The organism is Variovorax sp. GW821-FHT09D07 (assembly GCF_059416345.1).
This window is the reverse complement of record NZ_JBWKOY010000008.1, coordinates 1-53848: the sequence shown is the minus strand read 5'-3', so window position 1 is coordinate 53848 and position 53848 is coordinate 1. Positions and strand designations below refer to the sequence as shown.

Below are 53848 nucleotides of genomic sequence, written 5' to 3'. Positions count from 1 at the left end.
GCGCCGAGGTGGGCTCGTCGAACAGCATGATCTTGGGCGACATGCACAGCGCGCGCGCAATCGCCACGCGCTGCTGCTGGCCGCCCGAGAGCTGGCTCGGGTACTTCTTGGCCTGCTCGGGAATGCGCACGCGCGTGAGGTACTTCATGGCCACCTCTTCCGCCTGCGCCTTGGTCATGCCGCGCGAGCGCATCGGCGCCAGCGTGCAGTTCTCCAGGATGGTGAGGTGCGGGAACAGGTTGAACTGCTGGAACACCATGCCGACCTCGGCCCGCACCGCATCCACGTTCTTGCCGCCAGCCGTGAGGTCGATGCCGTCGACCACGATGCGGCCCTTTTGCACCGTCTCCAGCCGGTTGATGCAGCGGATGAGCGTCGACTTGCCCGAGCCCGAGGGCCCGCAGATCACGATGCGCTCGCCCTGGCGCACCGACAGGTCGATGCCGGTCAACACCTGGAATTCACCGTACCACTTGTTGACCGCTTCCATGCGGATGATCGATTCCGTCGTCATGCCAGGATTCCTTCTTCTTCAGCCGCGGGGGCTCACTGCATCTTGGGCAGGTCGGCCTGCAGCCACTTTTGATAGAGCTTGTTCAGCTCGCCGTTGGCGGTGTTCTTCTGCACGAATTCGTTCACGGCCTTGGTCAGCTCTTCCTGGCCCGGACGCATCGCGATGCCCATCGACTGCTGCACCAGCGTGAACTTGTTTTCGAAGGTGTTGGCCGGCACGCGCTTGGCGATCTGCGCCGCCACCGTGACCGAGCAGCCGATCGCATCGACCTGGCCCGAGATGAGGGCCTGCATGGCCGAGGCGTCGTCGTCGAAGCGGCGGATCTCGGTGCCTTCGGGCGCGGCCTTGGTCACGGCCACGTCTTGCGTCGAGGCGCGGGCCACGCCCACGCGCAGGCCCTTCAGGTCGCCTGCAGCCTTGATGGAGGTCTTGGTCGCGCCGTACAGCACGATGGTCGCGGCCGCGTAGGGCTGCGAGAACTGCACCTGCTTGGCACGCTCGGGCGTCACGGCCAGCGAAGCCACCAGCAGGTCGACCTTGTTGGTCAGCAGGAACGGAATGCGGTTCGGGCCGGTGACCGGCACGATGTTGGCCTTGACGCCCCAGTCTTTCGCCAGCAGCTTGGCCACGTCGGCGTCGTAGCCGTCGGGCTGGTTCTTGGCGTCGGTGGTGCCGTAGGGCGGAAAGTCGACCAGCATGCCGATGGTGATCTCGCCCTTCTTCTTGATGTCGGCCATGCTTTGCGCCGAAGCGAAGGGAGCGAACACGGTCAGCGCGGCGCCGAGGCCCAGGGCTGCGATGGCAGCGCGGCGGGTGGTGGTAACGGTCATTGGATGTGTCTCCTGAATAAAGAAAGGAAGCGACGAGAAAGGAAAAGCGAAAAGGGTCAACGTGCGAGCGCCTGGGCGCGCTTGCGCTCCATGCGCGCCGCCAGCAGCGACAGCGGCCAGCAGATCACGAAGTAGATGGCGGCCACCACCGAGAACACGATGAGCGGCTGGAAGGTGGCGTTGTTGACGATCTGTCCGGCGCGCGTGACCTCGACGAAGCCGATGATGGCCGCGAGCGACGTGCCCTTGATGATCTGCACCAGGTAGCCCACCGTGGGCGCCAGCGCGATCTTGAAGGCCTGCGGCAGCACCACGTCGCGCATGCGCGCCACGTAGTGCAGGTTCAGCGCCTGCGCCGCCTCCCACTGGCCGCGCGGAATGGCCTGGATGCAGCCGCGCCAGATTTCGCCCAGGAAGGCCGCGCTGTTCAGCACCAGCGCCACGCCCGCGGCGACCCACGGGTTGATGTCCAGCCCCAGCACCGGCGCGCCGAAGAACACCAGGAACAGCTGCAGCAGCAGCGGCGTGCCCTGGAAGATCTGGATGAAGGTGGTCGACACGGCGCGCGCCCACGTCGATTCCGACGTGCGCATGAGCGCGATGAGCAGCCCCAGGATGGCGCCGCCCACGAAGGCGATGGCCGACAGCGCCAGCGTCCACTGGGCGGCTTCGAGGATGAAAAGGAATTCGGGAAAACCGAAGGTGCGCATGGTGTGTGCTCCGTCCGTCGTGGTCAGTCAGTTACCGGCGGTCCGGGTAGTTGAGCGTGCGCTTGTAGATCAGCTTGAACATGGCCGAGAAAGCCAGTGCCAGCGCGAGGTAGATGGCCGCGACCACGATGTAGATCTCGAAGCTGCGGAAGGTCTGCGACTGCAGGTTGGCGGCCACCGAGGTCAGGTCGTCGGCCGAGATGACCGAGACCACGGCCGAGCTCAGCATCAGCAAAATGAACTGGCTCGTGAGCGCGGGGTAGATCGCCTTCAGCGCGGGCTTGATGATCACGAAGCGAAAGATCTCCCAGGGCTTGAGGTTGAGCGCGCGGCCCGCCTCGATCTGGCCCTTGGGAATCGACTCGATGCCCGCGCGGATGATCTCCGTGGCGTAGGCGCCCAGGTTCACCACCATCGCCACCAGCGCGGCCGTCTGCGGCGACCAGCGCAGGCCGATGGCCGGCAGTGCGAAGAAGAAGAAAAACAGCTGCACGAGGAACGGCGTGTTGCGGATCACCTCGATGTAGGCATTGACGATGAAGCGCAGCCAGCCCGGCCCCGAGGTCTTGCCCCAGGCACAGAAGATGGCCACCACCAGCCCCAGCAAGGTGGCGGTGAGCGAGAGCTGCACCGTGATCCACGTGCCCTTGAGCAACAGCGGCCAGGCGGCAAAGACGGCGTCGAATTGGAACTGGTAGTTCATGGCGGAGCGTGCACGGCCAGGCCGTGCACAGACCCTGAAAGGAATGCTTGCAGCTTAAATGAAACCGGTTTCAGGCCTAGCTAGGGATTCCCCTAGGTGGGCGTTTTGCCCTACCCGCCTGCCTACACTGGCGCGATGCCGAACCCCCACGCGGACCCCACTTCTTCCCCGGCAGGCACCCCGGCCACCGGCCCCGTCGTGCAGCATTTCCGGCAGGCGCTGCTCTGGCCCTTGCGCCTCGTACCGGCGCCCGGCGCGGCGCCCACGCACCACGGCCCCTGGCACGTGCTGCGCGATCTGGGCGAGGCCTCGCCCTGGCGCGAGGAGGTCGACGAATACACCGGCGACAGCGGCCGCTTCCACGAGCGCCACTACAACGAGTTCGTGAGCTTCCTGCCCTACGTGCAGCGCTTCCTGTACGGCGAAGGCCGATCGCGCGGCAGCACCGACGCCGCGGGCAGCGACGGCGACTCGCCGATGCGCGTGTTCCGCCGCCGCGACATCGCGGCCGTGCGGCTGGTGGCCCACCCCGGCGAGGCGCCCGTCACGCTCGACGTGATTCACTGCGACCTGTACTTCTTCTTCGACATCGACGTGGTGCTGCTCAACCTCGAGGTCGGCACCGACCACCTGAGCCTGGCGCAGGCGCAGGACATCCTCTACCGCTTCGGCCGCGCCTACCCTTCGGGCTGGGAGCCCGACGGCGCGGCCCTGCACTGCATGGCCAGCGTCGAGTGGCTGGACGCCGACGGCCGCGTGCTCGCCGCCTCCGACGCGCAGCAGCGCGACGCCTTCCTGTCGCACGTGGCCCAGCACCGCGCACCGCGCATCGCCGCGCACTGGGCCTACCTGATGCAGCCGCTGGTGAGCGACCATTCGGACGACCCCGGTGTGCTGCGTTACCGCCAGATCGAGTACTACCGCATGCCGGTGATGGCCTATCTGTCGCTGGACGATCCGCGCCGCCTCACGCGCGACGACTTCGTGCGGCTCGCGCTGGTCACCGGCGCGGGCGGCGCCGATGCCCACCTGCCCTATGCCGAGCACCACCTGGCCGACTTCGAGCACAAGTACTGCTATGACCGCTTCTGGGTGAACACGGGCGCGGCGCCCAACACGCGCTACCTGTGCAACGGCCACGCCCTCGTCGTGGTGGGCGACGCGCGCTCCGAGTTCTTCTGCTGCCGCGACCGCGGCGTGCTCGCGCAGTTCAGGCACCAGCACTTCCTGCTGTTCCTCATCGCGCATTTCCAGAAGGCCTCGCTGCTGATGTTCTCGGACCAGCTGGTCGAGGCGCTGAAGAAGCTCGACATCCGCAGCACGCCGAGCGTGAAGCAGTTCAAGCGCGCCATCCGCGCGAGCTTCGAGCGCTTTCTTCGCTTCACGCACCGCTATTGGTTCCACGAGATTTCGGAGCAGGCGCAGGTGCGCGCGCTCTCGCACATGTGCGCCGCGCACCTCGGGCTCGACCCGCTGTACGACGAGGTCAAGGCGCGCATCGCCGACATGAACACCTACCTCGATGCCGACAGCCTGCGCCGGCAGGCCAGCACCGTGGTGCGGCTCACGGTGGTCACGCTGTTCGGCCTCATCGGCACCGTCACCACCGGCTTCCTCGGGATGAACCTGCTGGCCGAAGCCGATGCGCCACTGTGGCGCAAGGCGATCTGGTTCGGCGTGGTGTTCGTGTTCACCACCTGGCTCACGATCTACACGATGGTGAAGTCGCAGCGGCTGTCGGACTTCATCGATGCGCTGTCGAACGACCGGCTGAGTCTTCGGGGCAAGCTGGCGGCGCTGGCGCGGGTGTGGCGGGCTGGGGCGGACTGAAGGTTTGGTTCAGGGCGACGCTCCCGCCGACGCGGTACCTTGCTCCGCGAATGTCCCCCGCCCTTCGGGCTCCTCCTTGATTTCGCTGCGCAAGGCACCGCATCGACGTGAGCGTTGGGCAGTGCAGTCGTTGATCGGCGAGCACCAGCAGCGTGTCCCGTGCGCAGGACACTGGGTGCTTCCCGCAGCGAAATCAAGGAGGAGGCCGCAGGCCGGGGGACATTCGCGGAGGGAAGTACCCGGTGGCCTGTGCACGCACCCCGAACTAAGATCACCGCCCTCACAAAGAAGCCACGCATGCGCATCGCCCTCGTCTCCGACATCCACGGAAACCTCCCCGCACTGAAAGCCGTCGTCGAAGACATCGAGCGCAGCCAGGTGGATGCCACCGTCAACCTCGGCGACAGCCTCTCAGGCCCGCTGATGCCGCTGGAGACTGCGCAGTTCCTGATGGCGCAGGACTGGGTCCAACTCGCCGGCAACCACGAACGGCAACTGCTCACGTTGCCGACCTCCGGCCAGCGCGGCGAGTCCGACGCCTTCGCACACGCTCGACTGGGCGAAGCGGAATTCGCATGGATCGCCTCGCTCACGCCGCGCCTGCGTTTCAGCGCCGAGGTGCTGCTGTGCCACGGCACGCCGGAGAGCGACCTCACCTACTTCCTAGAAACGGTCGAGCCCACGCAAATGCGCATGGCCACCTCGGCGGAGGTCGATGCGCGTCTCGGCCCAGTGGACGCCGGCACGGAACTGGTCGCCTGCGGCCACACGCACCTGCCGCGCGTGATGCACGCATCCAACGGCACCTTGATCGTCAACCCGGGCAGCGTCGGCCTGCAGGCCTATGGCGACGAGCATCCGTACCCGCACCACGTGGAGACCGGCTCACCCGATGCGCGCTACGCGCTGGTCGAACGGCACGACCACGGGCAGTGGACCTGCACGCTGGTCACCGTGCCCTACGACCACTCGGCCATGGCGGCACTGGCTGCTGCCAATGGGCGTGCGGACTGGGCCCACGCACTGGCCACCGGGCGCATGCCCTAGCGCCAGATCAATCGCCGAAAGCGATGTCCGCGCTGTCGATCGCGCGGATCGGCACGCCGAAGCTCGTGATGTCCGACAGCGTCGCGTTGTGGTGCGCGCGGATGAAGGCGCCCTTGGCGTGCGGCTTGTCGTGCGAGGTGTGGGCGTCGGCCGCCAGCACCACCTCGTAGCCCAGCGCGGCAGCGCGGCGCACGGTGGTGTCCACGCAGAACTCCGACGAATAGCCGCAGACCACCACGCGCCGAGCGCCCTGCCCCGACAGCCAGGCTTCGAGCGGCGTGCGCAGGAACGAGTCGGGCGTGGTCTTGCGCAGGCGCGCGTCCGCCGGCGTCACCTGCAAGGCATCGGCCAGCTGCCAGCGCTCGGAATCGAACTCCAGGTCGATGGCGTTCTCGTGCTGGACGAAAGCCACCGGCACGCCCGCCGCGCGGGCCCGCGCCGTGAGCGCGTTGATGCGCGCGATGACCGCTTCGGCCTCGTACGGCCGGGGCGGATCGTCGCAAAGGCCGCGCTGCATGTCGATGACGAGGATGGCAGTTTTCATGGCGATGAAGGGCTGTGGACGTGGATCGCCGCAGTATGCCGCCGGCCCGCGGATTGCCCCCGCCCGCCGAATGTTTCTGTCGCTGAAACCATTGAAAAGCCAACTCCCGCTAGTCTCGCGCCTCAAGACCAACACACACGCAGAGGGCTTTCCCATGGCTGACGAATCGGATTCGCAAGGCGCTTACTTACCCCGGCTGCTGCGCCGCAGCGCGGTGCTCGCCACGGCGGGCTGCGCGTTCGTGGCCGGCTGCAGCAGCGCCGGCGGCGGGGAAACGCGCTACGACAACTCGCCGCAGTTCAAGGGCGGCGTGTTCCAGAACATGCCCAACCCCGAGCTGCAGCCCGCCGCCAGCACCTGGCGCATCTGGTCGCGCTTCATCGTCGGCAGCAAGGTCGACACCGTGCCGGTCGACCCGATTCCGGTGCGCGCCCTGACGCCCCAGGCGCTCGACGCGCTCGCGGTCGACGCCAACCACGTGGTGCGCCTGGGCCACTCGTCGCACCTGCTGAAGCTCAAGGGCAAGTACTGGCTCATCGACCCCGTGTTCAGCGAACGCGTCTCGCCCTTCACCTGGGTCGGGCCGAAGCGCTTCCACAAGCCGCCGATCCAGCTGGAGCAGCTACCGCCGATCGAGGCCGTGATCCTCTCGCACGACCACTACGACCACTTGGACGTCGCCACCATCGAGTACCTCGCCACGCGCGTGCAGCGCTATTTCGTGCCGCTGGGCGTGCGCGCCCGGCTCGTCGAGATGGGCGTGCCCGCCGAGCGCGTCACCGAGCTCGACTGGTGGCAAGGCGGCGAGCATGCGGGCGTGAAGCTCACCGCCACGCCCGCGCAGCATTTCTCGGGCCGCGCGGTCACGCTGACCGACCGCGACCGCACGCTGTGGGCCTCGTGGGTGGTGCAAAGCGGCGACCAGCGCATCTTCTACAGCGGCGACTCGGGCTACTTCCCCGGCTTCAAGCAGATCGGCGAACGCTTCGGCGGCTTCGACCTGGCGTTGATGGAAAACGGCGCCTACGACGCCTACTGGCCCGGCGTGCACATGACGCCCGAGCAGAGCGTGCAGGCCTTCGAAGACCTGCGCGGCAAGGTGCTCTATTCGGTGCACAACAGCACCTTCGACCTGGCCTTCCACACTTGGCACGACCCGCTGGACCGCATCGCCGACCTGGCGCAGGCGAAGAAGATCGACCTGGCCACGCCGGTGATCGGCGAAGTGCTCACGGTGGGCCAGGCACGCACCAACGTGCGTTGGTGGGCCGGGCTGAAGTAAGGAGTGCACCGTCCGCGCGGCGGTGCGTATTTCAAATGTTGCTCGTCACTTTTGGAAGGTTTACAGACAGTTAACCAGCGGCCGGTTCAATCGCCGTGTCGCCGCGACGAATCCCTCACCGGACGCCGATCGCGGACGACACCGTCATCTGCAAGGCAGCAGCCACAGGGAGCAAGGTGATCACAAGAAGAACCGGCAAGAAAGGAGGCGGCATCCCCGCCATCTCGACGCGCGCCCCGAGGCGCCGCCTGGCGCGCATCGCCAGGGGTTTCGCCACGGGGCGCGTGCTGGCATCGATCGCAGGCGCACGGGCCGTCGCACCCCCGATGCGCCGCACATCGGCCTGATCGTCAGCGACCCGGGCAACCTCTTCTTCCTCCAGGTCTGACACTGCCGCCGCCCACGCTGCCGACCCGCGACAACATCGGCACCGACCGAGGTCAGCAGGTCCGTCCATTCCCTCACGCTTGCCCCGCAGATCGCGGATGCGAGGCGCTGCGGAACATGTCATCATCCCCACCCCTTCACCGGCCCCCTCTCGCAACGAGGCCCTCGCACCCATGCCCATGAAACGTCCCTGGCGCACCTGGCTGCTGGCCCTCCTCCTCGCCGTGGGCCCCGTGGGCAGCGCGCTCGCGACACATGCCAACCATGGCAAGGGCCCGCGCGTCGGCGTGCTCGTGAGCGACCTGCGCAACCCCTTCTTTGCCTACATCGCGCGCGCAGTGGAAAGCACGCTGGCCGCAGACAGTCGCAACGCGGCGCACATCACGGTCGTGTCGAGCGGGTTCGATCCGCAGCGGCAGGACGAGCAGCTCAAGGAGATGATCCGCCAGCGCGTGCAGCTGGTGATCGTGACGCCGGTCGATTCGACCAGCCTGCACGCCCGCGTCGCGGAGGCGCGCGCGGCCGGCATCAAGGTCGTGGCGGTCGATGCGCTCGTGCAAGGCGCGGACGCGGCCGTGGTGACCGACAGCCGCGCGGCCGGCAGGCTCTCTTGCGAACACCTGGTGCGCACGCTCGGCGGCAAAGGCGAAGTGGCGATCATCGACGGCCCGCCGAACACGGCCGCGGTGGGCCGCGTCAACGGCTGCCGCGAGGCGTTGAACGCCGCACCCGGCGTGCGCGTCGTGTCGATGGCGCTCAATGGCGGCGCCACCAAGGACGGCGGCGTCGAACAGATGACGCGGCTGCTCGCGCGCCATCCGAAGCTGTCGGGCGTGTTCGCGATCAACGACCTGTGCGGCATCGGCGCGGAACTGGCGGCCCAGGTCGCGGGCCGGCGCGACATCGTCATCACGGCGATGGACGGTTCGCCGGAGGTGGCGCAGCGGCTGCAAGACCCGGCCACCTTGATCGCAGGCAGCGCCACGCAGTCGCCCACGTTGATGGGCCAGCGGGCGGCCCAGATCGGGCTGAAGCTCCTGAAGGGCCAGCCCCCGGCGCAGCGCGTGCTGCTGTTGCCGTCGAAGCTCGTGACGCGCGAGAACGTCGACGGCTACGGGGGCTGGTGAGCCAGCCCCTCGGCCTGCCTGCCTACTTGCCTTCCTGCTCGCGCCGCTCGCGCGCGCGCCGCACCTGACGCGTCTCGTTGGCCTGCGCGATGGCGCGGTCTTTCGCGCGCCGCTTGCCCTGGCGCTTCTCGCGCATGCGGCGCCCCAGGATGTAGCTGCCGAAGCCCGTGACCACGGCGAGGACCACGCCGAGGATGCTGATGTCGATGCCGCCCAACATCAGAGCACCCGCACCACGCTCGCCGGCGTGAATCCGAGGTCTGCCACCTTGCCCTTGCGCGCACGGGCCCCCATCGCGTTGTTGAGCGAGCGGATCTCGAGCGTTTCTTCGCGCTCCTTGCCGCCGCGGGCGACGCCTTCGATCCGCACGCTGCGCGTGTAGGCCACCGCACCGGCCAGTGACTCCTTGGCCTCCAGGTCGATCAGCATCAGGCCGCGGCCGCCCTTGGGCAGGCTCTTGAGCTCGGTGATGTCGAACGTCAGGATGCGCTTGCCGCTCGAGGCGCAGGCCACGTGCGTGGCGGCCGGCATCGGCTCGGCACCGCTCGCGCCGCCCACCAGCGACGGCCGGCACAGCTGCTCGCCCTCGCCCACATCGATGAAGGCCTTGCCGCCGCGCTGGCGCGACATCATGTTCTCGATGGTGGCCATGAAACCGTAGCCGCCGGTGTTGGCCAGCAGCAGGCAGGCGCCCACCGGGCCCGCGAAGAAATGCGTGACGTGCGTGCCGGCATCGAGCTCGATGAGCGTGGTGACGGGCTGGCCGTCGCCGCGCGCACCGGGCAGCGAGGCCACGGGCACGGTGTAGACGCGCACGCTCTTGTCCTTGGCGCTGCCGAAGACCAGCAGCGTGTCGACGCTGCGGCACTCGAAGGCGCCGTAGAGCGTGTCGCCCGACTTGAAGCTGTACTCGGGCGCGGTGCCGCCGTTGCCGGCGGCCTTCTCGCTGGCCCACCCCTTCTGCGCGCGCACCCAGCCCTTCTGCGACACGATCACGGTGACGGGCTCGTCGACCACCTTCACCTCGGCCACGGCGCGCTTCTCGGCCTGGATGAGCGTGCGACGCGGGTCTTCGAAGGTCTTGGCGTCGGCTTCGATTTCCTTCACCAGCAGGCGGCGCAGCGTGGCCGGGCTGGAGAGGATGTCTTCGAGCTTCTTCTGCTCGTCGCGCAGGCCGGCCAGTTCCTGCTCGATCTTGATGGCCTCGAGCCGCGCGAGTTGGCGCAGCCGGATTTCAAGGATGTCCTCGGCCTGGCGTTCGCTGAGGTTGAAGCGCGCGATGAGCGCCGCCTTCGGGTCTTCCGCCGCGCGGATGATGGCGATCACCTCGTCGATGTTCAGCAGCACCAGCTGCCGGCCTTCGAGGATGTGGATGCGGTCCTGCACCTTGTCCAGGCGATGGCGCGAACGCCGCTCGACGGTGATCTCGCGGAACGCGATCCACTCGTTGAGCATCTGGCGCAGCGACTTCTGCGTGGGCTTGCCGTCAATGCCGACCATCGTGAGGTTGATCGACGACGAGGTCTCGAGCGAGGTCTGCGCCAGCAGCGTGGTCACGAACTCGTCCTGGCTGATGCGCGAGGTCTTGGGCTCGAACACCAGGCGCACGGCGGCGTCCTTGCTCGACTCGTCGCGCACCACGTCGAGCACCGACAGCATCGCGGCCTTCAGTTGCGTCTGATCGGCCGAGAGCGCCTTCTTGCCCGCCTTGACCTTCGGGTTGGTGATTTCCTCGATTTCTTCGAGCACCTTCTGCGTGCTCACGCCCGGCGGCAGTTCGTTGACCACGAGCTGCCACTGGCCGCGCGCGAGGTCTTCGATCTTCCAGCGCGCGCGCACCTTGAGCGAGCCGCGGCCGGTGCGGTAGGCGTCGGCGATGTCGCTGGCGCTGCTGATGATCTGCGCGCCGCCCGGGTAGTCGGGGCCGGGCACGAGGGCGAAGAGCTCTTCTTCGCTGAGCTTGCCGTTGGACTTGATCAGCGCCACGCAAGCGTCGGCGATCTCGCGCAGGTTGTGGCTCGGGATCTCGGTGGCCAGGCCCACGGCGATGCCGCTGGCGCCGTTGAGCAGCGTGAACGGCAGCCGCGCGGGCAGCAGGCGCGGCTCCTCGGTGCTGCCGTCGTAGTTGGGAATGAAGTCGACCGTGCCTTCGTCGATCTCGTCGAGCAAGAGGCTGGTGATGCGCGCCAGGCGCGCTTCGGTGTAGCGCATGGCCGCGGCGCCGTCGCCGTCGCGGCTGCCGAAGTTGCCCTGGCCGTCGACCAGCGGATAGCGCTGCGAGAAGTCTTGCGCCATGCGCACCAGCGCGTCGTACGCGGCCTGGTCGCTGTGCGGGTGGAAGCGGCCGAGCACGTCGCCGACCACGCGCGCACTCTTCACGGGCTTGGCGCCCACGGTGCCGTTGGTGCCGCCGAAGCCCAGGCCCATGCGCGACATCGAGTACAGGATGCGCCGCTGCACCGGCTTCTGGCCGTCGGACACATCGGGCAACGCGCGGCCCTTGACCACGCTCAGGGCGTATTCGAGGTAGGCGGTCTGCGCGTAGTCGGCCAGCGTGAGGGTGGTGTCGCCGTCGGTGGGGCCTGCAAGGTCGAGCGGAGGTTGAGAGTCGTCCATGAAGAAGAGAGAAAGAAAAACAGTGACGGGCGGCGTGCGTTCGCGCTCAGCCCAAAATGAAAGTGGGGTGCATGGCGGCCTGCGGGATCACGACAGCGGCGACGGCGGCGAAGCGTCGCCCGGCTCCACCGCGCTGGTCGGCACGTCGGACGGCTCGGGAATATCGGGCATGGTCGGCACATTGCGCGGCGACTCGGACGGCATGTTGCCGCGCCCGATCGCGCCGCCCTTGGGCACCGACATTTCCATGCGGATGCGCCCGGGCGTCCTGCCACCACTGCTGCCGCTTCCGCTGCGCAGGTTGCCGCCCACGGTCACGGCCGAGGGCTTGAGGTACGCATACAGCTGCAGCACGGTCTGCACGTAGTTCTGCGTTTCCTTGTAGTTCGGGATCTTGTTGCCCGCGCGCTGCACCGCGCCCTCGCCCGCGTTGTAGGCGGCCAGCGCGAGCTCGATCTGGCCCGGGAACATCGCGATCAGGTCGCGCAGGTAGCGCGAACCGGCGGCGATGTTGATGTGCGGGTCGAACAGCTTCTTCTCGATCGTGCCGCGCTTGTCCGTCGCCACGCCGTAGCGCTGCGCGGTGGCCGGCATGAGCTGCATGAGCCCCATCGCGCCCTTGGGCGAGACGGCCTTGGCATCGAAGCCCGACTCGGTGGCGACCAGCGCCTGCAGCAGCTCGTAGTCGATCGCGTGCTTGCTCGACGCATCGCGCAGCGCCGCCTTGGCGGTCTTGTAGCCGGGCGAGGCCTCGAACATGGCGAGCAGGTTCTGCGACGCCGGCGACACCCTGCCGTCGAGCCGGCGGTGGATGCTGCCGCGGCCCATCGGCGACAGGCCCTTGGCGGTGTCGAAGCTCTGGCCGCCCTGGAAGAAGAGCTTGTAGCGCTCGTCGACCTTCTCGGCCGCGAAATGCGCCACGCCGTTGCTGTCGATGTAGCCATAGATGTCGGTCGCGTGCGCGAGCCCCTGCTGCATGCACAGCAGAAGGGCCAACCACAGCGAACGCTTGAAAACCGACATGCGTGTGAGAAGAAGGAAAGAAAAAGGAAACTGTCAGACGTCGATGTCGACGTCGTCTGCGCGCAATTCCATGAGCTCGCGCCGCGCCGCCGCTTCGCCCTTGCCCATCAGCTTGGTGATCTCGCCCTGGGTGGACGAAAAATCGAACCTGCCCAATTGGACCTTCATCAGGCGACGGGTGTCCGGATTGAGCGTGGTTTCCCACAATTGTTCCGCGCTCATTTCACCCAGGCCCTTGAAGCGGCTGATGCTCCAGGCGCCTTCGCGCACGCCATCCTTGCGCAATTTGTCGAGCGTGGCGGTCAGTTCGCCCTCGTCCAGCGCATAAACCTTGGAGGCCGGCTTCTTGCCGCGCGCGGGCGCATCGACCCGGAACAATGGCGGCTTTGCGACATACACGTGGCCGGCTTCGATGAGCTTGGGAAAGTGCCGGAAGAACAGCGTGAGCAGCAGCACCTGGATGTGCGAGCCGTCCACGTCGGCATCGGACAGGATGCAGATCTTGCCGTAGCGCAGGCCGCTCATGTCGGGCGTGTCGGCGGGGCCGTGCGGATCGACGCCCACGGCCACCGAGATGTCGTGGATTTCGGTGTTGGCGAACAGGCGGTCGCGCTCCACTTCCCAGGTGTTGAGCACCTTGCCGCGCAGCGGCAGGATGGCCTGGCTTTCCTTGTCGCGGCCCATCTTGGCGCTGCCGCCGGCGGAGTCGCCCTCGACCAGGAAGACTTCGTTGTGGCTGATGTCCTTGCTCTCGCAGTCGGTCAGCTTGCCGGGCAGCACGGCCACGCCGGAGCCCTTGCGCTTCTCGACCTTCTGGCCAGCGCGCTGGCGGGTCTGGGCGGCCTTGATGGCCAGTTCGGCCAGCTTCTTGCCGTAGTCGACGTGCTGGTTGAGCCACAGCTCGAGCGTGGGACGCACGAAGCTGGACACCAGGCGCACCGCGTCGCGCGAGTTCAGGCGTTCCTTGATCTGGCCCTGGAACTGCGGGTCGAGCACCTTGGCGCTGAGCACGTACGAGGCGCGCGCGAACACGTCCTCGGGCAGGAGCTTCACGCCCTTGGGCAGCAGCGAGTGCAGCTCGATGAAGCTCTTCACCGCGTTGAACAGGCCGTCGCGCAGGCCGCTTTCGTGCGTGCCGCCGGCGCTGGTGGGAATCAGGTTGACGTAGCTCTCGCGCACCGGCTGGCCGTCTTCGGTGAAGGCCACGCACCAGTCGGCGCCCTCGCCTTCGGCGAAGTTGTCGGCGTTCTTGTCGGCATGGCCGCTGCCCTCGAACAGCGGAATGACCGGGTCGCCGTTGAGCGTCTGCATCAGGTAGTCGCTCAGGCCGCCCTTGTAGAGCCACTGCTGGCTTTCGCCGGTCTTCTCGACGGCCAGCGTGACGCTCACGCCGGGCATCAGCACGGCCTTGCTGCGCAGCAGGTGGGTGAGTTCGCCCATGGGCAGCGCGGCGGTCTCGAAGTACTTGGCGTCGGGCCAGGCGCGCACGGTGGTGCCCTGCTTGCGTTCGCCGGCTTCGAGCTTGCGGATTTCGAGCGCCTCGATCACGTCGCCGGCGCTGAAGGCCAGCTTGGCGACCGAGCCTTCACGGTGCGAGCTGACTTCGAGGCGCTTGGACAGCGCGTTGGTCACCGACACGCCCACGCCGTGCAGGCCGCCCGAGAAGCTGTAGGCGCCGCCCGAGCCCTTGTCGAACTTGCCGCCGGCGTGCAGCCGGGTGTAGACCAGCTCGATCACGGGGGCCTTCTCTTCGGGGTGCAGGCCGAAGGGAATGCCGCGGCCGTCGTCCTCGACGCTGACCGAGCCGTCGGTGTGCAGCGTGACCTTGATCTTCTTGCCGTAGCCCGCCAGCGCTTCGTCGGCGGCGTTGTCGAGCACTTCCTGGATGATGTGCAGGGGGTTGTCGGTCCGGGTGTACATGCCCGGGCGCTGCTTCACGGGCTCGAGGCCCTTGAGCACGCGGATGGAGCCTTCCGAATAGCCGGAAGCGGAGTCTGAAGATGTCTTGGGGGAAGTCGCCATGGGGGCGGATTGTAGTCAGTTGGGTTGAAATGACTGGATACCCATACAGGCACCGGCTTCGGTCTTTTCGCACATCAGGCGGGAGTTTCTGCGGGCGGACCGAACATCCGCGCGCCCAGGAAATCGATGAACGCCCGCAGCTTGGGCGACGGATGGCGCCCCGACGGCCACAGCACGCGGAACGCGATGGTACGGGGCCGGCGCAGGTGGTCGGCCAGCACGGGCTGCAGCGCGCCCTCGGCCAGCGCGGCGCGCACGCTGAAGTCGGGCAGGCAGGCGATGCCGCGCCCGCGCAGGGCGAAGCACAGCCGGGTCTCGATGTTGTTGCAGATCATCGAGACCGGCGGGCGCACCTCGCTGCCGTCGGGCCCGGGCGCGAGCGGCCAGACCTCGACCTTGCCGGTCGCCGGGTAGCGGTAGTGCAGGCAGGCGTGGCGGGCCAGGTCCTCCGGCGAGGCGGGCGTGCCGTGGCGCGCCAGGTACGCGGGCGAGGCCACGAGCAGCTGCGAGAACTCGCCGAGCTGGCGCGACGACAGCCGTGAATCCGCCGGCTCGCCGGTGCGCACCACGGCGTCGAAGCCTTCCTCGATGACGTCGACGAGCCGGTCGCTGAAATCGAGGTCGAGCTCGATCGCCGGGTAGGCGGCCATGAAGTCGGCCAGCACCGGCAGCACCAGCGAACTGACCAGCGGCAGGCTCACGCGCAGGCGCCCGCGCGGCGCCTCGGCGGCATGCGACAGCTCCTGCTCGGCGGCCTCGATCTCGGCCAGCACGCGGCGGCTGCGCGCCAGGAACAGCGCGCCCTCGGCGGTGAGCGTGATGCTGCGCGTGCTGCGGTGGAACAGGCGCACGCCCAGCCGCTCCTCGAGCCGCGCCACGCGCTTGCCCACGGCCGAGGCCGACACGCCGAGCGCGCGCCCGGCCGCCACGAAGCTGCGGGTTTCGGCGACCTGAACGAAGACGGCAAAGCCGCTGAGGCTGTCCATGGGGAATCTCCATTGCGGACTTCAACGTCCGCATTGAGCGGAACTGTAGCCGTCTTTATCCGAAGTCGGCTTCTTCCTATCGTTGGCCGCATGACCTTTCTCCCCGACATTTCTCCCACTTTCACCCCTGCGTGGCAGGGTCCGGACCCATCGCGCATTGACGCCGCCATCGACCGTGCGCTGGCCGAACAACGGCTGGTTGGCGCCGTGGTGCTGGTGAGCCACGGTGGCCGCCTCGTCCACCGGCGCGCCGCCGGCCTGGCCGACCGCGAGGCCGGCCGGCCGATGCGCGAGGACGCGCTGTTCCGACTGGCCTCGGTGTCCAAGCCCATCGTCTCGACCGCCGCGATGGTCCTCGTGGACCAGGGCCGGCTCGACCTGGACGCCCCTGTGACGCGCTGGCTGCCGGACTTCCGCCCGCGCCTTCCCGATGGCGGCGAAGCCGTCATCACGCTGCGGCAGCTGCTGACCCACACGGCCGGCCTGGGCTACCGCTTCCTCGAAAGCACGGACGACGGCCCGTACGCGCGCGCCGGCGTGTCGGACGGCATGGACCGCGACGACGGCCTCACGCTGGCCGCCAACCTGCAACGCCTGGCCGGCGTGCCGCTGCTGTACCCGCCGGGCACAGGTTGGCTCTATTCGCTGGCCATCGACGTGCTCGGCGCAGTGGTCGAGGCGGCCAGCGGCCTGCCGCTGCCCGAGGCGGTGCGCGCACTGGTGACCGGGCCGCTGCAGATGCACGACACGGGCTTCGCCGCCGTACCCGACGACCCGCGGCTGGCCACGCCCTACGTGAACGGCGCCGACGCGACGCCGCCGCAGCGCATGGACGGCCCGGTCGTCGCCACGCCGTTCGAAGGCGCCGTCGGCATCCGCTTCGACCCGGCGCGCGCCTTCGACGCCAACGCCTGGCCCTCGGCCGGCGCCGGCATGGTCGGCAGCGCGGGCGACTTCCTGCGCCTGCTCGAAACGCTGCGCACCGGCGGCGCCCCGCTGCTGGGCACCGCCACCGTCGACGCCATGGGCCGCAACCACACGGGCGCCTGGGGGCCGGCGGACGCGCCGGGCTGGGGCTTCGGCCTGGGTTTCTCGGTGCTGCACGACCCGCAGCCCACGCAGACGCCCGAATCGCCCGGCACCTGGCGCTGGGGCGGCGCCTACGGCCACGCCTGGTTCGTCGACCGGGCGCGCGGGCTCAGCGTGGTGGCCTTCACGAACACGCTCTATGAGGGCATGTCGGGCCGCTTCGTCACTGAACTGAGGGACGCCGTCTATGCGTGACACGACCTCTTCCTCACCGCTTCCCTTGTCGGGCCTGCTGGCGCTGGCGGCCGGCGGCTTCATCACCATCCTCACCGAGGCAATGCCGGCCGGCCTGCTGCCGCAGATCGGCGCCGACCTGGGCGTGGCGCCCGCGCTGGTCGGCCAGCTCGTCACGGTGTACGCGCTCGGTTCGCTGGTGGCGGCCATTCCGCTGGTGGCCTTCACGCGCGGCTGGCGGCGCCGGCCGCTGCTGATGGGCGCGATCGGCGGTTTCGCGGTGGTCAACACGGTGACGGCGCTGTCGCACGACTACACGCTGACGCTGGTCGCGCGCTTCTTCGCCGGCGTGTTCGCGGGCCTGCTGTGGGCGCTGCTGGCCGGGCACGCCGCGCGCATGGTGGCGCCGTCGCAGCAGGGCCGGGCCATCGCCGTGGCGATGCTGGGCGCGCCGCTGGCGCTGTCGCTGGGCATTCCGGCAGGCACGCTGCTGGGCGCGAGCGTCGGCTGGCGGCCGGCCTTTTTGATCATGTCGGCGCTGTCGGTGCTGCTGCTCGGCTGGGTGCGCTGGCAGGTGCCCGACTTCCCGGGCCAGGAGGCCGGGCGCCAGCAAAGCGTGCGCCGCGTGTTCCTGCTGCCGGGCGTGCGGCCGGTGCTGATGGTGATGTTCGCCTTCGTGCTCGCGCACAACATCCTCTACACCTACATCGCGCCCTTCCTGGCGCATGCCGGGCTCGGTGCCCAGGTCGGGCGGGTGCTGCTGGTGTTCGGCGCTGCGTCGCTGGGCGGCATCTGGCTCACGGGCGTGCTGATCGACCGCTGGCTGCGCACGCTGGTGCTGGCCGGCACGGCCGCCTTCGCGCTGGCGGCGCTGATGCTCGCCGCGGCGGGCGGATCGGCGGCGGGCGTGTACCTCGCGGTCGCGGTCTGGGGCCTGGCCTTCGGCGGCGCGGCGACGCTGTTCCAGACCGCCTCGGCCCAGGCGGCCGGCGATGCAGCGGACGTGGCGCAGTCGATGGTCGTGACGACCTGGAACCTCGCCATCGCAGGCGGCGGACTGGTGGGTGGCCTGCTGCTGCAGGGCGGCGGCGCGGGCAGCCTGCCCTGGTCGCTGCTGGCGTTGCTGGTGCCGGGGCTGATGCTGGCGTGGCGGGCCTGCGAGCACGGCTTTCCGGGCGCGCGCGGCGCGGCGGCGGCGCCGGCGCGCTGACCCCGAAGGCAGGCCGCGCGCCTGCCTTCTTTCTTTGATGCCGTGCGCGCATTGAAACCGCGCCCACAAATCATCAATGGCCATGGCCACCGCGCCACCTGCCGCAGCATCCATTTCGCTACATTCGAAGGATGCAAGCCTCCCCCGCTCCCACCCTTTCGATCAAGCAGGTGCTGTTCTGCGGCGCCATGATCGTCACGCTCTCGATGGGCATCCGCCACGGCTTCGGCCTCTGGTTGCAGCCCATCACGCAGGCGCAGGAGTGGAACCGACAGACCTTCTCGTTCGCGCTGGCGGTGCAGAACCTGTCGTGGGGCATCTTCGGCGTGTTCGCGGGCATGCTGGCCGACCGCTTCGGCGCGTTCCGCGTGCTGATCGGCGGCTCGCTGCTGTACGCGGCGGGCCTCTTCGGCATGGCGCATTCGCCGACGCCGCTGCTGTTCACCTTGAGCGCGGGCGTGCTGATCGGCGCGGCGCAGGCGGGCTCAACCTACGCCGTGATCTACGGCGTGATCGGCCGGCAGATCCCGGCCGAGCGCCGCTCCTGGGCGATGGGCGTGGCCGCGGCGGCCGGTTCGTTCGGCCAGTTCCTGATGGCGCCCATCGAAGGCCGCCTGATCGGCGCCTTCGGCTGGCAGACGGCGCTGGCCGTGGTGGCGGTGCTGGTGCTCGTGATCGTGCCGCTGGCCTTCGGCCTGCGCGAGCCCAAGACTGCGGCCCTGGCCGGCCACCGTGAGCAATCGGTGCTGCAGGCCGTGGGCGAGGCCTTCCGCTACCCGAGCTTCGGGCTGCTGATGGCGGGCTACTTCGTCTGCGGCTTCCAGCTGGCCTTCATCGGCATCCACATGCCGACCTACCTGCGCGACAAGAACCTGTCGCCTGAAGTGGCGGGCTACGCGCTGGCGCTGATCGGGCTGTTCAACGTGTTCGGCACCTACACGGTCGGCCTGCTGGGGCAGAAGCTGTCCAAGCCCAAGATCCTGGCGGCCATCTACTTTGCGCGGGCGGTGTCGATCGCGCTCTTCCTGCTGGCGCCGATCTCGCCGCTGAGCGTCTACGTCTTCTCGGCGGCCATGGGCTTCCTGTGGCTGTCGACCGTGCCGGCCACCAACGCCATCGTCGCGGGCATCTTCGGCGTGGCGCACCTGTCAATGCTCAGCGGCTTCGTGTTCCTGAGCCACCAGGTGGGGTCGTTCCTGGGCGTGTGGCTGGGCGGCTTCCTGTATGACACGACGGGCAGCTACAGCATCGTCTGGTACATCTCGATCGCGCTGGGCGTGTTCGCGGCGCTGATCAACCTGCCGGTCAAGGAAAGCGCCATCGCGCGCGCGGTCCGGCCGGTCGCCGTGGCGGGCTGACGGCCCGCGCTTTTCTGTCTTGTTTGCAAGGAGCCATCGCCATGACGCCCCGCACACGCAACCACTACCTGGCCCAGGCCGCCTGGCTCGCCGCCGTGCTGGCGGCGCTGGGCGGCGTGTTCGCGCTGTACGTGCATCCGACGTTCCTGGTCACGCTGGTCGACCAGGTGTGGTCCTGTTTCTGAACGACTTCGCCCCGAAATGCCCGCAAGCCGGGCCCAGGCCACTATGAAAGATGTAGCAATTCCCGTGCATGCGAGCACAGCGCCCTCCGAATGGGTCGTGCGCTGGTCGCACCTGCTTGCGCCGAACGCCACGGTGCTCGACGTGGCCTGCGGGTCCGGGCGGCACATGCAGTGGTTCACCGGGCGCGGGCATGCAACGACCGGCGTCGACCGGTCGCCCGAGGCCGTCGAGGCGGCCGGCGCCTTCGGGCGCGTGGTGGCGGCCGACATCGAGTCGGGCCCCTGGCCCTTCGCGGCCCAGCGCTTCGGCGCGGTGGTCGTCACGAACTACCTCTGGCGCCCGCGCATGGCCGACATCGTGGCCGCCGTGGCGCCGGGCGGCGTGCTGCTGTACGAGACCTTCGCGGCCGGCAACGAGACCGTCGGCAAGCCCTCGCGGCCCGACTTCCTGCTGCAGCCGGGCGAGCTGCTCGGGGCCTGCGCCAGCCTGCAGGTGATCGCCTATGAGGACGGCTTCCTGCCGGAGCCGGCGCGCTTCGTCCAGCGCATCGCCGCCGTGCGGCCCGGCGAAGCGGCCGCGGGCGCCCCGCAGCGCCACTTCCTGAAGGCCAGCTGAGCTGGCCGACACAACTGTCTCCGGCCCGGCCGGAGTCAGTAGAATGGCCGCTTTCGTCCACCGACAAAGAGATTCCCTTGGAGCAACTGACAGGCAGCATCGTCGCGCTCGTCACGCCGATGCACGACGACGGCAGTGTCGACTACCCCGCCCTGCGGCGGCTCATCGACTGGCACATTGACGAAGGCACCGACTGCCTTGGCGTGGTCGGCACCACCGGCGAATCGCCGACGGTCGATGTGGAAGAGCACTGCGAAATCATCCGCGTATCCGTCGAGCAGGCCCGGGGCCGCGTGCCCGTGATGGCCGGCTGCGGCGCGAACTCGACCAAGGAAGCCATCGAGCTCGCCAAGTTCGCCAAGGGCGTCGGCGCCGACTCGCAGCTGCAGGTCGTTCCCTACTACAACAAGCCCACGCAAGAGGGCCAGTACCAGCACTTCAAGGCCATCGCCGAAGCCGTCGGCGACCTGCCCGTCGTGCTGTACAACGTGCCCGGCCGCACCGTCGCCGATATGGCGCACGACACCGTGCTGCGCCTGGCCCAGGTGCCCGGCATCATCGGCATCAAGGAAGCCACCGGCAACATCGAGCGTGCCCAGTGGCTCATCCGCGACCTGCCGAAGCACTTTGCCGTCTACTCCGGCGACGACCCGACCGCGGTCGCGCTCATGCTGTGCGGCGGCCAGGGCAACATCAGCGTCACGGCCAACGTGGCGCCGCGCAAGATGCACGAGCTGTGCGTGGCCGCGCTGGCCGGCGACGTCAAGCGCGCCATGCAGCTGCAGTTCGAACTGATGCCGCTGCACCGCAACCTGTTCGTCGAACCCAACCCGATCCCGCTCAAGTGGGCCATGGCCCGCCTGGGTCTGTGCGGCGGCGCCCTGCGGCTGCCGCTCACGGAACTCGGCGAAGCGAGCCGCCCGGCGGTCGAGGGCGCCCTGCGCGCCACCGGCCTGCTCAAGGACTGACCGAGCCCGGGTTTCCCCCCGATCACACCGGTTCCCGTCCGCCCTTTCCCCTGTTCGCAGCAAGGTCAAGCAACCTTTTGCCGCAACAGTGCTCAGAGAGGGCGGGGCGCTGGGGCCCATCGATTGACCGAACCATTCCACCAAGGAAGACGACGTTGAAGAACATTTCGCGACTTGCACTGCTGGCCCTCGTTGCCAGCCTCGCCGCCTGCTCCGTCCTCGAGAGCGACAAGATCGACTACAAGAGCGCAGGCAAGGCCCCGACGCTCGAAGTCCCACCCGACCTGTCCCAGCTCTCGCGCGACAACCGCTACGCAGTGCCGGGCGGCGCCGTCACCGCCAACGCCTACCAGGCCGGCATCGCGAACGCACCGGGCATCCCCACCGCCGTGGCCAACATCGGCGACGTGCGCATGGAACGCTCGGGCACACAGCGCTGGATCGTCATCAACCGCACGCCCGACCAGCTCTGGGAGCCCGTCAAGGACTTCTGGCAGGAAAACGGCTTCCTGCTGACCACCGACCAGCGCAACCTGGGCATCATGGAAACCGACTGGGCCGAGAACCGCGCCAAGCTGCCGCAGGACATCATCCGCGGCACGCTGGGCAAGCTGGTCGACTCGGTCTACTCGACCGGCGAACTCGACCGCTTCCGCACCCGCCTGGAGCGCAGCACCAACGGCACCGAGATCTTCGTCAGCCACCGCGGCATGCAGGAGGTCTACAACAACTCCCGCCAGGACCAGACCGTGTGGCAGCCCCGCCCGAGCGATCCTGAGCTCGAGACCGAATTCCTGCGCCGCCTGATGGTCAAGCTCGGCGTCTCGCAAGAGCAGTCGAAGATCCTCGCCGCGACCACCGCAGCGCCCAAGACCGCCACCGTGGCCACCGTCGGCAACCAGCCGGTCGTGCAGATCAGCGAAGGCTTCGACCGCGCATGGCGCCGCGTCGGCCTGGCCCTGGACCGCACCGGCTTCACCGTCGAAGACCGCGATCGCAGCGCCGGCACCTACTACGTGCGCTACGTGACGCCGAACCCCGACAAGAAGGACGATGGCTTCTTCGGCAAGCTGTTCAGCTCCAAGAAGGACGAAGCGCCGATCAAGTTCCGCATCTCGGTCAAGAGCCAGGGCGAAGCCACCACGGTCTCGGTCCTGAACGACGCCGGCGCGCCCGAAACCTCGGCCAACGCGCAGCGCATCGTCAAGGTCATCGCCGACGACCTGAAGTAAGCCCCATGCTCCGCTTCCGAAGCCTCGGCAGCGGCAGCACGGGCAACGCCGCGCTGGTCGAAGCAACGACCAGCGCCGGCCGCACCACCCGCCTCCTCGTCGACTGCGGCTTCGGCATCCGCCAGCTCGACCGGCGCCTGGCCCAGGCGGGCCTGGCCGCAGCGGACCTCGACGCCGTCTTCATCACCCACGAGCATGGCGACCACATCGGTTGCGCCCATGCCCTGTCGCTGCGCGACCGCATCCCGGTCTGGATGAGCGAAGGCACCTGGCTCGCGACCGGCGGGCGCGACTACGAAGGCCGCCTGCACCTGGCGCGCGACGACGCCGAGTTCACGGTCGGCGACCTCTGCCTGCAGCCCTTCACCGTGCCCCATGACGCCCGCGAGCCGCTGCAGCTGCGCTGCACCGACGGCAACCGCACGCTGGGCGTGCTGACCGACCTGGGCCACGCCACCAGCCACGTGCTGGCCCGGCTGCGCGGCGCGCACGCGCTGCTGCTGGAGTTCAACCACGACAGCGACCTGCTCGCCGGCTCGGCTTACCCGTCGTTCCTGAAGCAGCGCGTGGGCGGCAACTACGGCCACCTGTCGAACACCGCGGCGGCGGAGATCGCACGTGCCGTGCTTCACGACGGGCTGCGCCACGTGGTCGCCGCGCACCTGAGCGAACAGAACAACCGGCCCGAGATCGTGCGACGCCTGATGGCCGAGGCGCTGGGCGGCGACGAGGCCGAGATGCTCACGGCCACCGCCGCCGAGGGCTCGCCCTGGCTCGACGTCTGAGCAGGCGGGGCATCGCCCTCCCCCAATGAAAAAGCCGCCCAAGGGCGGCTTTTTGCATGGTGCGGACCTGGCAGCGGAATTACTGCTTCGGTGCCTCGCCCTTCTTGGCGGCTTCGGTCGCGGCGTTGGCGGCGTCCAGGGCCGACGAAGCGGCAGCCGATGGTGCCGATGCAGGCGCGGCGGCCGGCGGTGCGGCGGGTGCGGGTTCGGTCACGGGAGCGGGCGGCGGGGTCACGACCGCGGGGGCGGCGTCCTCTTTCTTTCCGCAGGCCACCAGGGCGGCAGCGGCGATCAGCGAGGCAATCAGGACGGACGACGACTTCTTCATGAGGACTCCTTTGGCAATGAAGGTCTGGAACCAAAAAATTCTAGACCGCCAACCCCGCCCGGATATGTCGCGGGGGTGTATTTGCGGCATTGGCTTACAAGCCGAGCGTGGAGGCGGGAAAGGCCGGCCGGCCCTGGCGCCAGCGCTCGTCGAGGCCTTCGCGCAGGTCGCGCCGCGCACGCGGCTCGCTGCTGCAGACACCGCGGCTGCGTTCGGGGTCGATGCGGTGCAGGCACCAGGTGGGCGTCCAGAGGGCGCTGGACACCTCCTCGGCCGCGCCTGAACGGCCACCTGCCGCGCGGCATTCGACGATGTGGTCCCAGGTGCGGCGCCACGTCACGAAGCGCGCGTGACCGCGCTCGATCAGGTCGAAGCGCCCTGCCAGCAGCAACAGGCGGCGCCCGCTGGCCGACCAGGCCTGCAGCGCCTCGATGCTCGCGCGCTCGCCTAGGGGCCAGTCGGCGAAGTCGGGATCGCTGAAGACAATCTCGTTCCAGCCCTGGTGCGCAGCGGCGGACAAGGCCCCGCGGACGAGGTCAGCGAACGCCTCCCGGCCGTCGAAGCGGCCTTCGATCAGGACCGGGACGGCACCTTCACTCGGCATGCAGCCAGCCCGCCTCGCACCAATCGCCCAGCAGCGCCCGCGCGCCCTCGCTGGCACGGGCCAGGTCACGCGCACCGAGCGCACGCTGGTCCGCCAGCCGCCGCATCAGCGTGGCGTCGGCCCCGCCGGCGCGGAAGCTCTCGCCGTTGATGTAGACGTGCCGCGCGTCGTAGAGCATGCGCGTGCGGCGATCGAGCGCGACCTCGCGCAGCACCTCGGGCACTTCATTGCCTTCGCCGAACCAGACGTTGGCCTTCGGCTCGGTGAGCGATTCGCCCAGCGCACGGTCGATGGCGTCGGGGTCGCGCAGCGCGGCCTCGACCGCCTTGCGTGCGAAGTCCTGCAGCGCAGCCGGCATTGCAGCCGGGGCCTCGACCGCCGGTTGCGACGGATCGCGGTAGCGCGCCAGTTCGGCCGGGCCTGCGTCTTCCAGGTCTTCGGCATAGGCCTGCGCCACGCGCGCCAGCAGGTCGGCGCCCAGCTCGCCCACGGCGGACGAGCGCAGCCCGATCGAGTACGTCATGCAGTCGTCGCCCACCGCCACGCCGTCGTGGGCGTACTTGGGCGGCAGGTACAGCATGTCGCCGGGCTCGAGCACGAAGGTCTGCTCGGGCTCGAAGCGCTCGAGCACCTTGAGCGGCACGTCGGGCTGCAGCCGCAGGTCGGACTGCTTGCCGATGGACCAGCGGCGCCGGCCCTGCGCCTGCAGCAGGAACACGTCGTAGCTGTCGAAATGCGGGCCGACGCCGCCGGTGTCGCTCGCGTAGCTGATCATCAGGTCGTCCAGGCGCGCATCGGGCAGAAAACGGAACTGCCGCAGCAGCTCGTGCACGCCGTCGTGGTGCAGGTCGACGCCCTGCACCAGCATCGTCCAGCCCGGCTGCTTCAGCGGCGGCAGCGCGCGCCGGGGCAGCGGGCCGTGCTTGAGCGACCAGCCGGCCTTCCCATGCCGGATCAGGCGCGACTCGACCCCCTCGCGCTCCGCCAGCGCAAAGAGCGCGGGGCGGTCGATCGGTGGCACCATCGAGGGAACGGCCTGCCGGATCAGCAGGGGTTTCTTTTGCCAGTACCGGCGCATGAACTGCGCGGGACTCAGGCCGCCAAGCAAGGGCAGCGGTTGATTGATCTCCATGGGAGAATTCTGCAATGGAAATCTCTGAACAATGCGTGGTCGGCCTGACCTGGACCATGAAAGACACGCTCGGCGATGTGCTGGACGTGCTCGACGAGCCGGTGGAATTCATGGTGGGCGGCGACGACCTCTTCGACGTGATCGAGGCCGCCCTGCAGGGCCATGAGCCCGGCGCGCGCGTGCAACTGCAGATCGAGCCCGAGCAGGGCTTCGGCGACTTCAACGACCAGCTGCTCTTCCTGGAGCCGCGTTCGCTGTTCCCCGAAGGCACCGAAGAAGGCATGACCTTCGACGGCTCCGCCCTGCCCAAGGGCGTGAGCGAGGCCATGCCCAAGGACGCGATCTACACCGTGGCCGAGATCTATCCCGACCACCTCGTGCTCGACGGTAACCACCCGCTGGCGGGCATCGCGATCCGCCTGGACATCACGGTGCGTTCGGTGCGCGAAGCCACCGAAGAAGAAGTCGGCCGCGGCACGGCAGGCACCGCCTTCTTCAAGGTCCCGCCGATGGCGCCGGGCGGCCAGATGCTGCACTGAAACCACCCCACTCCACAAAGCAAAAGCCGGGCAGTGCCCGGCTTTTTTTGTGCGCGCGCGGCCGGAGGGCTACATGCGCGAGATGTGCCCGTTGTCGATGCGCACGCGGTCGCCGATGCGCAGGTCGCCCGGGTTCTGCACGTCGAAGGCACGGTAGCCGCCCCGGTCGGTCTGCACCGAGACACGGTAGCTCTCGTAGGCGCGCGGCCCGTTCTGCTGGGCCTCGATGGTGTTGCCCAGCAAGGCGCCGCCCACGAGGCCGAGCGCAGTGGCTGCGGCACGGCCGTTGCCGCGTCCGAACTGGTTGCCCACGACGCCGCCGATGAGACCACCCGCGATGGCACCGCCACCCGTGGTGCCCACGCCCGCGGTTTCGCTGCGCAGCACCTCGATGTTGGCGACGTGGCCGTACTCGACGTAGGCCGCTTCCTGGTACTGGATCGCCCGCGGCGGGGCCTGGTAGGGGTAGCGCGAGGTCTGGTAGACCGGGGCCGGCGCGACACAGGCCGTGAGCGTGGCCAGTGCGAGCACGGACGCCGTGACGGAAATGAAGCGCATTGAGATGTTCATGAAAGAGGCTCCTCGAAGAAAACAGCACGCGCCCGGACGGGCCGCATGCCGGCCTGTGTCTAACGTTTCAGCCGAAGCCGCGATGACGAAAGACAGACGCTGAAACCTTCGAGACGAACCACGCGCCGGCGGTTCCGTTCTTTACGCCTTGGATACTCAGGTGCCCTTCAGCTTTGCTGGGGCATCCCCACGAACTCAGTGCTTGCCGGTCGAGCCGTAGCCGCCCTCGCCGCGTTGCGAGGCCTCGAACTCGGCGACCACGCGGAACTGCGCCTGCACCACCGGCACGATCACCAGCTGCGCAAGCCGCTCCATCGGCTGCAGCACGAAGGGCGTGTTGCTGCGGTTCCAGGCGCTGACCTTCAACTCGCCCTGGTAGTCGCTGTCGATCAGGCCGACGAGGTTGCCCAGCACGATGCCGTGCTTGTGGCCCAGGCCCGAGCGCGGCAGGATCAACGCGGCATAGGCCGGATCGGCCAGGTGGATCGCGATGCCGGTGCCCACCAGTTGCCAGGCATTGGGCTCGAGCGTGACCGGGGCATCGAGGCAGGCCCGCAGGTCGAGGCCGGCGCTTCCGGGGGTGGCATACGCGGGCAATTGATCCACCATGCGCGGATCGAGGATTCGGACGTCTACGTTCACTGACTTGCTGCCTTGGTTACTTCTGTTGCTGTTCTTTTTGCTTGCGGGCGGCCTCTTCGAGCACCTGCTGCCATTTGGCGACCCCGGGCCTCAGATTGAGCCCCTTGAGAAAACGCTTGCCGAACCAGGCCGCCGCGGCGGCGCCCAGGACCAGCACGGAGAGCGGCACGCCGATGGCCCACAGCACCAGGAACACCATCGCCCCCATGCCGGCCAGCACCTTGAGCGTGCCCAGGGGGATGGCCTTGGTGCCGTCAGCCTTCGCGGCCTCGCCAGCCGGCGATTCACGACGTGCGACGGTGGTCCCCTGCGCACCGGGCGAAGGCGTCATGCCGACGTCCAGCCCGTGCTCGGATTCCTTGCCCGGGACGCGGGCAGACTGGCCGGCCCGTGCCGACAGCTGCTCCACGTAGCGGGCGAAGTCGCCGTTGGGTGGTGTGTTGGATTCGGTGTTCATCAGGCCCTCCAATCAGGAAGTCGCGCGGCAATTTCCGTCATCAGCTCACGCGCCAGCCGGAGCTTGGGCGCGCGGGGCAACTCGCGCACGCCCTTCGCGTCCACCAGCAGCAGCGCGTTGTCGTCCTGCCCGAAGGTCAGCGGGCCGATGTTGCCCACCAGCAGCGGAATGCCCTTGCGTTCGCGCTTGGCCTTGGCGTGCTCGGCGAGGTTCTCGCTCTCGGCGGCGAAGCCCACGCAGAACAGCTTCCTGGCTTGAGCGCGTTCGCTCTTGGCCACCGTAAGCAGGATGTCGGGGTTCTCGACGAAGTGCAGCACCGGCGTCTGGCCGCTGCCGTCCTTCTTGATCTTCTGGTCGCTGTGCGTCGCCGGGCGCCAGTCGGCCACGGCGGCCGTTGCTACAAAAATGCTAGCTGCCTGCGCAGCACGGGTGGTGGCTTCGAGCATCTCCTGTGCCGACAGCACGTCGATGCGGCTCACGCCGCGCGGCGTCGGCAGGTGCACCGGGCCGGCCACCAGCGTGACCTCGGCACCGGCCTCGCGCGCCGCGCGGGCGATGGCAAAGCCCATCTTGCCGGACGAATGGTTGGTGATGCCGCGGATCGGGTCCAGGGCCTCGAAGGTCGGGCCGGCCGTGACGAGCACCTTCTGCCCCGCCAGCAGCTTGGGCTGGAAGAAGGCCGTGATGTCTTCCAGCAGCTGTGCCGGTTCGAGCATGCGCCCGTCGCCGGTTTCGCCGCAGGCCTGCCAGCCGCTGCCCACGCCCAGCACGGTCGCGCCGTCGGCCGACACCTGCATCAGGTTGCGCTGGGTGGCCGGATGGGCCCACATCTCGCGGTTCATGGCCGGGGCGATCAAGAGCGGCACGCGGTCGGTCGGGCGTGCCAGGCACAGCAGGCTCAGCAGCTCGTCGGAACGCCCTTGCACCAGCCGCGCGATGAAATCGGCGCTGCAGGGCGCCAGCACGATCGCGTCGGCCTCGCGGCTCAGGTTGATGTGCGGCATGTTGTTGGGCTCGCGGGCGTCCCACTGCGAGGTGTAGACGGTGCGCCCCGAGAGCGCCTGCATGGTGACCGGCGTCATGAATTGCTCGGCCGCCTCGGTCATCACGACCTGGACGGTGGCGCCCGCCTTCACGAGCAGGCGGCACAGTTCGGCCGATTTGTAGCAGGCGATGCCCCCTGTGAGTCCGAGGACGATGTGTTTGCCGGCGAGATCTTGCATGGGACATATTGTTGCTCACATACCGACAAGATCAGGAACCGGATGGCCTTCGGCCGTGGAGGCACAAAGGGGACACCTATAATCGCAATTTCCCACTGCCCGGATTCACGCGTCCGGAACTGGCATGACCAAATTTGTCTTCGTCACCGGTGGTGTCGTATCTTCCCTTGGCAAGGGAATCGCCTCCGCCTCGCTCGCCGCGATCCTCGAATCGCGCGGCCTCCAAGTCACCCTCATCAAGCTCGATCCGTACATCAATGTCGACCCCGGCACGATGTCACCGTTCCAGCATGGCGAAGTGTTCGTCACCGATGACGGCGCCGAGACCGACCTCGACCTCGGCCACTACGAGCGCTTCATCAACACGCGGATGCGCAAGGCCAACAACTTCACGACCGGCCAGATCTACAAGACCGTGCTCGAGAAGGAACGCCGCGGCGACTACCTCGGCAAGACCGTCCAGGTCATTCCGCACATCACCAACGAGATCCAGGAATACATCAAGCGCGGCGCCGGCATCGGCACGGCGCATGAAGTGGACGTGGCCATCGTCGAAATCGGCGGCACCGTGGGCGACATCGAGTCGCTGCCCTTCCTGGAAGCCGTGCGCCAGATGAGCCTGCGCATGGGCCCGAACAATTCGGCCTTCGTGCACCTGAGTTACGTGCCCTGGATCGCCGCCGCCGGCGAGCTCAAGACCAAGCCCACGCAGCACACCGCCAAGGAACTGCGCGCCATCGGCATCCAGGCCGACGCCCTGCTGTGCCGCGCCGACCGCCCGATCCCCGACGACGAGCGCGCCAAGATCTCGCTGTTCTCGAACGTGCCCGAATGGGGCGTCATTTCGATGTGGGACGTGGACACCATCTACAAGGTGCCCCGCATGCTGCACGAACAGGGCCTGGACGGCCTGATCTGCGACAAGCTGCGCATCAACACCCCGCCCGCCAAGCTCACGCGCTGGGACGAGCTGGTGTACGAGGTCGAGCATCCGCAACAGGAAGTGTCGATCGCCATGGTCGGCAAGTACGTCGACCTGTCGGACAGCTACAAGTCGCTCAACGAGGCGCTGCGCCACGCCGGCATGAAGAACCATGCGCGCGTGAAGATCGACTACATCGACTCCGAGACCATCTCGGCGCAAGACGTGTCGCGCCTGGCCAAGTACGACGCCATCCTGGTGCCCGGCGGCTTCGGCCAGCGCGGCGTGGAAGGCAAGATCTCGGCCGCCCGCTTCGCCCGCGAATCGAAGGTGCCCTACCTGGGCATCTGCCTGGGCATGCAGGTCGCCACCATCGAGTACGCCCGCCACGTGGCCGGCCTGAAGAACGCCAACAGCACCGAGTTCGACCCGGAAACGCCCACCCCCGTGATCGCGCTGATCACCGAGTGGAAGGACCGCGACGGCACCGTGAAGACGCGCGACGAAAAATCCGACCTCGGCGGCACCATGCGCCTGGGCGCGCAAAGCTCCGACGTGACGCCCGGCACGCTGGCGCACAGCATCTACGGCGACGTGGTCACCGAGCGCCATCGCCACCGCTACGAAGCCAACGTCAACTACCTGGACGAGCTGCGCAACGCCGGCCTCGTGATCTCGGCGCTCACGCAGCGCGAGCACCTGACCGAAATCGTCGAGCTGCCGCAGAACGTGCACCCGTGGTTCATGGGCGTGCAGTTCCACCCCGAGTTCAAGTCAACGCCGTGGGGCGGCCATCCGTTGTTCAACGCCTTCATCAAGGCGGCGCTCGACCACAAGGACAAGGGCGCGGGCAGCACCAACAAGACGCTCAAGGCAGTGGCATGAAGCTTTGCGGATTCGACATCGGGCTGGACCAGCCTTTCTTCCTGATCGCCGGCCCGTGCGTGGTCGAATCCGAGCAGCTGCAGATGGACACGGCCGGCACGTTGAAGGAAATCACGGCGTCGCTGGGCATCCCGTTCATCTTCAAGAGCAGCTTCGACAAGGCCAACCGCTCCTCGGGCACGAGCTTTCGCGGCCCGGGGCGTGACAAGGGCCTCGAGATCCTGGCCAAGGTGAAGCGCGAACTCGGCCTGCCCGTGCTGACCGACGTGCACACCCACGAAGACATCACCGAGGCCGCCAAGGTGGTCGACGTGCTGCAGACGCCTGCCTTCCTGTGCCGCCAGACCGACTTCATCCACGCCGCTGCGCAGTCGGGCAAGCCGGTGAACATCAAGAAGGGCCAGTTCCTCGCGCCGCACGACATGAAGAACGTGATCGACAAGGCCCGCGCTGCCGCCAAGGAAGCCGGCCTGAACGAAGACAGCTTCATGGCCTGCGAGCGCGGCGCCAGCTTCGGCTACAACAACCTCGTCTCGGACATGCGCTCGCTCGCGATCATGCGCGAGACGAAAGCGCCCGTGGTGTTCGACGCCACCCACTCGGTGCAGCTGCCCGGCGGCCAGGGCACCAGCTCGGGCGGCCAGCGCGAGATGGTGCCGGTGCTCTCGCGCGCGGCCGTGGCCGTGGGCGTGGCCGGTCTCTTCATGGAGACGCACCCCGACCCGAACAAAGCCCTGAGCGACGGCCCCAACGCCGTTCCGCTCAAGCACATGAAGGCCCTGCTCGAAACGCTGCTGGCGCTCGACCGGGTCACCAAGAAGAACGCATTCCTCGAGGACAGTTTTCAAGCATGAGCAGCGGTTACGTCATTGCCCACGTCGAAGTCACCAACCCGACGCAGTACGAGGAATACAAGAAGTGGTCGAGCGTCGCGATGCAGGCGCACGGCGCCGAAGTCTGCGTGCGCGGCGGCCAGGTGCAGCCGCTCGAAGGCGACTGGAAGCCCACCCGCGTGGTCGTGCTCAAATTCCCCAGCTTCGAGAAGGCCAAGGCCTTCTACGAGACGCCCGAATACCTGAAGGCGCGTGAAGCGCGTGCCGGCGCCGCCATCATGAACATGATCGCGGTCGAAGGCCTTTGATTCCGTTTTTTGCCAGTCCACTCCACCAAGAGACCCAGAGAAAGAGATAGAGATGAGTGCAATCGTTGACATCGTCGGCCGCGAAATTCTCGACAGCCGAGGCAACCCCACCGTCGAGTGCGACGTGCTGCTCGAGTCGGGCACCATGGGCCGTGCGGCCGTGCCCTCGGGCGCTTCGACCGGTTCGCGCGAGGCCATCGAGCTGCGCGACGGCGACAAGAGCCGCTACCTCGGCAAGGGCGTGCTGAAGGCCGTCGAGAACATCAACACCGAGATCTCGGAAGCCGTGCTGGGCCTGGACGCCAGCGAACAGGCCTTCCTCGATCGCACGATGATCGACCTGGACGGCACCGACAACAAGGCCCGCCTGGGCGCCAACGCCACCCTCGCCGTCTCGATGGCCGTGGCCCGCGCCGCGGCCGAAGAGTCGGGCCTGCCGCTGTACCGCTACTTCGGCGGAATGGGCGGCATGCAGCTGCCGGTGCCGATGATGAACGTCATCAACGGCGGCGCGCACGCCAACAACAGCCTGGACCTGCAAGAGTTCATGATCATCCCCGTGGGCGCCAAGAGCTTCCGCGAGGCCGTGCGTTACGGCGCCGAAGTGTTCCACGCCCTGAAGAAAATCCTGGGCGACCGCGGCATCAGCACGGCCGTGGGCGACGAAGGCGGCTTCGCCCCCAGCGTCGAGAGCCACGAAGCGGCCATCCAGCTGATCCTGGAAGCCATCGACAAGGCCGGCTACACCGCCGGCGAACAGATCGCCCTGGGCCTGGACTGCGCGGCCAGCGAGTTCTACAAGGACGGCAAGTACGTGCTGTCGGGCGAGAACCTGTCGCTCACGGCCGAGAGCTGGACCGACATGCTCGCGACCTGGGTCGACAAGTACCCGATCATCAGCATCGAAGACGGCATGCACGAAGGCGACTGGGACGGCTGGAAGCACCTGACCGAACGCCTGGGCAAGCGCGTGCAGCTGGTGGGCGACGACCTGTTCGTCACCAACACCAAGATCCTGCAAGAAGGCATCGACAAGGGCATCGCCAATTCGATCCTGATCAAGATCAACCAGATCGGCACGCTGACCGAAACCTTCGCCGCCATCGAGATGGCCAAGCGCGCGGGCTACACGGCCGTCATCTCGCACCGTTCGGGCGAAACCGAAGACAGCACCATCGCCGACATCGCCGTGGGCACCAACGCCGGCCAGATCAAGACCGGCTCGCTGTCGCGTTCGGACCGCATCGCCAAGTACAACCAGCTGCTGCGCATCGAAGAAGACCTCGGCGACATCGCCGTCTACCCGGGCCGCGGCGCGTTCTACAACCTCAAGTAGCGCCTCGCAGCCTGCATGCGCGCGCGCTTCGTCCCTCCTCTCATCCTGGTGCTGCTGCTGGTCATCCTGCAGTGGCAGCTGTGGAACGGGCGCGGCAGCGTGCGCGAGGTCGCCCAGCTGAGGACCCAGCTGGCCGACCAGAAGGACGCCAACGCGAAGGCCGCCCTCAACAACGAGCGGCTCGCGTCCGAAGTCAATGACCTGAAAGACGGCCTCGAGATGGTCGAGGAACGCGCCCGCGCGGAACTCGGCATGGTCAAACCGAACGAAGTCTTCGTGCAGATCGCGCACTGATCCTTTCTTTCGCCGCTTCTCGATGCCAGAGCTTCTCTCGGCCTCCGCCTTTGCGCTGTGGGGTTCTCCCGTCACCTGGCTCGAGCTCGTCGCCGCCGTGCTCGCGCTCGCGATGGTCGGCTGCAACATGCGCGAGATCCACTGGGGCTGGCCGCTGGCGATCGTCAGCTCGCTGCTCTACGTGGTGGTGTTCGCCAACGCACGCATCTACGGCGACGCCTCCCTTCAAGTCTTCTTCGCTTTCGTCGCCCTCTGGGGCTGGGCGCAATGGCTGCGCGGCTTTCGCGCCGACGGCAGCGCCTTGCGGGTCAGCCGGCTGTCGCCGCGCGGGACCGCGTACGCCCTCGTGGCCTGCGCCATTGCGTGGCCCGTGGTCGCCCTCTTCCTGCGCCGCTTCACCAACACCGACGTGCCCTGGTGGGACGGCTTCGTCACCGGCCTGAGCCTGGTCGGGCAGTTCCTGCTCGGACGCAAATTCATCGAGAACTGGCTCATCTGGCTGGCCGTGAACGTGGTCAGCGTGGGCCTGTTCATCCACAAGGGCCTGTGGCTCACGACAGCGCTGTACGCGGTGTTCGCCGTGCTCAGCGTGGCCGGCTTCCTGGCATGGCAGCGACGCCTGCCGAAGGCCACGACGAAGGCGGTGCCGGCATGACGCCGAACCTGCCGACCGGCTGCGTCATCGCGCTCGTGGGCGCCGAGAGCACGGGCAAGACCGAGCTCTCGCGCGCCATCGCACAGCGCCTGCAGGACCGCGGCACGCCCGTCACGCTGGTGGGCGAGTACCTGCGCGAATGGTGCGAACGCGAAGGCCGCACACCGCGCCCCGACGAGCAACAGGCCATCGCCGACGAACAGAGGCGCCGCATCGACGCCGCTGCCGCCACTGGCGTGGTGGTGGCCGACACCACGGCGCTCATGACGGCGGTCTACAGCGAGCAGTTGTTCGCCGACACCTCGCTCTACGACAGCGCCCTCGCTGCGCAGCGGCGCTACGCCATCACGCTGCTCACCGCGCTCGACCTGCCCTGGGTGGCCGACGACATGCGCGACGGTCCCCATGCGCGCCAGCCGACCGACACGCTGGTGCGCGCCGCGCTCACGCGCGCCGGACTCTCGTACGCCGTGGTGCATGGCAGCGGCGGCGAACGGCTGGCGAACGCATGGAATGCGATCAACACCATCGCCGGCAACGAAGGCCGTGCCCGCACGCGCACCCGCCGCGACGCCAAGCCCGCCTCGTGGACATGGCCTTGCGAGAAGTGTTCCGACCCGGAATGCGAACATAAGCTCTTCAGCGACCTGATGGCGCGCCGCGATCCGCCCTGAGCCTTCCGGCTCCTGCGCGTTCGCGCGCCCTCTCCCCTTCACCGGAGACCCGATGCCCGTTTCGATTGCTGCGCGCCCTGCCTCGCGCGCTCCCGCCGCTTTCCTCGCCCTGCTGCTGGCCGCCGGTGCCGCTTCTGCAGCCCCTGTGGCCGCCACCGTCGAGAACGCCACCACCCCCACGGCCTGCGCCGAGGAAGACAACGTGTCGATGGTGCTGCGCGGCGACGGCATCCGCCGCCTGCGCATCGAAGCGCTGCAGCCCAGCTACCTCGGCAGCATCGGCAACGACGTCACCGCGCCCGATTTCTCGGGCTGCAATTTCGACGGCGGCGCCCACCCCACCGACCCGGCGCACCGCTTCAAGCAACGCACCGTCGTGCTGCTCGACAACGCGCAGTGGCGCATCGTCGGCATGACGCTGCCGACCTTCTGGCGGCCGGCGCGCGTGCCGGTGCAGGTCGGCATGCGCCACGACCGCGGCTTTCACCTGCTGCAGGTGTTCAAGAAGGAAAACGGCAAGGCGCTCGAGGCCATCGTGCTCTACCCCTCCGACGGCTACTGGCGCCTCAAGCCGCTGCCCGAGGCGCGCTTCGGCGACGGTGTGTACGGCTCGTCGTTCCTGCTCGGCCCGGTCGTTCAAGCCGGGCGGCCGGTGGTGAACATCGCGTCGATCCGCGTGGTGCCGAAGCCCCTCGCCATCCACCTGCGCTTCACCGACGGCGGCAAGGCGGTGGCGCGCGTGACCGAGATCAGCCGCACCCGCACCGCGCTCGACGTGACGCTCTCCCACCCCACAGCAAGCGCGAAGCAGCCCTTTGCCGTGCTGCGTTCGATGTACGTGACACCCGACAACGCCGACATGAGCGAGGTGCGCTGGCAGGCCTCGCCGCAAGCGGCCGAGCAGGTGTTGCCGCTGCCCGAGGTGAAGACGCTGAACGCCACGCAGGTGCGCTTCGGCCGCAGCCTGCCCTCGAAGCACAACACCAGCGCACCTGACATCGCATTCAGCGGCTTCGGCGACGAAGCGCGCTGAACCCTACGCCGCGCGCCGCACCTCGCCGGGCGTGAGGCCCAGCACGCGGCGCATGCAGCGCGCCATGTGGCTCTGGTGCGAGAAGCCGCTCTCGAGCGCCACGAGGCTCGCGGGCATCTCGCTGTTCAGCAGCAGGCTGCGCGCGCGGTCGACACGGCGGTGCACCACATACGCATGCACCGCCTGGCCGGTCGAGCGCTTGAACTGCGTCTTCAAATGCGAGGCGCTCAGGCCCGCGACCTCGGCCAATGCGGCCAGTGACAGGTCGCCATCCAGGTGCGCCTCGATGAACTCGGTGACACGCTTCAGCTGCAGCCGCGCCAGCCCCTGCGCGGGTGACGGCGCCACCTGCGGGCCGGCCGCGATCAGCTGCACCGCGAGTGCGGTGCCGAGGCTGTCGGTGTAGAGCCGGCCGTTGGGAAAGCCCGCGCGGCGCTCGGCGTCGAGCGCCCAGGCGATGTGCTCGATCTGCGGGTTGCGAAACTGGTGGCGCTCGCCGAGCACCGCGCGCTCGGCCGGCAGGCCCATCTCGTCGGCCGTGCGCACGAGCAGCGCGGGCGCCATGCGCACCACCACCGAGGTGCTCGGCGATTCCTCGTGCCAGATGTCGGTGCTGCCGGCCGGCAGGATGTCGAGGTCGCCGCGCGTGTAGAGAAAGCGATGGAACTGGCAGGCGCCCGCCACCGGCGCGCCCGCGTGCAGCTTGAGGCGGTGGTCGGGCAGCGCCTCGTACCCAACGACCCCGCCGGGGGTCTGGCGCACGTCGACGCGCAGGCTGTCGGTGGCGGGCGGCGCGACGAAGCTGTCGGCCGACAGCGCCACCTCGCACGCCACACCACCGTGCCCGTGCAAATCGGTGTCCAGATCGGTATCGCTCATCGAAACATTATGGGCCGCCGGCGCCGCGCATGCCGTCGACCGTTTGTGCTCCCCCACGGCCGAACGTGCGCGACCGCGAGCCGCGCGATCCGGATCATCGACGGCCATGAACACCACACCCCACACCCCCTACGCAGGCAAGAAAGCCGTCATCACCGGCGGCACCCTCGGCATGGGCCTGGCCACCGCGCAGGCGCTGCTCGACGGCGGCGCCGACGTGCTCGTGACCGGCCGCAATCCGCAGAACCTGGATGCCGCGCGCCGCGTGCTCGGCCCGCGCGCGCATGTGCTGGCGTCCGACACGGCCTCGCTGGCCGACATCGACGCCCTCGCCGCCACGGTGCGCGAGCGCTTCGGCCGCATCGACCTGCTGCACATCAACGCGGGCATCTCGTCGCTCGAACCCTTCGAGCAGGTGACCGAGGCCGGCTACGACCGTGCCTTTGCGGTCAACACCAAGGGCCCGTTCTTCACGGTTCAGCGCCTCGCACCGCTGATGCCTGCGGGCAGCGCCATCGTCTTCACCTCGTCCATTGCCGACGAAGGCGGCATGCACGGCATGAGCGTGTACAGCGCCACGAAGGCCGCATTGCGCTCGATGGCCTCGGGCTTCGCGGCCGAACTGGTGACGCGCGGCATCCGCGTGAACGTGGTGAGCCCCGGCTTCATCGACACGCCCACGCTCGGCGTGACCGACGCCACCGCCGAGGAGCGCGCCGAGTTCATGCGCCTGGGCGACCAGATCACGCCGATGCGGCGCCACGGCACCTCGGCCGAAGTCGCGCGCGCGGTGCTCTTCTTCGCCTTCGAGGCGACCTTCACGACGGGCGCGCGGCTCACCGTCGACGGCGGGCTGGGCCAGGGCCTGACGCCGGCTGCCGCTTGATCCGATCTCTCACCAAGGACTTCACATGACCGACGTTTCCCTCATCGGCCTCGGCCCGATGGGCCTGGCCCTCGCGCGCGCCCTTCAATCGAGATTCACGCTGACGGTGTGGAACCGCACCGCCGAGCGCGCCAAGCCTCTGCTCAACCAAGGCACGGTGCTCGCACCCACGGCCCTGGCCGCCGTGCAGGCGAGCCCCGTGGTGCTGGTCTGCGTGGCCGACTACCCGGCGTCGCGCGCCATCCTCGCCGCGCCCGGCGTTCACGACGCGCTGCGCGGCAAGGTGCTGGTGCAGCTGAGCACCGGCACGCCGCAGGACGCACGCGACGACTGGGCCGCGCTGAGCGGCGTGGCCTACCTCGACGGCGCCCTGCTCGCCACGCCCAGCCAGATCGGCCGGCCCGACACGCCGCTCTTCATCTCCGGCGAAGCACGTACCCTCGCCGCCTGCCGGCCGCTGCTCGAAGCCGTCGCCGGCAACATCCAGCACATGGGCGAGCCGATCGGCAACGCGGCGGCCTGGGACCTCGCCACGCTCTCGTGCATGTTCGGCGCGATGAGCGGGTTCTTCCACGGCGTGCGCATCTGCGAGGCCGAGGGGCTGCCGGTGGACGGGTTCGCGCAGATGATCGGCGCGATCTCGCCGGTGCTCGGCGAAATGATCCAGGCCGAGGGCGAGGCCATCCACGCCGGCCGGTACGGTGAGCCCGAGAGCTCGATGGCCACCTGCGCGGGCTCGGGTCGGCTCTTCGTGAAGCAGGCGCGCGAGGCGCAACTCGACGCGGGCTTTCCGGATTTCCTGATGGGGCAGTTCGAGCGCGCGCTGCGCGCGGGCCTGGGCAACGAGCGCCTGGCCGCGATGGTCAAGGTGCTGCGGCAACAGCCGCAGCCCGCTTGAACCGCGTCGCGCTTACTGGACGACCGGGCTGCCCGGCAGCTGGTCGCCCAGCGGCTTGAACAGCTGCGCGGTGTCGACCGCGTCGAAGCGGTACTGCTTGCCGCAGAAGTCGCAGCCGACCTCGATGTCGCCGCGCTCGGCGAGGATTTCCTCGGCCTCTTCCACGCCGAGCCCGCGGATCATCTGCGCCACGCGCTCGCGGCCGCAGGTGCAGGCGAAGTGCGGACCCAGCAGGCCCGCCTGGGGTTCGAAGCGCAGCAGCTTCTCTTCCCAGAACAGGCGGCGCAGGATGGTCTCGACGTCGAGCGTGAGCAGTTCGTCGCGCGTGAGGCTCGACGCCAGGATCGAGATGCGGTTGTATTCCTCGTTGCGGCCGATCTGGTCCTGGTGCGCCTCGTCGTGCGTCTGCTGCGAGGTGCCTTCGAGGTTGCCTTCGCCCTTGATGGGCAGGCGCTGGATCAGCAGGCCGGCCGCCACCTTGTCGTCGGCGGCGAGCACCAGCGTGGTGTCGAGCTGTTCGCTTTGCAGCATGTAGTGCTGCAGCACGTCGCTGAGCTTGCCCAGCTTCTGGCCGTCGTCGCCGAACAGCGGCACGACGCCCTGGTACGGCGTGGTGCCCGGGAGCTTGTCCTTCGGGTCGAGCGTGATGGCGCAGCGACCCTTGTTGTTCACGTTGACCATGTCGGGCAGGCGCGCGTCGGCCGGCAGGTCGCCGATGACCTTGGCGGTGGCGCGCAGGCTCAGGTCGGGCTTGGCCTCGGCCACGGCCACCTTCACGGGGCCGTCGCCGAAGATCTGCAGGATCAGCGCGCCGTTGAACTTGATGTTGGCCTGCATCAGCGTGGCCGCGGCCGTCATCTCGCCCAGCAGCTCGGCCACGGGCGGCGGGTAGGCGCCGGTGGCGGTGTTGGAGGCGCGCCGCGCAAGGATCTCCTGCCACGCATCCGTCAGGCGCACGATCATGCCGCGCACCGGCAGGCCATCGAACAGGAATTTGTGCAGCTCGCTCAAAACGGAATCTTTCTGTCTGTGCCTGCGCGGGTCAGGCGATTTTTTTCAAGCCCTTCGCAAAGCGATGGGCGTTTTCTACGTAATGCTCGGCGCTTTGCCGCAGCTTGGCGGCGGCGGCATCGTCGAGCGTGCGCACCACCTTGGCGGGCGAGCCGATGATGAGGGAGTTGTCGGGAAACTCCTTGCCCTCGGTCACGACGCTGCCGGCGCCAACGATCGAATTGCGGCCGATCTTCGCGTTATTCAAGACCACCGCCTGGATGCCGATCAGCGAGTTGTCGCCGATGGTGCAGCCGTGCAGCATCACCTGGTGCCCCACCGTCACGTTGTCGCCGATGGTCAGCGGGCAGCCGATGTCGGCGTGCAGCACCGACAGGTCCTGGATGTTGCTGTTGCGCCCGATGGTCAGCACCTCGGTGTCGCCGCGCAGCACGGCGCCGAACCAGACGCTCGCGTTCTCTGCCAGTTCGACATTGCCCATGACCTGGGCGCTGTCCGCGACCCATGCGCCTTCGCCAAGGCGCGGTGCAATGCCATCCAATTCGTAAATCGCCATCGTGGTTGTCTCCGGAGGGGCAAAACTAGAATTGTAGGGATGCACCCCCGATTGAGCGCGCTGGCCGCGCTGCGCCTGACAGACCCCGACGACAAGGTGGCCGCCACGCGCGCCACGGCTGCACAGGCAGCTACTGTTTCCATAGCAATCGAGCCCCTGCGCACGCCCGGCGACGACGACGGTGTGCCCGGCCGCCCCGAGCGCCCGCTGCGCGTGGCCGCCACCGCCGTGCAAAAGCGCTCGCCCTTCACGCCCGAAGGCCGCGCCGCGCTGATCCATTCGATCTGCCACATCGAGTTCAACGCCATCAACCTCGCGCTGGACGCCGTGTGGCGCTACGACGGCATGCCCGAGGCCTACTACCGCGACTGGCTGCGCGTGGCCGACGAAGAGGCGCAGCACTTCACGCTGCTGCACACGCACCTGCAGGCCATGGGCTGGCGCTACGGCGACTTTCCGGGCCATGACGGCCTGTGGAACATGTGCGAAAAGACGAAGGACGACGTGCTCGCGCGCATGGCGCTGGTGCCGCGCACGCTCGAAGCGCGCGGGCTCGACGCCACGCCGCTGATCCAGTCCAAGCTCAAGCGCGTGAACACGCCCGACGCGCTGCGTGCCGTGGAAATCCTCGACATCATCCTGCGCGACGAAGTGGGCCACGTGGCCATCGGCAACCACTGGTACCGCTGGCTGTGCGAGCGCGCCGGGCTCGACGCCGAAGCCAACTACCCGGCCCTGGTGGCGCGCTACGACGCACCGCGCCACAAGCCGCCTTTCAACCTCGAAGCACGCGGCCGGGCGGGCTTCAGCCCCGCAGAGCTGCGCGCGCTGACCGACTCCCGCCCCGAATAATTCTCGTGATGACCGATGTGATTTCCGACCAGACCTGGTCACGCGCCGAGCTGCAGGCCTGCCTGCAGGGCCGCGACACGCCACCGCATTTCGAACGCTGCCATTTCGACGAGGCCGACCTGTCGCGCCTCGATCTGCGCGGCGCACAGTTCACGCTGTGCAGCTTCGCCGAAACCTCGTTCGAGCGCGCGCAGCTGGCGGACACGCGATGGGTCGGCTGCCGCGCGCGCCAGGCCGACTTCGGCCTGGCCGACCTCACGAACGCGCGCTTCCAGGACTGCGACCTGAACAACACGCAATGGGCGCGCACCAAGCTGGCCTCGGCGCTCTTCACGGGCGTGAAGCTCACGGGCGCGCACTTCGGCGAGGTGTCGGCGCTGGGCGTCGTGTTCAAGGATTCGCTGCTGGTCGACGCGCACCTGCGCGGCCTGTCGTTCCGCAAGCAGACGCTCGCGCAACTCGACCTGTCGGAGGCCGACCTGTCGGGCTGCGATTTCCGCGAGACCATCTTCGAAGGCGGCAGCCTGCGCAACGCGCACCTGAAGCTCGCGCGCTTCGAAGGCGCCGACCTGCGCGACGTGGACCTGGGCGGCCTGCGGCTGGCCAACGCCGCGCCGTTCAAGGGCGCGACCATCTCCCACCGGCAGGCCGCCGCACTGGTCGAGGAGCTGGGCCTGCGCGTCGTCTGAGTTTGAGAGTCAGGACGTCGCGCTGCGGCTGTGCACCACCAGCTTCGGCGTGAAGTACTGAAGCACCTCGCCGCGCTGGTTGCGCGTCTGGCAGCGCATCGAGACCATCGCGCGGCCGGGCTTGGAGCGCGAGGGCGTGATGTCGACCACTTCGCTCACCACATGCAGCACGTCGCCGGGCCGCGTGGGCTTGGGCCACTGCAGCTCGCCGCCCGAGCCGATGATGCCGTCGGCCAGCGGGATGCCGCTGTCGACCAGCAGCTTCATGGTGAGCGCGGCCGTGTGCCAGCCGCTCGCGGCCAGCCCGCCGAAGAAGGTGTTCTTGGCGGCCTCTTCGTCGGTGTGGAAGGGCTGCGGGTCGAACTGCTGCGCGAAGGCCTTGATCTGCGCCGCGTCGAGCAGGTGTTCGCCGCTCTGGAAACGGTCGCCGACCTTCAGGTCTTCGAGATACAGCTTGTCCATGGGAGTCTCCTTGTTGCGTTGCCCGTCATTCTCGGGCGATCAGACGCGCTCGAGGATGGTGGCAATGCCCTGCCCGCCGCCGATGCATTGCGTGGCCAGCGCGTAGCGGCCGTTCTCGCGCGCCAGCAACGCCGCCGCCTTGCCCGTGATGCGCGCGCCGGTGGCGCCCAGCGGATGGCCGATGGCCAGGCCGCCGCCGTCGAGGTTCACCTTTGCCGGGTCGAGCCCGAGGTCGCGGATGCAGGCCAGCGCCTGCGACGAAAAAGCTTCGTTGATCTCGACCACGTCGAGGTCGGCCACGCTCAGGCCCGCGCGTGCGAGTGCCTTGCGCGTGGCGGGGATCGGGCCGATGCCCATGACGGCCGGGTCGACGCCCACGGTCGCGAACGAGCGGATGCGCGCCAGCGGCTTCAGGCCGTGCTTTGCGGCGAAGGCGTCGCTGGTGACCAGTACCACCGCCGCACCGTCGGTCAACGGCGACGAAGTGCCGGCCGTGACCACGCCGTCGGGACGGAACGCGGGCTTGAGGTTGGCCAGCGCCTCGGCCGAGGTCGAGGGGCGGATGCAGCCGTCGGCATCGACCACCTCGCCGGAGGCCAGGCGCACCGGCACGATCTCGCCGGCCAACCGGCCCTGCGCGCGCGCTTCGGTCGCCTTGCGGTGCGATTCGACGGCCAATGCTTCCTGGTCGGCGCGGCTCACGTTCCAGCGTTGCGCGACGTTCTCGGCGGTCTCGCCCATCGAGATGTAGGCGTCGGTGCTGGCCAGCAGTTCGGGGCTGGGCGAGAAGTTGAAGCCGCCCTGCGGCACCATCGTCATCGACTCCACGCCCACGCACAGGAAGGCGTCGCCCATGCCCGCCTCGATCTGCGCGGCGGCGATGTGCACGGCCTGCATCGACGAGCCGCAGAAGCGGTTCACCGTCATGCCACCCACCTCGTGCGGCAGCCCGGCCAGCAGGCCGACGATGCGCGCCAGGTTGTTGCCCTGCGACGCCTCGGGGTAGGCGCAGCCCAGGATGATGTCTTCGAGCAGCGCCGGGTCGAGGTCGGTGCGCTGCAGCAGGCCCTGCACCACGCCGGCGGCGAGCGTGTCGGGGCGCACCTCGGCCAGTGCGCCCTTCTTGGCGAAGTGGAACGGGGAACGGGCGTAGGCGGAAATCACGGCTTTCATGGGAACACTCCTTGGAGAAAAACTACCTTCCAATCGGTAGGCTTCGGGGTTCAAAAAAAGGCACGCCCGGCGTGCCCGTGGTGAAACGGATCGGTCAGTCCAGCGGCAATGCGCGCCGCAGTTGCGCGATGGCGTCGTCGAAGTCTTCGACGCGGCCCGTCATGCGCGACGCGAGCAGCGCGCCCTGGCACGACGAGAACACGAAGGCCGCGAGCGAGGCCACGGGGTTGTCTTTCTGCGCCTGCGCCGGCACCAGTGCGCCGAGCACGCCGGTGAGCCACATCACCTGCGTGTTGCGCAGGGCCTGCACGGCCTGGCGCAGGTCTTCGTTGATGCAGTCCCAGCCCGGCGCCAGCGCGCCCGCCGGGCACAGGCCCGCGCCGGCCTTCAGCGTGTTGCGGTACATGCGGAAATAGGATTCGAGCGCGTCCTTGGGCTCGCGCGCGCGCGCCGCCACCCAGTCCTTGAAGCCCTGCGTGGCGCCCTGGATCACCGCGATGCCCAGCGCTTCCTTGGTGGGAAAGTGGTGGTAGAGGCTCGCCTTGCGCACGCCCACCGCGTTGGCCACGTCCTGGAAGCTGAAGCCCAGGTACGAACGGGTTTCGATGAGCCCGCGCGCCACCGCGAGGATCTGCTCGCGGGTGCCGCCGGGGGCCAGGGTGGAAGCGTCGTTCATCTACCTACTATAAGGTAGGGAATCTCGCCCCTGCAAGCGCCGGGGTCAATCGGCCTTGATGCCCGCGGCCTTCACGATGCGGCCGTTGCTCTCGAACTCGCTGGCGATTTCCTTGGCGAAGGCGGCCGGCGTGCCCGGGGCGGGCACGTTGTCGGTGGCCGTGAGCTTGGCGCGCAGCTCGGGGCTGGCGAGCGCCTTGTTGATCTCGGCGTTGTACTTCGCGACCAGTGCCGCCGGCGTGCCCGCGGGCGCGAACACACCGAACAGCGAATGGATGTTGGCCGCGCTGTAGCCCAGCTCGGCCAGCGTGGGCACCTGCGGCAGACTCTCGAGCCGCGCGGGCGCGCCGGCCGCCAGCGGGCGCAGCTTGCCCGACTGGATGTGCGCCGACAGCGTCGGGCTGGCGTTGGTCGACAGGATTTCGAACTGCCCGCTCAGCGCATCGTTGAGCTGCTGGCCGCCGCCCTTGTACGGCACGTGCGTGATGTCCACGCCGGCCGCCGCGCGCACCTGCTCGAGCACGATGTGCCCGAGCGAGGCTGGCCCCGACGTGGCCCAGCGCACCGCGCCGGGCTGCGCCTTGGCCTCGGCGATCAGCGCGCGGAAATCTTTCGCCTTGCTGGCCGGCGTGGCCACCAGCAGCACGGGCGAATACATCACGCTGGCCACCGGCACGATGTCCTTCAGCGGGTCGAACGGCAACTTGCCCAGGTGCGGGCTCAGCACCAACGGGCTGATGGCCGAGAAGCCCAGCGTCGCGCCGTCGGGCGCGGCCTTGGCCACGGCGTCCATGCCGATGGCGCCGCTCGCGCCCGCGCGGTTGTCGACGATCACCGTGGTGCCCAGCTGCGCAGCGAGCCGGTCGCCGAGTGCGCGGGCGACCACGTCGCTCACGCCGCCCGCCGGGTAGGCCACGATGAGCCGCACCGTGCGCGGCACGGCCTGCGCATGCGCGCCGCTGGCCGCGCACAGCGCCGCGGCGGCGAGCAGCCGGGTCGTGGTGCGGCGCGAGTGCTTGGAGGCGGCGAGGAAGTTCATGGTGTCGATGAGAAACATGCGTCGAGGAGAAGAAGAAAGATCGGTCAGTCCAGCTGCAGCTTGCGCTCGCGGATCAGCCTGGACCACTTCTCATTGTCCGCCTTGACGAAAGCCGCAAAGGCCGCCGGGCCGAGCGGATGCACCTCGGCGCCGGCCGTCGCGAACTTGGCCTTGATCTCGGGCGTCGCCAGTGCCTTCGCGAGTTCACCCGACAGGCGATCGACCACCTCCTTGGGCATGTTGGCCGGACCGACCAGGCCCTGGAAGCCGACCGCCTCCATACCCGCGAAGCCCATCTCCTTCACGGTCGGCACGTCGGGCAGTTGCGGGTCGCGCACCGGGCCGGTCACGGCCAGTGCCTTGAGCTTGCCGCCCTTCACCTGCGGCAGCAGCACGCTGCCCGCGTCGATGAGGATCTGCGTCTGCCCGCCGAGCAGGTCCTGCACGGCCGGCGCGCTGCCCTTGTACGGCACGTGCGTCATGTCCAGGCCCGTGACCTGGTTCATGAGCTCGCCGTTCAGGTGCGTCGAGGTGCCGTTGCCGCCCGAGGCGAAGTTGACCTTGCCGGGCTGGCCCTTGGCCCACGCCACGAACTCCTTGAGGTTCTTCGCCGGATGGTCGGGCCGCGTCACCGCGATGTAGCTGCCCTGGCTGATCTGGCCGATGTAGGTGAACTGCTTGATGGGGTCGTACGGCGGCTTGCTCTGCAGGTACGGCGCGATGGCGAAGGGGCCGGTGTTGGCCAGCAGCAGCGTGTAGCCGTCGGCCGGCTGGCGCGTGAGCTCGGTCGCCGCGATCATGCCGCTCGCGCCCGGCTTGTAGTCGACCACCAGCTGCTGCTTGAGCGCCTCTTGCAGCGGCACCTGCACCGTGCGCGCTGCGAAGTCGATGCCGCCGCCGGGCGGGTAGCCGACGATCAGGCGGATCGGCTTGGCGGTGGGATAGCCCTGGGCGATGGCCAGGCCAGCGGTCGTGGCCAGTGCGAGGCCGGTGCAGAGTCTGCGAAGGTTCATGGATGTCTCTCGATGTCTCTTGAATAAGAGCATCCATTTTGAAACATCCTGGGCCCTCGCAGCCCCTGCGCAACTCAGGCTTCCTGCGCCTCCACGTCGTTGCCGATGAAGTTGCGCCCGCGCGCCCCGCCCTGCGCATGGCGCAGCATCTCGCGCGCCTCGTCCTCGCCCACGCCGTAGTCGGCGAAGCGCGTCTTCACGCCCAGCGATTCGATGAAGGCCGCGAGCTGCGCCGGCGCGTCGGCCAGCGGCATGCGCAGCGCCTGCGCCAGCACCGCGTCGCGGTCGGGCCGGCGGCCGATCGCGCGGGCCAGCACCATCGGCAGCGGGAACGAACAGGCGATGCCGTGCGGCAGGCCGTAGCGCAGCGTCATCTCGTAGGAGATGGAATGCGCGAGCGCGGTCTTGGTGTTGGAAAACGCCATGCCCGCCTTCAGTGCTGCGAGCGCCATGCGCCCGCGCAGGTCGACGTCGTCGAGCCGGGCCATGAGCTGCGGCAGCACCTCCAGCGTGTCCTGCACGGCCGCCACGGCGAAGGTGTCGGACAGCGGATTGGCGTTGACGTTCCAGATCGCTTCGAGCGCGTGCGACAGCGCATCGAGCCCGCTTTGCAGCGTGACCGCCGCGGGCAGCGACAGCATCAGCTCGGGGTCGATCACCGCATGGCTCGGCCAGGTCTGCGGCAAATGCAGCGAGTACTTCTTCTGACGCTCGCGGTCCCAGATGGTGGCCCACGGTGTGACCTCGCTGCCGGTGCCGGCCGTGGTGGGCACGGCGATGAGCGTCTTGTGGCGCGTGGCGACGAAGGGCCGCTCGCCCGCGAGCCCCGCCACCAGGTCCGCGAAGCGCCCGTGGTCGTCGGCCACCATCAGCGCCTTCGCCGTGTCGATGGCGCTGCCACCACCGACCGCGACGATCACCTCGACGTCGGCGTGCGTGCGCCAGAACCATTCGTAGGTCTCGGCCAGTTCCGCCACGTCGGGGTTGGGCCGCGTCTGGTCGAGGGTGCAGGCCAGCGCGTCGCCAAGCACTGCCTCCAGCCGGTCGAGCAGACCCAGCGCGCGCGCCTCGGGAAAGATCACCAGCGCGGCGCGCCGGCCTTCGAGCAGCTTCGGCAGGGACAGCAGGGCCCCTGCCCCGTACACGCTGTGCACGGGGTTGTGGTAGTTGGCGCTCATGGAGGGGTTTCTTCAGGAGGCGGCCAAAGCCGCGGGGACAGACGCGAGGAGCGATCGAGTCATCAGCGCGCGCCCTGCTGGATCCAGCCGCGCAGCCGGGTCGAGAGGTAGTCGGCCGTCATGACCATCACGACGATCACCAGGATGCAGGTCGCCGTGTCCTGGTACTGGAACAGCTTCATGCTGCCCACGAGCTCGAAGCCGATGCCGCCCGCGCCCACCATGCCCAGCACGGTGGCCTGGCGCAGGTTGGTCTCGAAGCGGTAGACGATCACGCCGATCCACGCGGTGACCACCTGCGGAATCACGCCGAAGATGATGGTCTGGATCGGCCCCGCGCCGGTGGCGCGCAGCGCCTCGATCGGGCCCTGGTCGATCTCCTCGATCGACTCGGCGAAGAACTTGCCGAGCATGCCCGCGCCATGCAGCGCCAGCGCCAGCACGCCGGGGAACGGACCGAGCCCCACGGCCGCCACGAAGATCAGCGCCAGGATGATCTCGTTGATGCCGCGCGTGATGTTCAGCACCTGCCGCATCGCGTGGAACACGGCGACGTTCGGCGAGATGTTGCGCGCCGCGAAGAAGCACAGCGGCACCGCGAGGATCACCGCCAGCAGCGTGCCCCACAGCGCGATCTGCACGGTCTCGATGGCCGGCTTCACGAGCTTGCCCATGAACTCCCAGTTGGGCGGCAGCATGCGCCCGAGGAAGTCGGCGATCCAGGGCATGCCCTTGCCGAGTTCGCTGAAGCTCACCTGGCTGCCGATGGCCGCCCACCAGAGCACGCCGATGCCGGCGAGCACGGCCACGGCGTATTTCCACCAGCCGGGGTTGCCGCCGCTCTTGGCGATCAGCAGGTTGTAGCGTCCGAGGGCGATCATGATTGCTCCATGGCGAGTTGCGGGGCGGTGCACACCGGCGCCGCATGAAGGGCCGCGGCGGGCACGCTCGGCGTTGCGGTGTCAGGCTCTGCGCCTGCAACGGCGGCCTCGGTGCCCTCTTCCACGCCGCCCGGATAGATGAGGTGCAGCACCTCGTCGGTCAGCTCGTCGGGCCGGCCTTCGAACACGATGCGCCCGGCCGCCACGCCGATCACGCGCTGCGCGAACTCGCGGGCGTAGTCGACCTGGTGCAGGTTGCAGATCACCGTGATGCCGTCCTGCCGGCTGGCCTGCTTCAGGTAGTTGAGCACCTTGCGCGAGGTCTTCGGGTCGAGGCTGGCCACGGGCTCGTCGGCCAGGATCACCTTGGGCTTCTGCGCCAGCGCGCGCGCAATGCCCACGCGCTGCTTCTGCCCGCCCGAGAGCGTGTCGGTGCGCAGGTCGGCCTTGGGGTCGAGCTCGACGCGGCGCAGGCATTCGCGGGCGATGGCGATGTCCTTCGCGGGGAACACCTGGAACCACGACAAGAGCGCGGGCATCGAACCCAGCCGCCCCGTCAGCACGTTCTTGAGCACCGACAGGCGCGGCACCACGTTGTAGTGCTGGAAGATCATCGCGACGTCACGGCGCACCTTGCGCAGGCCGGCGCGGTCGCCGCGCGAGCGCTCGCCGTCGACGTGGATCTCGCCTTCGCTCGGCTCGGCCAGGTGGTTGATGCAACGCAGCAGCGTCGACTTGCCCGCGCCCGACGCGCCGAGGATGACGACGAACTCGCCCTTGGCCACCGTGAGGTCCACACGGTGGAGCGCAGTGAAGTCGCCGTAGCGCTTGCACAGCCCGCGGATCTCGATCATTTCATCTTCCTCAGGTCGAGGTTCAGCACCTTGGCCGTGTCGCGGATGATGTTGTAGGCCGCGTCGTTGGTCGGATGGAAACCGTTGAGCAGGCCCTGGTCGGACCAGGGGATGTCCTTCACCTGCAGGAAGGCGGCCTGCACGCGCGTCTTCAGGTCGGCGGGCAGGTCCTTGCGCCACACGGTGGGCGACTCGGGAATCGGGTCCGACTTCCAGACCTCGACCAGGTCTTCGCGCTTGACCAGGCCCTTGGACACGGCAGCGTCGAGGATGCGGTCGGCGATGGCCGCGGCATCGACCTTCTTGTTCTGCACCGCGATCGCGCTCGAGTCGTGCGAGCCCGAGAAGATCACGCGGCCGAAATCCTTGTCGGGATTGAAGCCCGCCTTCAGCAGGCCGGCCTTGGGAAACAGATGGCCCGAGGTGGAGCTCGGATCGACGAAGGCGAAGGTCTTGCCCTTGAGGTCGGCCACCGTCTTGATGCCGGTGTCCTTGTGGGTCACGATCTGGCTGTGGTACGAGGTGCGCCCGGCCTTCTTGGTCTCGGCCACCGCGAAGGCCTCGATGTCGGCCACCGTGGTGCCCAGCACATACGAGAAGGGGCCGAGGTAGGCCACGTCGAGCCGCTTGGAACGCAGCGCTTCGATCACGCCGTTGTAGTCGGCCGCCACGAAGGGCTTGACCGCGAAACCGAGGGCCTTGGACAGCATGTCCATCATGGCCTGGCTGTTGGCAATCATGGCGCGCGAGTCCTCGGAAGGAATCAGCCCGACAGTGAGAACCTGCTGTGCCCGTGCCATCGGCACGAAGGCGGACGCTGTCACGGCGGCAGTGCCGAGCAGCAGCTTTCTACGCTTCATCATGGTTGTCTCCAGTGGTCTGCGTTGCATGGAATCCTCAGGTCGTTTCGAAGGGCAAAAGTACCCGTCTCGAGTCTTCCAGTCGTGCGTGTCATGGTCATGACAACGTGAGGATTCGGGACGTCCGGCGTGTTTCTGTCGAGGCCTGGTCCGTCTTGAGCGCGAGTACATCACTGGTACTCATATCGATCAAATTCAAATTTTTTCGATGATCTATATACTGAACCTATAGATCAGAAAGGCTCCCGCGATGCGCCTCACCCAGCTGCGTTCCTTCTATGCCGTGGCCCGCGAAGGCAGCTTCACGCGGGCCGCCGAGCACCTGCACGTGAGCCAGCCCACCATCACCACGCAGGTGCGCTTTCTCGAAGAGGCCTACCAGGTCGAGCTCTTTCACCGGCGCGGCCGGCGCGTGCAGCTCACCGAGATCGGCGAGCAGCTCATGCAGCTGGCGCAGCAGATCTTCAGCCTCGAAGGCGATGCGGTGGCGCTGCTCGGCGACGCCGGCAAGCTGCGCACCGGCCACCTGCGCGTGGCGGCCGTGGGCCCGTACCACGTGACCAAGATGCTGGTCGACTTCAGCCTGCGCTACCCCGACGTGAAGGTCACGGTGAGCACCGGCAATTCACAGGACGTGCTCGACCGCCTGCTCGACTACAGCGCCGACGTCGGCGTGCTCGCACAGCTGGTGCGCGACGATCGTTTTCTGTCGGTGCCCTTCAGCCAGCACCCGGTCGTGATGTTCGTGCCCTCCACGCACCGCTTCGCGAAGCGGCGCAACATCCGGCTCGCCGAGCTGCAGGGCGAACGGCTCATCCTGCGCGAACAAGGATCGACCACGCGCAAGGCGCTCGAACTGGCACTCGCGAAAGCCAAGGTCGAAGTCGACGTGGTGATGGAGATCAGCAGCCGCGAAGTGATCCGCGAAGCCGTGGCGCAAGGCCTGGGCATCGCGGCCGTGTCGGGCGTGGAGTTCGTGCCGGGGCCCAACCTGCACATGGTCGGCTTCAGCGATACCGAAATTTTTACCTACGCCCACGTGCTGTGCCTGGCCGAGCGGCGCGAGATGCGCATGGTGAGCGCCTTCTACGACACGCTGGTGCCCGCCATCGAAGCGCGCAAGCGCAAGGGCTGAGAACGAAGGCTGCGTCAGCCGCGCGGATGGTGCTGCGCGTGCAGCTGCTTCAGGCGCTCGCGCGCCACGTGCGTGTAGATGGTGGTGGTCGAGATATCGGCATGGCCCAGCAGCAGCTGCACCGCACGCAAGTCGACGCCGTGGTTCAACAGGTGCGTGGCAAACGCATGGCGCAGCGTGTGCGGCGACAGTGGCACGTGGATGCCCGCTGCAGCGGCCTGCTTCTTCACGATGACCCAGAACATCACGCGCGTCATGCCCGCGCCGCGCGCGGTCACGAACAGATCGGGCGTCTGCTGGCCGTCGAGAATCACGGGGCGCGACTCGTCGAGGTAGCGTTCGATCCAGCGCCGCGCCTCGCCGCCGAAGGGCACGAGGCGTTCCTTGTTGCCCTTGCCGAGCACGCGCAGAACGCCATCGTTCAGGCTCATGTCGATCGCCTTCAGCGCCACCAGCTCGCTCACGCGCAGGCCGCTCGCGTACATCAGCTCCAGCATCGCGCGGTCGCGCAGGCCGAGCGGGCTCTCGACATCGGGTGCGGCCAGCAGGTCGTCGACCTGCTTCTCGGACAGCGTCTTGATCGCGCGCGGCATCTGGCGCGCCGGCATGAGGCGGATGCTCGGGTCGGCCGTGATGCGGCGCTCGCGCAGCGCCCAACGGTAGTAGCGCTTGAACACCGTGAGCCGCCGGTTCGCCGAGGTCGCCTTGCCCTTGGTGGACAGGCGCACGCCCATGTAGGCCTGCAGGTCGGTCTCGCGCGCGGCGTCCAGGCCCATGCCGCCCCGCTGTTCGCGCAACCACTGCGCGAACAGCGCGAGGTCGCGGCGGTAGGCGGCCAACGTGTTCTTCGACAGCCCGTCCTCGAGCCAGAGGGCGTCGATGAAGGTGTCGATGTCGGCGGTGGGGGGAGCGGCGGCGGCCTCGGTCATGCGGTGCAAGATAACAAAAGAAAAAGCCGCCCGGAACGCGGGCGGCTTTTGTGGGAAGCGAAGCCGATCAGTCGAGCTTGAGGTTCTGCTTCTTCACGACCTGTTTGTACACGTCGAACTCGGCCTTGATCTGCGCGGCGAACTGGTCGGGCGTGTTGGCCACGATCAGCGAACCGGTGTCTTCGATGCGCTTCTTCACGGCCGGATCTTCCACCGCCTTCTTCACGCCGGCGTTGATCTTGTCGACCACTTCCTTCGGCAGGCCCTTCGGGCCGAGGATGCCGTAGTAGGCCATGCGGTTGACCGGCTCCAGGCCGACTTCCTTGAAGGTCGGCACGTTCGGCAGGCCGGCCACGCGTGTCGGCGCCGACACCACGATCGGCACCAGGCGGCCGCTCTGGATGAAGGGCATCGCCGAGGGCAGGTTGTCGAAGATGATCGGCACCTGGCCGGCCACCACGTCGTTCAGCGCCGGGCCCGCGCCGCGGTACGGGATGTGCGTGACGAAGGTGGTGGTCAGGCTCTTGTACAGCTCCATCAGCAGGTGGCCGATGCCGCCCGTGCCCGACGAGGCGTACGAATACTTGCCCGGGTTCTTCTTCAGCTCGGCCACGAATTCGGCGTAGTTCTTCGCCGGGAAGCTCGGGTTCACGGCGATCACGTTCGGCGTGGCCGCGATGTTGATGATCGGCGTGAAGTCGGTGATCGGGTCGTACGGCGTCTTCGGGTTGATGGCCGGGTTGGCCGCCGTGCTCGACACCGTGGCCACGCCCAGCTTGTAGCCGTCGGCCGGCGCACGCGCCGTTTCGGCCGCACCCACGATGCCGCCGCCACCGGCGCGGTTGATCACCACCACCGGCTGGCCCAGCACCTTGCCCAGCGGGTCGGCGATCACGCGCGCCACGATGTCCGTCGTGCCGCCGGGTGCGAACGGCACGCTCAGTTCGACCGGCTTGGTGGGATAGCCCTGCGCGAAACTCTGACCTGCCACTGCGACCAGCGCGGCGGCGCCCGCAAGCGCGCTCCATTGACGACGTTGCATCGATAACTCCTTGACTAGACGGGACCGGCCGGGGCGGCCGGAAAAAAGCGAAGCCCGGATGCTAGCGGGTCGGGGCTTTCCGTCATGCTGTGGAATACCCACGGTTGTGCCGGTTTATGCTCGAAGCGGTGAACTACGCGCAGCTGCTCTTCCCCGATTTCTCCCTCATCGCCATCGGCTGGCTCCTGTGCCGCTACACCGCGCTCGACCGCCGCGTGTGGGACCAGGTCGAGAGCCTGGTGTATTACTTTCTATTTCCCGTCCTGCTGTTCCATTCGATCGTGCGCAGCCCGCTCGACTTCGGTGCGACCTCGAGCCTGCTGACCGCGGGCGTGGGCGTCGGGCTGGCCGGCATCGCGATGGCGTATGCCCTGCCCTTCGTGCCGGGCCTGCGCACGCACATCGACCGGCACGACCATGCCGCGAGCGCGCAGATCGCGTTCCGCTTCAACTCTTTCATCTGCCTGGCGCTGGCCGAGCGGCTGGCCGGGCCCGAAGGCCTGCTGCTGATCGCGGTGCTGATCGGCGTGTGCGTGCCGATGTTCAACATCGCGGCCGTGTGGCCGATGACGCGGCACGCGCAGACCGGCTTCGTGCGGCAGCTGGTGCGCAATCCGCTGATCGTGGCGACGCTGGCGGGGCTGCTGGCCAATGTGCTGGGGCTCACGGTGCCTGGCTGGTTGACGCCGACGCTCACGCGGATCGGGGCTGCGTCGCTGGCGTTGGGGCTGCTGGCGGCGGGGGCGGGGATGCAGTTCGCGACGTTGGGGAGGGGGAAGGTGTTGGCGATGTCTGTGCTGGCGATACGGCATTTCTTCTTGCCGCTCGTGGCTTGGGGGTTGTCGCTTGCACTAAAGCTGGACGCTACGCAGGCTTCGGTGTTGATGGCTTTTTCTGCTGTGCCGACCGCTTCGAGTGCTTATGTGTTGGCGGCTCGGATGGGATACAACGGGCCTTATGTGGCTGGGCTGGTGACGCTGTCTACGATCTTGGGGGTGGTTAGCTTGCCGTTTGCGTTGGCTCTGCCTCGGTAGTTTCAGCATCCCTGTGGGTTTGCTTCCCGGGGCCGGGTCTCGGCCCGGCGGCCGACCTACTTTTCTTTGCTTCGCCAAAGAAACGTAGGCAAAAGAAAGGCGACCCTACTGTCTGCGTCCCTACGCTTC

Annotated in this window: 58 protein-coding genes (1 of these 58 cut by a window edge); 27 read left to right on the top strand and 31 right to left on the bottom strand. The window is 68.3% G+C overall.

Going from position 1 to position 53848, the window contains the following annotated elements; all coding sequences use genetic code 11:
- The 4 genes in view from AC07OX_RS24590 to AC07OX_RS24575 are tightly spaced (at most 56 nt apart) and all read right to left on the bottom strand, a layout consistent with a single transcriptional unit that may run on beyond the window.
- Positions 1-514 carry the 5' portion of an amino acid ABC transporter ATP-binding protein gene (locus AC07OX_RS24590; RefSeq protein WP_056583293.1) on the bottom strand. It extends 242 nt beyond the left edge of the window, so only the first 514 of its 756 coding nucleotides appear in the window; it begins with the start codon at positions 512-514; its stop codon lies off the left edge, out of view.
- Between the two features lie 32 nt (positions 515-546).
- Positions 547-1344, bottom strand: coding sequence for a transporter substrate-binding domain-containing protein (locus AC07OX_RS24585; protein ID WP_095744763.1), 798 nt, complete (start codon positions 1342-1344; stop codon positions 547-549).
- A 56-nt stretch (positions 1345-1400) separates the two neighbouring features.
- Positions 1401-2054: an amino acid ABC transporter permease gene (locus AC07OX_RS24580; protein WP_062474720.1), complete on the bottom strand. Its 654-nt coding sequence runs from the start codon at positions 2052-2054 to the stop codon at positions 1401-1403.
- 31 nt (positions 2055-2085) lie between these two features.
- Positions 2086-2757 (bottom strand): amino acid ABC transporter permease, encoded by a 672-nt coding sequence (locus tag AC07OX_RS24575; protein WP_062474717.1) that lies wholly within the window; start codon positions 2755-2757, stop codon positions 2086-2088.
- A gap of 135 nt (positions 2758-2892) precedes the next feature.
- Here AC07OX_RS24575 and AC07OX_RS24570 point away from each other — a divergent pair, with 135 nt between their 5' ends.
- Together AC07OX_RS24570 and AC07OX_RS24565 are read left to right on the top strand one after the other, a co-directional pair.
- Entirely contained in the window at positions 2893-4587 is a 1695-nt protein-coding gene (locus AC07OX_RS24570; RefSeq protein ID WP_495262278.1) for a hypothetical protein, read from the top strand.
- A 297-nt stretch (positions 4588-4884) separates the two neighbouring features.
- Positions 4885-5634, top strand: coding sequence for a metallophosphoesterase family protein (locus AC07OX_RS24565; protein WP_495262279.1), 750 nt, complete (start codon positions 4885-4887; stop codon positions 5632-5634).
- 7 nt (positions 5635-5641) lie between these two features.
- On the opposite strand, the gene AC07OX_RS24560 is transcribed toward AC07OX_RS24565, so the two are convergent.
- A complete protein-coding gene (locus AC07OX_RS24560; protein WP_495262280.1) occupies positions 5642-6178 on the bottom strand; it encodes a cysteine hydrolase family protein in 537 nt (178 codons plus the stop codon).
- Between the two features lie 154 nt (positions 6179-6332).
- On the opposite strand from AC07OX_RS24560, the gene AC07OX_RS24555 reads away from it, so the two are divergent.
- Complete coding sequence (locus AC07OX_RS24555) at positions 6333-7460, top strand: MBL fold metallo-hydrolase (protein ID WP_495262281.1); 1128 nt, start codon at positions 6333-6335, stop codon at positions 7458-7460.
- Between the two features lie 560 nt (positions 7461-8020).
- The gene (locus AC07OX_RS24550; protein ID WP_495262282.1) at positions 8021-8974 is read left to right on the top strand and encodes an ABC transporter substrate-binding protein; all 954 of its coding nucleotides are present in this window, start codon (positions 8021-8023) and stop codon (positions 8972-8974) included.
- A 22-nt stretch (positions 8975-8996) separates the two neighbouring features.
- On the opposite strand, the gene AC07OX_RS24545 is transcribed toward AC07OX_RS24550, so the two are convergent.
- From AC07OX_RS24545 to AC07OX_RS24525, 5 genes are all read right to left on the bottom strand, one after another.
- On the bottom strand, positions 8997-9194 hold the full coding sequence (locus tag AC07OX_RS24545; RefSeq protein ID WP_493192811.1) for a hypothetical protein: 198 nt from the start codon (positions 9192-9194) through the stop codon (positions 8997-8999).
- Entirely contained in the window at positions 9194-11590 is a 2397-nt protein-coding gene (gene parC, locus AC07OX_RS24540; RefSeq protein ID WP_495262283.1) for a DNA topoisomerase IV subunit A, read from the bottom strand. Before parC ends, AC07OX_RS24545 begins: the two co-directional genes overlap by 1 nt.
- A gap of 87 nt (positions 11591-11677) precedes the next feature.
- On the bottom strand, positions 11678-12613 hold the full coding sequence (locus AC07OX_RS24535) for a lytic transglycosylase domain-containing protein (protein WP_495262284.1): 936 nt from the start codon (positions 12611-12613) through the stop codon (positions 11678-11680).
- A gap of 33 nt (positions 12614-12646) precedes the next feature.
- On the bottom strand, positions 12647-14635 hold the full coding sequence (locus AC07OX_RS24530) for a DNA topoisomerase IV subunit B (protein ID WP_062474697.1): 1989 nt from the start codon (positions 14633-14635) through the stop codon (positions 12647-12649).
- A gap of 74 nt (positions 14636-14709) precedes the next feature.
- Positions 14710-15621, bottom strand: a complete 912-nt coding sequence (locus AC07OX_RS24525) for a LysR family transcriptional regulator (protein WP_495262285.1) — start codon at positions 15619-15621, stop codon at positions 14710-14712.
- 90 nt (positions 15622-15711) lie between these two features.
- Here AC07OX_RS24525 and AC07OX_RS24520 point away from each other — a divergent pair, with 90 nt between their 5' ends.
- The 8 genes from AC07OX_RS24520 (at position 15712) to AC07OX_RS24485 (ending at position 23238) form a co-directional block, all read left to right on the top strand.
- On the top strand, positions 15712-16905 hold the full coding sequence (locus tag AC07OX_RS24520) for a serine hydrolase domain-containing protein (protein WP_495262286.1): 1194 nt from the start codon (positions 15712-15714) through the stop codon (positions 16903-16905).
- Positions 16898-18094: an MFS transporter gene (locus tag AC07OX_RS24515; RefSeq protein WP_495262287.1), complete on the top strand. Its 1197-nt coding sequence runs from the start codon at positions 16898-16900 to the stop codon at positions 18092-18094. The genes AC07OX_RS24520 and AC07OX_RS24515 overlap by 8 nt, the downstream gene beginning before the upstream one ends.
- A 131-nt stretch (positions 18095-18225) precedes the next feature.
- Entirely contained in the window at positions 18226-19452 is a 1227-nt protein-coding gene (locus AC07OX_RS24510; RefSeq protein ID WP_495262288.1) for an MFS transporter, read from the top strand.
- Positions 19453-19493: 41 nt separating this feature from the next.
- The gene (locus tag AC07OX_RS24505) at positions 19494-19637 is read left to right on the top strand and encodes a hypothetical protein (RefSeq protein ID WP_167395003.1); all 144 of its coding nucleotides are present in this window, start codon (positions 19494-19496) and stop codon (positions 19635-19637) included.
- 43 nt (positions 19638-19680) lie between these two features.
- Positions 19681-20253, top strand: coding sequence for a class I SAM-dependent methyltransferase (locus AC07OX_RS24500; protein WP_495262289.1), 573 nt, complete (start codon positions 19681-19683; stop codon positions 20251-20253).
- Positions 20254-20324: 71 nt separating this feature from the next.
- Positions 20325-21221: a 4-hydroxy-tetrahydrodipicolinate synthase gene (dapA, locus tag AC07OX_RS24495; protein WP_370680965.1), complete on the top strand. Its 897-nt coding sequence runs from the start codon at positions 20325-20327 to the stop codon at positions 21219-21221.
- A 155-nt stretch (positions 21222-21376) separates the two neighbouring features.
- Positions 21377-22453 carry an NlpB/DapX family lipoprotein gene (gene bamC, locus AC07OX_RS24490; RefSeq protein ID WP_062474681.1) on the top strand — a complete coding sequence of 359 codons (1077 nt, stop codon included), beginning with the start codon at positions 21377-21379 and terminating at the stop codon, positions 22451-22453.
- Between the two features lie 5 nt (positions 22454-22458).
- Complete coding sequence (locus tag AC07OX_RS24485) at positions 22459-23238, top strand: MBL fold metallo-hydrolase (RefSeq protein WP_062474678.1); 780 nt, start codon at positions 22459-22461, stop codon at positions 23236-23238.
- Between the two features lie 79 nt (positions 23239-23317).
- On the opposite strand, the gene AC07OX_RS24480 is transcribed toward AC07OX_RS24485, so the two are convergent.
- From AC07OX_RS24480 to AC07OX_RS24470, 3 genes are all read right to left on the bottom strand, one after another.
- Positions 23318-23566 carry a hypothetical protein gene (locus tag AC07OX_RS24480; RefSeq protein WP_056583267.1) on the bottom strand — a complete coding sequence of 83 codons (249 nt, stop codon included), beginning with the start codon at positions 23564-23566 and terminating at the stop codon, positions 23318-23320.
- Positions 23567-23660: 94 nt separating this feature from the next.
- Positions 23661-24170 (bottom strand): hypothetical protein, encoded by a 510-nt coding sequence (locus AC07OX_RS24475; protein ID WP_495262290.1) that lies wholly within the window; start codon positions 24168-24170, stop codon positions 23661-23663.
- Entirely contained in the window at positions 24160-25302 is a 1143-nt protein-coding gene (locus AC07OX_RS24470) for a JmjC domain-containing protein (protein WP_495262291.1), read from the bottom strand. The genes AC07OX_RS24475 and AC07OX_RS24470 overlap by 11 nt, the downstream gene beginning before the upstream one ends.
- A gap of 14 nt (positions 25303-25316) precedes the next feature.
- Here AC07OX_RS24470 and AC07OX_RS24465 point away from each other — a divergent pair, with 14 nt between their 5' ends.
- Positions 25317-25841 (top strand): FKBP-type peptidyl-prolyl cis-trans isomerase, encoded by a 525-nt coding sequence (locus AC07OX_RS24465; RefSeq protein WP_062474668.1) that lies wholly within the window; start codon positions 25317-25319, stop codon positions 25839-25841.
- A gap of 69 nt (positions 25842-25910) precedes the next feature.
- On the opposite strand, the gene AC07OX_RS24460 is transcribed toward AC07OX_RS24465, so the two are convergent.
- The 4 genes from AC07OX_RS24460 to coaBC form a co-directional block, all read right to left on the bottom strand.
- On the bottom strand, positions 25911-26411 hold the full coding sequence (locus AC07OX_RS24460) for a glycine zipper 2TM domain-containing protein (protein ID WP_062474665.1): 501 nt from the start codon (positions 26409-26411) through the stop codon (positions 25911-25913).
- Between the two features lie 195 nt (positions 26412-26606).
- Positions 26607-27053 (bottom strand): dUTP diphosphatase, encoded by a 447-nt coding sequence (gene dut, locus AC07OX_RS24455; RefSeq protein ID WP_070059522.1) that lies wholly within the window; start codon positions 27051-27053, stop codon positions 26607-26609.
- Between the two features lie 16 nt (positions 27054-27069).
- Positions 27070-27510, bottom strand: coding sequence for a hypothetical protein (locus AC07OX_RS24450; protein WP_495262292.1), 441 nt, complete (start codon positions 27508-27510; stop codon positions 27070-27072).
- On the bottom strand, positions 27510-28733 hold the full coding sequence (gene coaBC, locus AC07OX_RS24445) for a bifunctional phosphopantothenoylcysteine decarboxylase/phosphopantothenate--cysteine ligase CoaBC (RefSeq protein ID WP_095947300.1): 1224 nt from the start codon (positions 28731-28733) through the stop codon (positions 27510-27512). The genes AC07OX_RS24450 and coaBC overlap by 1 nt, the downstream gene beginning before the upstream one ends.
- 124 nt (positions 28734-28857) lie before the next feature.
- Between coaBC and pyrG the strand changes: the two genes are divergently transcribed.
- From pyrG to AC07OX_RS24405, 8 genes are read left to right on the top strand one after another with little or no spacing between them, the layout of a single operon-like run.
- The gene (gene pyrG / locus AC07OX_RS24440; RefSeq protein ID WP_139705616.1) at positions 28858-30540 is read left to right on the top strand and encodes a CTP synthase; all 1683 of its coding nucleotides are present in this window, start codon (positions 28858-28860) and stop codon (positions 30538-30540) included.
- Entirely contained in the window at positions 30537-31394 is an 858-nt protein-coding gene (gene kdsA / locus AC07OX_RS24435; RefSeq protein WP_495262293.1) for a 3-deoxy-8-phosphooctulonate synthase, read from the top strand. The genes pyrG and kdsA overlap by 4 nt, the downstream gene beginning before the upstream one ends.
- Entirely contained in the window at positions 31391-31681 is a 291-nt protein-coding gene (locus AC07OX_RS24430) for a DUF1330 domain-containing protein (RefSeq protein WP_062474654.1), read from the top strand. The genes kdsA and AC07OX_RS24430 overlap by 4 nt, the downstream gene beginning before the upstream one ends.
- Positions 31682-31733: 52 nt before the next feature.
- Entirely contained in the window at positions 31734-33017 is a 1284-nt protein-coding gene (eno, locus tag AC07OX_RS24425; RefSeq protein WP_062474653.1) for a phosphopyruvate hydratase, read from the top strand.
- Positions 33018-33032: 15 nt separating this feature from the next.
- Positions 33033-33311 (top strand): cell division protein FtsB, encoded by a 279-nt coding sequence (gene ftsB / locus AC07OX_RS24420; protein WP_070059525.1) that lies wholly within the window; start codon positions 33033-33035, stop codon positions 33309-33311.
- Between the two features lie 22 nt (positions 33312-33333).
- Entirely contained in the window at positions 33334-33966 is a 633-nt protein-coding gene (gene pnuC, locus AC07OX_RS24415) for a nicotinamide riboside transporter PnuC (protein ID WP_495262294.1), read from the top strand.
- A complete protein-coding gene (locus AC07OX_RS24410; protein WP_495262308.1) occupies positions 33963-34640 on the top strand; it encodes an AAA family ATPase in 678 nt (225 codons plus the stop codon). The genes pnuC and AC07OX_RS24410 overlap by 4 nt, the downstream gene beginning before the upstream one ends.
- Before the next feature lie 52 nt (positions 34641-34692).
- The gene (locus tag AC07OX_RS24405; protein ID WP_495262295.1) at positions 34693-35673 is read left to right on the top strand and encodes a hypothetical protein; all 981 of its coding nucleotides are present in this window, start codon (positions 34693-34695) and stop codon (positions 35671-35673) included.
- A gap of 3 nt (positions 35674-35676) precedes the next feature.
- Here the strand turns inward: AC07OX_RS24405 and AC07OX_RS24400 are convergent, their stop codons facing one another.
- A complete protein-coding gene (locus AC07OX_RS24400) occupies positions 35677-36552 on the bottom strand; it encodes an AraC family transcriptional regulator (RefSeq protein ID WP_495262296.1) in 876 nt (291 codons plus the stop codon).
- A 106-nt stretch (positions 36553-36658) separates the two neighbouring features.
- On the opposite strand from AC07OX_RS24400, the gene AC07OX_RS24395 reads away from it, so the two are divergent.
- Positions 36659-37438 carry an SDR family oxidoreductase gene (locus AC07OX_RS24395; protein WP_495262297.1) on the top strand — a complete coding sequence of 260 codons (780 nt, stop codon included), beginning with the start codon at positions 36659-36661 and terminating at the stop codon, positions 37436-37438.
- A 25-nt stretch (positions 37439-37463) separates the two neighbouring features.
- A complete protein-coding gene (locus AC07OX_RS24390) occupies positions 37464-38336 on the top strand; it encodes an NAD(P)-dependent oxidoreductase (protein WP_495262298.1) in 873 nt (290 codons plus the stop codon).
- A gap of 12 nt (positions 38337-38348) precedes the next feature.
- Here the strand turns inward: AC07OX_RS24390 and hslO are convergent, their stop codons facing one another.
- Positions 38349-39347, bottom strand: coding sequence for an Hsp33 family molecular chaperone HslO (gene hslO, locus AC07OX_RS24385; protein ID WP_447743147.1), 999 nt, complete (start codon positions 39345-39347; stop codon positions 38349-38351).
- A 31-nt stretch (positions 39348-39378) separates the two neighbouring features.
- A complete protein-coding gene (locus AC07OX_RS24380) occupies positions 39379-39903 on the bottom strand; it encodes a gamma carbonic anhydrase family protein (RefSeq protein WP_070059531.1) in 525 nt (174 codons plus the stop codon).
- A gap of 39 nt (positions 39904-39942) precedes the next feature.
- On the opposite strand from AC07OX_RS24380, the gene AC07OX_RS24375 reads away from it, so the two are divergent.
- On the top strand, positions 39943-40755 hold the full coding sequence (locus tag AC07OX_RS24375) for a ferritin-like domain-containing protein (protein WP_492725771.1): 813 nt from the start codon (positions 39943-39945) through the stop codon (positions 40753-40755).
- A gap of 8 nt (positions 40756-40763) precedes the next feature.
- Positions 40764-41444 (top strand): pentapeptide repeat-containing protein, encoded by a 681-nt coding sequence (locus AC07OX_RS24370; RefSeq protein ID WP_495262299.1) that lies wholly within the window; start codon positions 40764-40766, stop codon positions 41442-41444.
- 9 nt (positions 41445-41453) lie between these two features.
- On the opposite strand, the gene AC07OX_RS24365 is transcribed toward AC07OX_RS24370, so the two are convergent.
- The 9 genes from AC07OX_RS24365 to phnD all read right to left on the bottom strand — a co-directional run bounded on the left by AC07OX_RS24365 (position 41454) and on the right by phnD (position 49579).
- Complete coding sequence (locus AC07OX_RS24365) at positions 41454-41906, bottom strand: MaoC family dehydratase (protein WP_495262300.1); 453 nt, start codon at positions 41904-41906, stop codon at positions 41454-41456.
- Positions 41907-41945: 39 nt separating this feature from the next.
- A complete protein-coding gene (locus AC07OX_RS24360) occupies positions 41946-43079 on the bottom strand; it encodes a thiolase family protein (RefSeq protein ID WP_495262301.1) in 1134 nt (377 codons plus the stop codon).
- Between the two features lie 94 nt (positions 43080-43173).
- Positions 43174-43755 (bottom strand): TetR/AcrR family transcriptional regulator, encoded by a 582-nt coding sequence (locus tag AC07OX_RS24355; protein ID WP_354346233.1) that lies wholly within the window; start codon positions 43753-43755, stop codon positions 43174-43176.
- Positions 43756-43800: 45 nt separating this feature from the next.
- Positions 43801-44793, bottom strand: coding sequence for a Bug family tripartite tricarboxylate transporter substrate binding protein (locus AC07OX_RS24350; RefSeq protein WP_495262302.1), 993 nt, complete (start codon positions 44791-44793; stop codon positions 43801-43803).
- A 44-nt stretch (positions 44794-44837) separates the two neighbouring features.
- Positions 44838-45806, bottom strand: a complete 969-nt coding sequence (locus tag AC07OX_RS24345; protein WP_495262303.1) for a Bug family tripartite tricarboxylate transporter substrate binding protein — start codon at positions 45804-45806, stop codon at positions 44838-44840.
- Positions 45807-45880: 74 nt separating this feature from the next.
- Positions 45881-46984 (bottom strand): iron-containing alcohol dehydrogenase PsrA, encoded by a 1104-nt coding sequence (gene psrA / locus AC07OX_RS24340; RefSeq protein ID WP_495262304.1) that lies wholly within the window; start codon positions 46982-46984, stop codon positions 45881-45883.
- 62 nt (positions 46985-47046) lie between these two features.
- The gene (phnE, locus tag AC07OX_RS24335) at positions 47047-47865 is read right to left on the bottom strand and encodes a phosphonate ABC transporter, permease protein PhnE (protein ID WP_495262305.1); all 819 of its coding nucleotides are present in this window, start codon (positions 47863-47865) and stop codon (positions 47047-47049) included.
- Complete coding sequence (gene phnC / locus AC07OX_RS24330) at positions 47862-48719, bottom strand: phosphonate ABC transporter ATP-binding protein (RefSeq protein ID WP_495262306.1); 858 nt, start codon at positions 48717-48719, stop codon at positions 47862-47864. The genes phnE and phnC overlap by 4 nt, the downstream gene beginning before the upstream one ends.
- Positions 48716-49579: a phosphonate ABC transporter substrate-binding protein gene (gene phnD / locus AC07OX_RS24325; RefSeq protein WP_062482233.1), complete on the bottom strand. Its 864-nt coding sequence runs from the start codon at positions 49577-49579 to the stop codon at positions 48716-48718. Before phnD ends, phnC begins: the two co-directional genes overlap by 4 nt.
- Positions 49580-49829: 250 nt before the next feature.
- Between phnD and AC07OX_RS24320 the strand changes: the two genes are divergently transcribed.
- Positions 49830-50714: a LysR substrate-binding domain-containing protein gene (locus AC07OX_RS24320; protein WP_095744730.1), complete on the top strand. Its 885-nt coding sequence runs from the start codon at positions 49830-49832 to the stop codon at positions 50712-50714.
- Positions 50715-50728: 14 nt separating this feature from the next.
- Here AC07OX_RS24320 and xerD read toward each other — a convergent pair whose 3' ends face one another.
- Both xerD and AC07OX_RS24310 read right to left on the bottom strand, forming a co-directional pair.
- Positions 50729-51643 carry a site-specific tyrosine recombinase XerD gene (xerD, locus tag AC07OX_RS24315; protein WP_307590446.1) on the bottom strand — a complete coding sequence of 305 codons (915 nt, stop codon included), beginning with the start codon at positions 51641-51643 and terminating at the stop codon, positions 50729-50731.
- A gap of 67 nt (positions 51644-51710) precedes the next feature.
- Complete coding sequence (locus AC07OX_RS24310) at positions 51711-52685, bottom strand: tripartite tricarboxylate transporter substrate binding protein BugE (RefSeq protein ID WP_101492274.1); 975 nt, start codon at positions 52683-52685, stop codon at positions 51711-51713.
- A gap of 116 nt (positions 52686-52801) precedes the next feature.
- On the opposite strand from AC07OX_RS24310, the gene AC07OX_RS24305 reads away from it, so the two are divergent.
- Positions 52802-53719: an AEC family transporter gene (locus tag AC07OX_RS24305; protein WP_495262307.1), complete on the top strand. Its 918-nt coding sequence runs from the start codon at positions 52802-52804 to the stop codon at positions 53717-53719.
- Positions 53720-53848: the final 129 nt, after the last annotated feature.

Excerpts from the sequence above, each read along its gene's own strand:
- AC07OX_RS24305 (WP_495262307.1), top strand. The coding sequence starts at position 52,802 with ATGCTCGAAGCGGTGAACTACGCGCAGCTGCTCTTCCCCGATTTCTCC.
- AC07OX_RS24535 (WP_495262284.1), bottom strand. The coding sequence starts at position 12,613 with ATGTCGGTTTTCAAGCGTTCGCTGTGGTTGGCCCTTCTGCTGTGCATG.
- AC07OX_RS24515 (WP_495262287.1), top strand. The coding sequence starts at position 16,898 with ATGCGTGACACGACCTCTTCCTCACCGCTTCCCTTGTCGGGCCTGCTG.
- AC07OX_RS24390 (WP_495262298.1), top strand. The coding sequence starts at position 37,464 with ATGACCGACGTTTCCCTCATCGGCCTCGGCCCGATGGGCCTGGCCCTC.
- AC07OX_RS24405 (WP_495262295.1), top strand. The coding sequence starts at position 34,693 with ATGCCCGTTTCGATTGCTGCGCGCCCTGCCTCGCGCGCTCCCGCCGCT.
- AC07OX_RS24550 (WP_495262282.1), top strand. The coding sequence starts at position 8,021 with ATGCCCATGAAACGTCCCTGGCGCACCTGGCTGCTGGCCCTCCTCCTC.
- phnE (WP_495262305.1), bottom strand. The coding sequence starts at position 47,865 with ATGATCGCCCTCGGACGCTACAACCTGCTGATCGCCAAGAGCGGCGGC.
- AC07OX_RS24530 (WP_062474697.1), bottom strand. The coding sequence starts at position 14,635 with ATGGCGACTTCCCCCAAGACATCTTCAGACTCCGCTTCCGGCTATTCG.
- AC07OX_RS24570 (WP_495262278.1), top strand. The coding sequence starts at position 2,893 with ATGCCGAACCCCCACGCGGACCCCACTTCTTCCCCGGCAGGCACCCCG.
- AC07OX_RS24520 (WP_495262286.1), top strand. The coding sequence starts at position 15,712 with ATGACCTTTCTCCCCGACATTTCTCCCACTTTCACCCCTGCGTGGCAG.
- ftsB (WP_070059525.1), top strand. The coding sequence starts at position 33,033 with ATGCGCGCGCGCTTCGTCCCTCCTCTCATCCTGGTGCTGCTGCTGGTC.
- AC07OX_RS24565 (WP_495262279.1), top strand. The coding sequence starts at position 4,885 with ATGCGCATCGCCCTCGTCTCCGACATCCACGGAAACCTCCCCGCACTG.
- AC07OX_RS24580 (WP_062474720.1), bottom strand. The coding sequence starts at position 2,054 with ATGCGCACCTTCGGTTTTCCCGAATTCCTTTTCATCCTCGAAGCCGCC.
- phnD (WP_062482233.1), bottom strand. The coding sequence starts at position 49,579 with ATGAAGCGTAGAAAGCTGCTGCTCGGCACTGCCGCCGTGACAGCGTCC.
- AC07OX_RS24450 (WP_495262292.1), bottom strand. The coding sequence starts at position 27,510 with ATGAACACCGAATCCAACACACCACCCAACGGCGACTTCGCCCGCTAC.
- AC07OX_RS24410 (WP_495262308.1), top strand. The coding sequence starts at position 33,963 with ATGACGCCGAACCTGCCGACCGGCTGCGTCATCGCGCTCGTGGGCGCC.
- AC07OX_RS24485 (WP_062474678.1), top strand. The coding sequence starts at position 22,459 with ATGCTCCGCTTCCGAAGCCTCGGCAGCGGCAGCACGGGCAACGCCGCG.
- AC07OX_RS24465 (WP_062474668.1), top strand. The coding sequence starts at position 25,317 with ATGGAAATCTCTGAACAATGCGTGGTCGGCCTGACCTGGACCATGAAA.
- AC07OX_RS24505 (WP_167395003.1), top strand. The coding sequence starts at position 19,494 with ATGACGCCCCGCACACGCAACCACTACCTGGCCCAGGCCGCCTGGCTC.
- AC07OX_RS24500 (WP_495262289.1), top strand. The coding sequence starts at position 19,681 with ATGAAAGATGTAGCAATTCCCGTGCATGCGAGCACAGCGCCCTCCGAA.
- AC07OX_RS24380 (WP_070059531.1), bottom strand. The coding sequence starts at position 39,903 with ATGGCGATTTACGAATTGGATGGCATTGCACCGCGCCTTGGCGAAGGC.
- eno (WP_062474653.1), top strand. The coding sequence starts at position 31,734 with ATGAGTGCAATCGTTGACATCGTCGGCCGCGAAATTCTCGACAGCCGA.
- AC07OX_RS24460 (WP_062474665.1), bottom strand. The coding sequence starts at position 26,411 with ATGAACATCTCAATGCGCTTCATTTCCGTCACGGCGTCCGTGCTCGCA.
- parC (WP_495262283.1), bottom strand. The coding sequence starts at position 11,590 with ATGGACGACTCTCAACCTCCGCTCGACCTTGCAGGCCCCACCGACGGC.
- coaBC (WP_095947300.1), bottom strand. The coding sequence starts at position 28,733 with ATGCAAGATCTCGCCGGCAAACACATCGTCCTCGGACTCACAGGGGGC.
- AC07OX_RS24400 (WP_495262296.1), bottom strand. The coding sequence starts at position 36,552 with ATGAGCGATACCGATCTGGACACCGATTTGCACGGGCACGGTGGTGTG.
- AC07OX_RS24470 (WP_495262291.1), bottom strand. The coding sequence starts at position 25,302 with ATGGAGATCAATCAACCGCTGCCCTTGCTTGGCGGCCTGAGTCCCGCG.
- AC07OX_RS24475 (WP_495262290.1), bottom strand. The coding sequence starts at position 24,170 with ATGCCGAGTGAAGGTGCCGTCCCGGTCCTGATCGAAGGCCGCTTCGAC.
- AC07OX_RS24430 (WP_062474654.1), top strand. The coding sequence starts at position 31,391 with ATGAGCAGCGGTTACGTCATTGCCCACGTCGAAGTCACCAACCCGACG.
- pyrG (WP_139705616.1), top strand. The coding sequence starts at position 28,858 with ATGACCAAATTTGTCTTCGTCACCGGTGGTGTCGTATCTTCCCTTGGC.
- AC07OX_RS24370 (WP_495262299.1), top strand. The coding sequence starts at position 40,764 with ATGACCGATGTGATTTCCGACCAGACCTGGTCACGCGCCGAGCTGCAG.
- phnC (WP_495262306.1), bottom strand. The coding sequence starts at position 48,719 with ATGATCGAGATCCGCGGGCTGTGCAAGCGCTACGGCGACTTCACTGCG.
- AC07OX_RS24355 (WP_354346233.1), bottom strand. The coding sequence starts at position 43,755 with ATGAACGACGCTTCCACCCTGGCCCCCGGCGGCACCCGCGAGCAGATC.
- AC07OX_RS24525 (WP_495262285.1), bottom strand. The coding sequence starts at position 15,621 with ATGGACAGCCTCAGCGGCTTTGCCGTCTTCGTTCAGGTCGCCGAAACC.
- AC07OX_RS24310 (WP_101492274.1), bottom strand. The coding sequence starts at position 52,685 with ATGCAACGTCGTCAATGGAGCGCGCTTGCGGGCGCCGCCGCGCTGGTC.
- AC07OX_RS24395 (WP_495262297.1), top strand. The coding sequence starts at position 36,659 with ATGAACACCACACCCCACACCCCCTACGCAGGCAAGAAAGCCGTCATC.
- AC07OX_RS24375 (WP_492725771.1), top strand. The coding sequence starts at position 39,943 with ATGCACCCCCGATTGAGCGCGCTGGCCGCGCTGCGCCTGACAGACCCC.
- AC07OX_RS24575 (WP_062474717.1), bottom strand. The coding sequence starts at position 2,757 with ATGAACTACCAGTTCCAATTCGACGCCGTCTTTGCCGCCTGGCCGCTG.
- AC07OX_RS24360 (WP_495262301.1), bottom strand. The coding sequence starts at position 43,079 with ATGAAAGCCGTGATTTCCGCCTACGCCCGTTCCCCGTTCCACTTCGCC.
- AC07OX_RS24555 (WP_495262281.1), top strand. The coding sequence starts at position 6,333 with ATGGCTGACGAATCGGATTCGCAAGGCGCTTACTTACCCCGGCTGCTG.
- xerD (WP_307590446.1), bottom strand. The coding sequence starts at position 51,643 with ATGACCGAGGCCGCCGCCGCTCCCCCCACCGCCGACATCGACACCTTC.
- AC07OX_RS24320 (WP_095744730.1), top strand. The coding sequence starts at position 49,830 with ATGCGCCTCACCCAGCTGCGTTCCTTCTATGCCGTGGCCCGCGAAGGC.
- AC07OX_RS24345 (WP_495262303.1), bottom strand. The coding sequence starts at position 45,806 with ATGAACCTTCGCAGACTCTGCACCGGCCTCGCACTGGCCACGACCGCT.
- AC07OX_RS24560 (WP_495262280.1), bottom strand. The coding sequence starts at position 6,178 with ATGAAAACTGCCATCCTCGTCATCGACATGCAGCGCGGCCTTTGCGAC.
- psrA (WP_495262304.1), bottom strand. The coding sequence starts at position 46,984 with ATGAGCGCCAACTACCACAACCCCGTGCACAGCGTGTACGGGGCAGGG.
- pnuC (WP_495262294.1), top strand. The coding sequence starts at position 33,334 with ATGCCAGAGCTTCTCTCGGCCTCCGCCTTTGCGCTGTGGGGTTCTCCC.
- AC07OX_RS24545 (WP_493192811.1), bottom strand. The coding sequence starts at position 9,194 with ATGTTGGGCGGCATCGACATCAGCATCCTCGGCGTGGTCCTCGCCGTG.
- kdsA (WP_495262293.1), top strand. The coding sequence starts at position 30,537 with ATGAAGCTTTGCGGATTCGACATCGGGCTGGACCAGCCTTTCTTCCTG.
- AC07OX_RS24350 (WP_495262302.1), bottom strand. The coding sequence starts at position 44,793 with ATGAACTTCCTCGCCGCCTCCAAGCACTCGCGCCGCACCACGACCCGG.
- AC07OX_RS24585 (WP_095744763.1), bottom strand. The coding sequence starts at position 1,344 with ATGACCGTTACCACCACCCGCCGCGCTGCCATCGCAGCCCTGGGCCTC.
- AC07OX_RS24365 (WP_495262300.1), bottom strand. The coding sequence starts at position 41,906 with ATGGACAAGCTGTATCTCGAAGACCTGAAGGTCGGCGACCGTTTCCAG.
- AC07OX_RS24510 (WP_495262288.1), top strand. The coding sequence starts at position 18,226 with ATGCAAGCCTCCCCCGCTCCCACCCTTTCGATCAAGCAGGTGCTGTTC.
- AC07OX_RS24480 (WP_056583267.1), bottom strand. The coding sequence starts at position 23,566 with ATGAAGAAGTCGTCGTCCGTCCTGATTGCCTCGCTGATCGCCGCTGCC.